The organism is Planomonospora sp. ID82291, from assembly GCF_015711645.1.
GTDB lineage: Bacteria > Actinomycetota > Actinomycetes > Streptosporangiales > Streptosporangiaceae > Planomonospora.
In genome coordinates this window covers 57,672-114,621 of record NZ_JABTEX010000005.1, presented here as the reverse complement: position 1 = coordinate 114,621, position 56,950 = coordinate 57,672, and the positions used below count along the sequence as shown (strand labels likewise).

Below are 56,950 nucleotides of genomic sequence, written 5' to 3'. Positions count from 1 at the left end.
GGCGTAGCCCTCGCCGTGGAACACGTGGCCGAGGTGGGAGTCGCAGCGGGCGCAGCGGACCTCGACGCGGACCATCCCGAGGGAGCGGTCCTCGATCAGGGTGACGGCCTCGGACGCGGAGGGCTCGTAGAAGCTGGGCCAGCCGCAGTGGCTTTCGAACTTGGTGTCCGACCGGAACAGCTCGGCGCCGCAGGCGCGGCAGCCGTAGACGCCCACGGTCGTGGTATCGACGTACTCACCGGTGAAGGGACGCTCCGTGCCCGCCTGGCGGAGCACCTGGAACTCCTCGGGAGAGAGCTGGGCGCGCCACTCGGCGTCGCTCTTGACCACCTTGTCCATGTCCTGACTCTACGCGAACGCCACCTCGGGAAGAAAAATCTTGGAGGGTGAAGCACCCTGGGACGCCCGATCCGGCGTCCTTGCTGATGTGGGGGGTTTTCACCTTCCAGATGAGGGATGAGATCATCTGTCCGGCCGTTCCGAGGATCAACGGGACGGTTCGAATGCCGCCGGCCGGGCGGCGCGCCAGCGCCCGGGACCGGAGAGCGGGACGGGTGATCGCGGTCCGTCCCGTCGAGAGCCCGGTCCCGCCACCGAGGCGGCTCCGGGACGGACCCGTCCCATTCACGGCGCGGTCGCGCGGATAACGGGCCGGACGGCAAAGTCTGCGTCTGATTCCGGTAAACGATGAACCGCCTCCCGATCGCACCGCTTGCCTCCCGCTCCGCCGGTTGGCGAAGCTCGGCCGTGTATCGAAGACACGCGGACACCTCGGCACCGGGAGCAGAACTGTGGCGGCAATCGCAGGAGCACGACGTCTCGCGGCAGTGGGCGCGGTGACGGCCTTCTCGCTCGGAGGCGCCGCCCTGGCGGCCGGGATCGGCGCCGCCGCCGCCCAGGCGTCGCCGGCGGACGGGCAGGCGGCGTCGGCCACGTGCGAGACGATCCTGCCGCCGTGTGCCTCCCGGCCGGGCGGTACGGCGGGACAGGCGGTGGGACAGGCCGGAGGGCCGGCCCGGGGACGCGGCGACCGGGAGACACCGGGGCCGGGCGCGGGAGCGTCGAGCGACCGGGAGACACCGGGGCCGGGCGCGGGAGCGTCGAGCGGCCGGGACGACGTGTGGGCGGGGGCGCTGGGTTCGGGCTCCACCTCGTCGGAGGCGCACGCCTCCGGCGGGGACGGCGGGCGGCCCGGAGGCGCGTCCGGCGGCGGGGGAGCCGGAGGCGGCACCGCGGGCGGGGGACGGGACGCCTCGGGCGTGTCCCGGCCGGAGAAGACCGCCGCGGGGACGCCTTCCCGGGACGAGGGCGCGGGCGGCGCGGGCGCGGATGAGGACTCCCGGAGCAAGGGCACGGGCAAGGACTCCTGGAACAAGGACACGGGCAAGGACTCCTGGGGCAAGGGCGCGGACAAGGGGACGAAGGGCTGGCCGGGCACGCCGGCGGCGCCCTCCAGCGGAACCTGGCCGACCGCTCCGGGCGGGGGCGGGTCGGGCACCTCCGGGCAGAGTTGGACCGCCGTGCCGGGGGAGACGGTCTCCCGGGCCCCGGCCTCCCTGCCCGCCGACTCGTGGGACCCGAACGCCGACGAGCGGCGCAGGATCCCGGACGGCGCCCCGCAGACGGGCGGGGGCGGCCTCGCTCCGCAGGTCCGGTCCGGTGACTGGCCCCTCGCCGCGGGCGGCGCGGCGCTGCTGCTGGGAGCCGGGCTGGCGGGTCTCTCCGTACGGTGCCGTCGGCCGGGCGAAGCGTAGCCGGTGCCGTCCACCGGGCGGCGGCCCGCATTCGGAGCGGCGGTCCTGGCCACCGGGGCCGGGCTGCTGCTGTGCGGGCTCGGCGTCGGCCGCATCCTGGTGGAGGAGGGCGTCCTCTCTGCGGCGGCCGGGCGCCCGGCGCCGCCGGCGGAGGTCTCGTCGGCCGCCTCCCCGGCGGACACGCCGCGCCGTCCGCTGGTGCCGGTGGCCTCCGGCGGATCGCTGGCCTACACGTTCGCCCGGCCGGTGAAGAGGTCGGTGCCGCTGACCGTGCACATCCCCAGGATCGGAGTGACGGCCCGGGTGATGCGGCTGGGACTCGGAGCCGGAGGCGCCATCGAGAACCCGCCGCTGGATCCTCCGGACCTCGCCGGCTGGTACACCGGCGGCCCGGCTCCCGGCGAGCGCGGTCCCGCCGTCATCACCGGCCACCTCGACACCCGCACCGGGCCCGCCGTCTTCGCCCGCCTCGACCGGCTCCGGCGCGGCGACCAGATCCAGGTACTGCGCCGGGACGGCGCCGTGGCCGTCTTCGCGGTCGACGGGAGCGAACTGGCCGCCAAGGACGCCTTCCCCACGGCCCGCGTCTACGGCGACGTGGACTACCCCGCGCTGCGCCTCGTCACCTGCGGCGGCGCCTTCGACCACGCGACCCGCAGCTACACCGGCAACACGATCGTCTACGCCCACCTCGCGCGGGTCTACCGCCGGGCCTGAACGGCCCTCCCGCGCCCTGCCGTACGGCGGGGCGCGGGGCGGTCACGGGTCCCGGGGGAGGCCGAGGGCGCGCTCGGCGACGATGTTCAGCTGGATCTCGGTGGTGCCGCCGCCGATGGTGAAGGCCCGGGTGGCGAGGACCATCCGGTTCCAGTACCGCGAGGCGGGGGCGATCGACCAGCAGAACTCGGAGACCGCCTGGGAGTGGCGCATGCCGAGGAGCTTGCGAACGCTGGAGGCCGTACCGGAGTCCGCGCCGGAGAGCCGGGAGAGGGTGACGCGCAGCCCGAGCGCGGAGATCGCCTGGCCCTCGGCCCACAGCCGTCCGGCCTGCTCCAGCGCGGCGGGGCGGAGCGCCTCCGGGCCGCCGAGCCTGCCGATCAGCTCGGCCATGTCGGTGTGCCGCGAGCCGGGGCCCCAGGAGTCGCCGAGGGCGACGCGCTCGTGGGACAGGGTGTCGCGGGCGATCTTCCAGCCCTGCCCGGCCTCCCCGACGACCAGGTCGTCGGGGACGAAGACGTCGTCGAGGAAGACCTCGTTGAAGATCTCGTCCCCGTTGATCTCCTTCAGCGGGCGGACGGTGACGCCGGGGGAGGACATGTCGACGAGGAAGTAGGTGATGCCCTCGTGCTTGGGGGCGTCCGGGTCGGTCCTGGCCAGGCAGATGCCCCAGTGCGCGTACTGGGCGAGGGAGCTCCAGATCTTCTGGCCGCTCAGGGACCAGCCGCCCTCGACCCGCACGGCCCTGGTGGACAGCGCGGCGAGGTCGGACCCGGCGCCGGGTTCGCTGAAGAGCTGGCACCACGTGATCTCGGTGGTGAAGGTCTTCGGCAGGAAGCGCTCCCGCTGCTCCGGCGTGCCGTACCGGACGATCGACGGCACGGCCCAGGCGGCGATGGCCAGGTTGGGGCGCCCGACCCCGGCGGCGCGGAACTCCTGATGGATGACGACCTGCTCCAGCGGCGAGGCCGCGCGGCCCCACGGCTCCGGCAGGTGCGGCATGAGCCAGCCCTCGGAGGCGAACCGGGCCAGCCGGGTCAGCGGCTCCTCCGCGGCCAGGGAGGCGACGGCGGCGCGGACCTCCCGGCGGAAGGACTCGGCCTCGGCGGGCAGGTCCGGCTCCGCCGCCCGGCGCGCCCCGGCGGCGGCCAGGACGGCCGTGCGCTCGGCCCATTCCCCCGGGTCGCCGCTCAGCGCCCGCAGGGACAGGGCGCGGCGGTAGTACAGGTGGGCGTCGTGCTCGTAGGTGTAGCCGATCCCGCCCAGCACCTGGATCGCGTCGGCGGTGCACCGCACGGCCGCGTCCGCGGCGAGCACCCCCGCCGCGGCCACCGCGAGGGCGGTCTCCCCGGCCGGAACCGCCGGGCTCTCCTCGCTCTCTCCGCCCGGCTCGGAGCCGGGCGAGGCGGCACGGGGACCGGCGGCGGCGGGGGCGGCGGCGTCGAGAGCCCGGGCGGCGTCCCACACCGCGGCCCGGGCCTGCTCCAGGGCGACGAGCATGGCGGCGCACCGGTGCTTGACGCCCTGGAACTGGCCGATGGGACGGCCGAACTGCTCGCGGACTTTCGCGTACTCCGCGGCGGTGGACACCGCCCAGGCGGCCACGCCGCAGGCCTCGGCGCCGAGCAGGACGACGGCCAGGCCGTTCACCAGCTCCGCCGTCACCCCGTCCAGCACCCGGCCGGCCGGTACGGCCACCGCCGCCACCGCCGTCAGCGGCCGGGTCGGGTCGACGCCCTCCAGCGGCGCGGTCAGGCAGTCGGCCCGGTCCAGGGCGGCCCACCGGCCGTCGGCGAGCGGCAGGACGACGAGATCGGCGTCGGGCGGGCCCAGCGCGGTCAGGAGGTTCCCGGGCAGGACCGCGTCCGGGGCGGGAGCATCAGGCTCCGCGGTGTCCGAAGCGGTGTCCGAAGCGGTGTCCGAAGCGGTGTCCGAAGCGGTGTCCGAAGCGGTGTCCGAAGCGGTGTCCGAAGCGGCGTGCGGGGCAGGGGTGTCCGGCCGGGCGGTATCCGGAGCGGTTCCAGGGGCCGGGCCGGAGGCGGCGGAGCTCCGTGCGGCGGAGCCGGGGGCGGCGGCGCGGGCGCCGCCGGGCAGGGCGACGGCGGCGGTCAGGGTTCCGTCGGCCAGGGCCGCCAGGAGCCCGTGCGCGGACCCGGCACGGGCGATGATCGCCGAGGCGAGGACGGTGGGCAGGTGGGACCCGGGAGCGCAGTGCTCGCCCAGGGCCTCCAGCGCGACGGAGAGCTCCGCCAGTCCGCCGCCCTGCCCGCCGTGCTCCTCGGGCAGGTGCAGCCCCAGCAGTCCCTGCGCGGCCAGGGCGGTGCGGAAGGGCTCGTGCCCCATGCCGCGGACCGTGATGTTCCGGTCGGCGAACCCGTGGACGGAGGCCGCGAGCGCCCGGTGCTCCTCGGTGATCCCGATGCTCATGCGCCGACTCTAGAACGTCATTCGGTTTCCCGTAAGGGGGTGGCCGGACCGTAGCTTCGCACCGGCGGGTGCGCCGTTCCGAGGTCTCGCACCGGGGTGCCGTTCTGGGGCGCCGGTCTGGGGTGCCGGTCCCGCGGGGGCGGGCGGATCCGGTTACCGCTGCGGCCTGCGGTGCGGGCCGGATGGTTGCCCGCCCTTGGTGAAGGCGAAGTTCACCCCGACGATGCCGAACCAGATGAACGCGATCAGATAGAGGGCGTGGTCTCCCGCGAAGGCGAGGCCCACGGTGGCGATCACGCCCAGGCTCAGGGAGACGATCGCGAGCGCGAGTCGCTGCCCGGCGGCCACGGAGGGGCGGACCGCCGGGGTGTGGGCCGCGAGCCGCTGGTCCACCCGCCGGTCGATCTCGGTGTCCATCTTCTCCAGGAAGCCCTCGACCAGGGAGTCCTCGAATTCGGGGCCCAGCTCGCGCCGGGCCTCGACCGCCGCGCGCAGCTCGTCGCCGGGTGATGATCTATCCATAGTCGAGATATATCGTTTCTGCTCGGCCATGTCCATGGAATTCAGGAAGAAGACCGGACATATCTGGTGAACAGGAAGCCGTCCTCCTCCAGGACGTGGGCGAGGCGGAGGCGGGCGAGGACGTCCGGACCGGCGAGGACCCGGGCGGCGGACCCGCCGACCAGCACCGGGCTGACCGTCAGGCAGAGCTCGTCGATCACGTCCGCGGCGGCGAGCTGGCCGTTGATCCGGGCCCCGCCCTCGCACAGTATCCGGCCCAGCCCCCGCTCGCCGAGCTCCCCGACCGCCGCGGCCAGGTCCACCCGGTCGTCCCCGGCCACGATCACGTCGGCGTGCCTGGCCGCCCGCGCGCGCCGGTCCGCCGGAGCCGCCGCGCAGGTGACGACGATCGTGCGGGCGTCCGGCTCCGCCTCGGTGAACAGCGGGGAGTCCAGGTCCAGCTCCAGGCCGCGGGTGACCACGGCGATCGTCGGGGCGGCGGGACGGCCCGCGCGCAGCGCCCGCCAGGACTCCCTCGGCCGGGCCGGGCCGTACCCCTCGCTGCGGACGGTCTCGGCCCCGGCCAGGATCACGTCCGCCAGCCCGCGCAGCACCCCGAAGACCCGCCGGTCGCCCGCGCCGGACAGCCCGCCGGACAGGCCCTTGAGCCAGATCCCGCCGTCGGCGCTGGCCACCATGTTGACCCGCACGCACCGCGGGCCGGGATAGGCGTAGGCGAGCGCGAGATCGACGTCGGCGTCGGCGGGGGGAGCGGGGTGCAGGAGACGCATCCCCCCACCCTGGCACAGCCACCGGTCGATAACGGATCCGGCGCCCCCGGTGACTTCGCGGGCCCGCCGTTACATGATTTCTTAGAAGACCGGGGAGGGCGTGTGGGGCTGATCGCGATCGTGACATGGTCGATCACCGCGATGGTCGGGATCCACCTGCTGTACCTGTGGCTGTCCGGCGGGGGCCTGCGGCAGCAGGCGACGAAGGTCACCCGGTTCCCCGCGGCGCTGGTCTTCGCCCACCCGGTCCTGGCGGTCTCCGCGCTGGGCTGCTGGATCGCCCACGTGCTCACCCACCAGCGGTTCTTCGCCTGGCTCTCCTTCGGCGTGCTCTCGGCCGCCGCGCTGCTGGGCTTCGTCATGTTCACCCGCTGGCTGGGCGGCGGCCGCCACGCGCGCGGCGCCGAGCAGCGCTTCCCGGTGCTCGCGGTGCTGCTGCACGGCCTGGCGGGGGTGACCACCTTCGTGCTGGTCCTGCTCACCGCCACGGTCGCGACGGGCCGGTAGGCCCGGCTCGCCGCCGGAGACCTGGGCCCGCGGCCCGGGCGGTCCTGGACGGCCCCGGGCGGTCACTCCCGGGCCGTCCTGGCGCAGCACAGGATCTGCATCGAGCGCGCGGTCACCGCGATCACGGACTCCGGCGGCCAGAACTCGTCGGGGAACGGCTCGTCCCGGGCGGTCTCGTCGGCGGTGTCCAGCACCGTCCGCCACGTGGAGCCGTAGCGCGCGTCGGGCAGGGTGAAGGCCATGTCCCCGTGGTGGGCGTTGATCAGCAGCAGGAACGAGTCGTCCACGATCCGCTCACCGCGCGGGCCCGGCTCGGTGATGGCGTCGCCGTTGAGGAAGACCGCCAGCGACTTGGCGTAGCCGGTGTGCCAGTCGGCCGCCGACATCTCCGTCCCCGCCGGGGTGAGCCAGACGATGTCGCGCACGCCGTCCGGGGCCGGGCGGCCGTGGAAGAACCGGCGGCGCTGCAGGACCGGGTGGTCGCGCCGGAGCTCCGACAGGGCCCGGACGAAGCCGAGCAGGTCGGCCTCGGTCCGGGCCAGCGACCAGTCGATCCAGGAGACCTCGTTGTCCTGGCAGTAGGCGTTGTTGTTGCCGTTCTGGGTCCGGCCGAGCTCGTCGCCGGCCACCAGCATCGGCACGCCCTGGGAGATGAACAGGGTGGCCAGGAAGTTGCGCCGCTGGCGGCGGCGGAGCCGTATGATCGCCGGGTCCTCGACCGGGCCCTCGGCGCCGCAGTTCCACGACCGGTTGTCGTCGGTGCCGTCGCGGTTGTTCTCCCCGTTGGCCTCGTTGTGCTTGCGGTCGTAGGAGACCAGGTCGTTCAGGGTGAACCCGTCGTGCGCGGTGACGAAGTTGATCGAGGCCACCGGGCGGCGGCCGGAGGTGGCGTACAGGTCCGCCGAGCCGGTCAGCCGGGAGGCGAACTCCGGCAGCGCCGAGCCGTTGCCCCGCCAGAAGTCGCGGACCGTGTCGCGGTACTTGCCGTTCCACTCGGTCCACAGCGGCGGGAAGTTGCCCACCTGGTAGCCGCCCGGCCCCACGTCCCAGGGTTCGGCGATCAGCTTCACCTGCGAGATCACCGGGTCCTGCTGGATCAGGTCGAAGAACGCGCTCAGCCGGTCGACGTCGTGCAGCTCGCGGGCGAGCGCGGAGGCCAGGTCGAAGCGGAAGCCGTCCACGTGCATCTCCAGCACCCAGTAGCGCAGGGAGTCCATGATGAGCTGGAGCGCGTGCGGGGAGCGGACGTTGAGGGAGTTGCCGCAGCCGGTGTAGTCGAGGTAGTAGCGCCGGTCGCCGTCGTGCAGCCGGTAGTAGGCGGTGTTGTCGATGCCCCGGAAGGAGAGCGTGGGCCCCATGTGGTCGCCCTCGGCGGTGTGGTTGTAGACCACGTCGAGGATGACCTCGATGTTCGCCTCGTGCAGCGCCTTGACCATGGCCTTGAACTCCAGCACCTGCTCGCCGCGCCGCCCGCTGGAGGCGTAGCCGTTGTGCGGCGCGAGGTAGGAGATCGTGTTGTAGCCCCAGTAGTTCGTCAGCCCCCGGGCCACCATCGCGTGCTCCGGCACGAACTGGTGCACCGGCATCAGCTCCACCGCCGTCACGCCCAGGCCCAGCAGGTGGTCGAGGACCGCCGGATGGGCCAGCCCCGCGTAGGTGCCGCGCTGCTCCTCGGGGACCGCCGGGTGGCGCATGGTGAGCCCGCGCACGTGCGCCTCGTAGATCACGGTCTGGTGGTACGGCGTGCGGGGCGGCCGGTCGGCCCCCCAGTCGAAGAACGGGTTGACCACCACGGTCTTCGGCACGAAGGGCGCGCTGTCGTAGTCGTTGCGTGCGGCCGGATCGGTGAACCGGTAGGAGAACAGCGCCTCGTCCCACGACAGCTCGCCCTCGATCGCCTTGGCGTAGGGGTCGAGGAGCAGCTTGGCGGGGTTGCACCGGTGCCCCCGGGAGGGATCGTAGGGCCCGTGGACGCGGTAGCCGTACCGCTGGCCGGGCATCACGCCCGGCAGGTAGCCGTGCCAGACGAACCCGTCGACCTCGGGCAGGTCGACGCGCTCCTCGCGGCCGTCCTCGTCGAACAGGCACAGCTCCACCCGTTCGGCCACCTCGGAGAACAGGGCGAAACCGGTGCCCACACCATCCCACGTGGCACCGAGCGGGTACGGCTCTCCCGGCCAGACGTCGCGCATGTATCCCCATTCTGCTCCAGTCGGGCCCCCCGCGCAGGGGGTGCCGGCCTTTTCCGTCCCGTCCGCGGGTACGGCGCGGTGCGGGCGGGGCGCGGAACGCGGCCGCGCGCGCCCGCGCGGGGCGTACGCGGCCGCGGGGACGCGGGGGCGCTGAGGTCAGCTCAGCAGCTCGGCGTCGAGGCTGATCGTGGTGCCGGCCAGGGCCTTGCTCACCGGGCAGTTGGCCTTGGCCGTCTCGGCCGCGGTCTGGAACTGCTCGGCGCTGATGCCCGGGACGTGGGCGCGGACCGAGATGACGATCCCGGTGATGCCCTCACCCGGCTGGAAGGTGACGTCGGCCTTCGTCTCCACCGACTGCGGCGGCGTGCCCGCCTGGGCCAGGCCGTGCGACAGGGCCATCGAGAAGCAGGACGAGTGGGCGGCCGCGATCAGCTCCTCCGGAGAGGTCTTGCCGTTGGCCTGCTCGGCGCGCGAGGGCCAGGACACGTCGAACGTGCCCACGCCGGAGGAGTTCAGCGCGACCGTGCCGGAGCCCTCCATCAGGGAGCCCTTCCACTGGGTCGTCGCGGTACGGGTCGTCGCCATGGCGATGTCCTTTCGATCGATCAATCTTCATGAGCGAACATACGCCGTTCAGGCGCCGGGGTGTGCGACCCGGCCGATGACGGCGTCAAGATCCAGCCCGGAGGGCAGCGTACCGAAGGCCCGGCCGCCCTCACCGGACAGCCGGGAGGCGCAGAAGGCGTCGGCGACGGCCGCGGGCGCGTGCCGCACCAGCAGGGAGCCCTGCAGGACCAGCGCCATGTCCTCGGTGATCCGGCGGGCGCGGGACTCGAGGTCGGCGGGGTCGGACAGCGACGTGCGCAGCCGGCCGGCGGCGTCGTCCAACCGGCGGTCGGCCCCGGCGGCGAGCGCGACCTCGCCGAGGAACGCCTCCAGCGCCTCCGGCTCGCGGCCCAGGGCGCGCAGCACGTCCAGCGCCGCCACGTTGCCCGACCCCTCCCAGATGCCGTTCAGCGGCGACTCGCGGAACAGCCGCGGCAGCTGCGAGTCCTCCACGTAGCCGTTGCCGCCCAGGCACTCCATCGCCTCGGCCGCGTGGGCGGGCGCCCGCTTGCACACCCAGTACTTGCCGACGGCCAGCGCGGTGCGGCGCAGCGCGGCCTCGGCGGCGTCCCCGGCGGCGGCCCGGTCGGTCGCCCCGGCCAGGCGCGTCATCAGCGCGGTCGCGGCCTCCGCCTCCACGGCCAGGTCGGCCAGGACGTTGCGCATCAGCGGCTGGTCGACCAGGCGGCGGCCGAACGCGCTGCGGTGCGCGGCGTGGTGGACCGCCTGGCGCAGGCCGTACCGCATCCCGGCGGCCGAGCCGATCACGCAGTCCAGCCGGGTCGTGTTGACCATCTCCAGGATGGTCCGCACGCCCCGGCCCTCCTCGCCGACCCGCCAGGCGAGGGCGCCGTGGTACTCCACCTCGGCGCTGGCGTTGGACCGGTTGCCCAGCTTGTCCTTCAGCCGCATCAGGCGCATGGCGTTGCGGTCCCCGCCGGGCAGCACACGGGGCAGCAGGAAGCAGGTCAGGCCGCCCGGTGCCCGGGCCAGGACGAGGAACACGTCGCACATCGGGGCGGAGTTGAACCACTTGTGGCCGGTGAGGGCGTAGGTTCCGTCGCTCAGCGGCTCGGCCCGGGTGGCGTTGGCGCGCACGTCGGAGCCGCCCTGCTTCTCGGTCATCGCCATCCCGGCCAGCACGCCGCGCTTGGCCGCCGCCGGCCGGAGCCCGAAGTCGTACTCGCGGGAGGCCAGCCGGGGCTCCCACTCGGCGGCCAGCTGCGGGGCGTGGCGCAGCGCCGGGACGGCCGCGTAGGTCATGGAGACCGGGCAGCCGTGCCCGGCCTCGACCTGGCTCCAGACGTAGAACCCGGCGGCCCGGGCCACGTGCGCACCCGGCCGCGGGTCGGCCCACGGGGCCGCGTGCAGGCCGCCGGCCACCGCCACGGCCATCAGCTCGTGCCAGGCGGGGTGGAACTCGACCTCGTCGATCCGGTGGCCGTAGCGGTCGTGGGTGCGCAGCACCGGCGGGTGCTCGTTGGCCAGCCGCCCCCACTCGGCGGCCCGCTCCGACCCGGCGAGCGCGCCGAGCCGGCGCAGCTCCTCCAGGGCCCACCCGGCGCCCTCGCGGGCCAGGCCCTCGGTGAGGGCGGCGTCGGCGGACACGTCGTGGCCGGTGAGCGGGGGGACCTGGTTGACGACGTCGTGGGTCACGTGCGGCCTCCGCGTGCGATCGCCCGGCGCGGTCCACGCCGGTCGCCGGGTCTTTTCCGTCTGCCTCTTCGTTCCGTGCGCATGCGTCCCGTGCGAACGGCCGCATGTCGTGATAGAGGTTATTCGTCCGGATACTGATGGGTAACCCCATGCGCCGCCGGACTTCGCACCCGGCGCCCGCCGCCCGGTGGTCCGGAAGCCGTGGCTCAGAGGCCGGTGACGATGTCCCGGGCGTAGTCGTCGTCGCTCTCGGCCAGGACCCGCTCGATCCCCGCCCGCGCCCGGGGGTCGCCCCGCCGGGCCAGTCCCCGCGCGGCCTCGGCCACCGTGCCCAGGTCCTCGTCGTCGAGCCGGACGGCCAGCGCGTCGCGGATCAGCGGGGTGTCCTCCTCCAGGCCGGCCAGGCCCATGGTCGCCCAGTCGCGGACGTCCGGGTCGGGATCGCGGGTCATCGAGACGAGCAGCGCCAGGCCCTCGGCGTGACCGGGCGGCAGGACCGCGGCCAGCGCGGCCGGATCGGCTTCGGTGCGGGTCCAGCCCTCGGCGGTGACGATCTCCAGCACCTCGGGCAGCGCGCGCGGGTCGGCGTGGTGGCCGAGCGCGCCGAGCACCGAGCGCAGCACCCGCTCGTCGCCCTCGGTGGCGGCCATCCGCCGCAGCACGGGCAGGCTCTCCTCCAGGAAGGGCTTCGCCTCCTCGGTGAAGCCGTACTGGGAGAGCACGTCGACGGCGAGCTCGCGCCGGCGCGGGTCCTCGCTGACGCACAGGCGCACGGCGTCCTCGAAGGTCTCGCGGTCGCCGCGCTTCTGCAGCGAGCCGGCCACCGTCCACCAGGTCTCGGCCTCCTCGTCGACGTCCCGGTACGGCAGCGCCCGCTCGACCAGCTCGTCGAAGGGGAGCCGCTCGCCGGTCGCGTCCTCCAGGAGGGTGGCGACGGCCGCGTGGCCCCGCTGGCACTCCAGCCGGACCGCGGGCCTGCCCTCGCCGTCCACCGCGGTGACGGTCACCAGGTCGGTGCCGTCCTCGGCGCGCGAGCGCCCCACGACGAACTCCGCGTCCTCGGGGGCCTGGTCGGCGACCTGGTCCAGCAGGGCGCTCTCCAGCTGCGTGCCGAGCCAGTCGTAGGCGATGGACAGCGGCGTGTCGCCCTCGCCGTCCGGCCGGGCCGGGTCCGCCCCGGCCTCCAGCAGCGCCCGCACCGCGCCCAGCGCCCCGCGCCGGGCCGCCAGGGTGAGGGGGGTGTCGCCGTCGTCGTTGGCGTCCTCGGCGCCCGCCCCGGCCTCCAGGAGCGCGTGCAGCGCCCCGGCGCGCCCGCCGGACGCCGCCCAGAGCACGGGCGTCCAGCCGCCGGACTCCCGCCCGGCGGGATCGGCCCCGGCCGCCAGCAGCGCCTCGACCGCCTCGACGTGCCCGCCGGCCGCCGCCGCGCACAGCGGCAGCCCGTCATCCTCGCCGTCCTCCGCGCCGCCGCTGATCCGGCCCGGGTCGGCCCCGGCCTCCAGCAGGACCCGCACGAGGCCGGTGCGGCCGGCCGCCGCGGCCCGGTAGAGGGCGGTGGATCCCGCGCCGTCCGCCGGGTCGGCGGGGGTGCCCTTCCGCAGCAGGGTCTCGGCCCGTTCGGCGTCGCCGTCGGCCGCGGCGTCCAGAAGCTCTCGGTACATGCCTCCGGATCATAGGCGGACCGGGGCCCGCGCCGGTGGAGCGGGACCGTGCGGCGCGCGGTCCGGCCGGTGCGCTCCGGACGGCGCCGTGCGGCGGCGCGGCTTCTCGCGCGTCGCGGTCCGCGCGGTCCGGCCGGTGCGCTCCGGACGGCGCCGTGCGGAGCGGTGTGGCACCCGCGGGGCCTGCACCGTCCGGGGGACGGCCGGACTCCTCCTCGGGGAGGAGACCGCTCCGGGATACTCGCGATATGTTGTGACTTGTGAGTGATCCGGGTGGAATTCGAGCGTCGGACGACGAGCGGGAAGCCGTCGTCGAGCAGCTGCGGGTCGCCTCGGTCGAGGGGCGACTGACCCTCGGCGAGCTGACCGAGCGGACGGAGGCGGCCTACAGCGCCGTCACCCTGGCTGAGCTCGCCGTCATCACCTCCGACCTGCCGCCGGCGGGGCAGCCGGCCTCCGCGCCGGCCTACGCGCCCGTGCGGGGGGAGAGGGGCGGCCGGGCGCGGCGCTGGTTCGTGGCGGTGATGGGCGACTCCAAACGGCGCGGCAAGTGGCGCATCGACGGCGAACTCGGCGCGGTGGCCGTGATGGGCGACGTCGTGCTCGACCTGCGGGAGGCCGAGGTCCGCACCGGCGTGGTGGACATCGCCGCCGCGGCGGTCATGGGCGACGTGAAGATCATCGTCCCGGACGGGGTGGACGTCGAGCTCGAGGGCATCGCGATCATGGGGGACAAGAAGGTCGAGGTGCTGGAGGCGCCCACCGGCGCGAACGTGCCGCTGATCCGGGTCAAGGCGTTCGCCCTGATGGGCGACGTCAAGGTGATCGGCGACGCCCGGGCCGGGCGGACCAAGAAGGTCTGGGCCGCCTGGCGGGAGCAGTGGCGCGAGCTGCGCGGGGAGCTGACGGGCGAGCCGTACCGGCAACTGCCGCCGCCCGCTCCGCACTGGGAGGGGCACCTGGGGCAGGCGCCGCACGGGCAGGCGCACCCGCAGCAGGACCCGTACGGGCAGCCGTACCCGCCGCGGTACCCGGAGCCGCCCCGTCCGCCGCAGGCCCCGGGGCCGCCGCGCTGAACGCGGATTCTCCGGGGCGTGCAACGTCCGGCGGGGGCCGGGCGGTAGTGATCGGGGACTGCCACCGATCAGTGAGGACCACCGCATGCGTGACCGGGCCGACTTCGAGCGCTACGTCGAGCAGCGCTCGGCCCGTCTGCTGCGCACCGCGTACCTCCTCTGCCGCGACTGGGGCACGGCGGAGGACCTGGTGCAGACGGCGCTGGCCAAGGCGTGGTTCGCCTGGCGCAGGGTGGGGGAGAACCCCGACCCGTACGTGTACCGGATCCTGGCCAACACCCACGCCACCTGGTGGCGGCGGAGGTGGAAGGGCGAGGTCCCGACCGAGACGCTCCCGGAGGAGGCGGGCCGGGATCCGGCGGCCGATCTGGGGACGCGCGACGAGGTGCGCTCGGTGCTGGCGGCGCTGCCCGCCCGGCAGCGGGCGGTGCTGGTCCTGCGCTACTTCGCCGACCTGCCCGACGCGGAGATCGCCGGGGTCCTCGGCTGTTCGGTGGCCACCGTGCGCAGTCAGGCCGCCAGGGCGCTGGCCAAGCTGCGCGTCGATCCCGCGGCCCGGGCCGCGCTCACCTCGGAGCTGAAATGACGATCACTGAGAACGATCTGCGCGATCTCCTCGACACCGACAGCGGCGGCGGTCCCTGCAGGGGCGTGACCGTGGCCGACGTCGACCGGCGGGCCCGCCGCATCAGGCGCCGCCGCCTCGGCGCGGCGGGCGGGGCGGCGGCGGCGGGCCTCGCCGCCGTGATGGCCGTCGCCCTGCCCGCCGGGACCGCGGACGTGGTCCCCCAGGACGTCTGGACCGGCGTCATGTCCCAGCCGGAGAAGCGGTACGGCGCCCGCCTGGTCACCACGACCGTCCTGTCGGAGCGCTTCTCCGAGATGGGGAGGCGGATCGTGTTCGACATCCCCGATCAGGCGCGGCGTCAGCAGACGTGGATCACGGTGTACTGCCCGTCCGGGGCGGAGGTGCTGCTCTGGGAGGGCGGGAGGTACCACAACGTCTACACGTGCGATCAGAGAGTGGGCGACGAGTTCACCGCGGCCCTGGCGACGGTCTCGGACCGGGAGCGGGTGGAGATCGCGGTGGTGCCCGCCGGCTCCGTCGCGAAGCTGGGGTCCCCGCTGGTCGACGGGGACGACGCGCAGCGGGTCGTGCAGCTCGCGGGCCGGAGCCGCGCCGACCTGCGGATCACCGCGGACCTCTACACGAGCGAGCCGTGCGAGAGCGGGCCGGGCTGCCGGTTCGCCGACGAGTCCGTGCCGGTGCCCTCCGGCGCCTACCCGCTAGGCGGTGATTGACCGCTCGGCCGCCCGCAGGGCCTGGCCGTACCGCTCCAGCAGCACGGACGCCACCTCCGGGGCCGCGCCCAGCACGTCCGCCACGGCCGCCGCGCCCGCGGCGAGGGTGTCCGCCCGGATCCGGTCGGCGAAGTGGCCGGGGGCCAGCAGGTAGGGGGCCACGACCACGCGGGGCGCCCCGGCGGCCAGCAGCCGCCGGACCTCCGCCTGCGGAGCGGGCGCGGCGGCCGAGGCGTAGGCGGCGGCCACCGCCCACCAGCCGCGCCGGGACCACGCGCGGGCGATCCGGGCGACGGTCGCGTTGGCCCGGTGGTCGCCGGAGCCCGCCGAGACCAGCACCACCGCGGTCTCCGGGTCGCCGGCGGCCACGTCCGCCTCGGCCAGCCGCCGCTCCAGGGCGGCGGTCAGCAGCGGGTGCGGGCCCAGCGTCGCGCCCCGGTGCACCCGCAGCCGGGGCTGCCGGGCCGCGGCCTCGGCCAGCGCGCCGGGGATGTCCACCCGGCTGTGGTAGGCCTCGGTGAGCAGCAGCGGCAGCACGGCCGCCTCCGTCCGCCCGGCCAGCGCCCCGGCGAGCGTCGCGGGGGCGTGGTCGAGGTAGGCGGCCCGCACCGGCAGCTCCGGCCGCGCCCGCCGCACGAGGTCCAGCAGCTCCTCCACCGTCGCGGCGGCGCGCGGGTCGCGGGACCCGTGCGCCACGGCGATCAGCGGGACCGGCCGGACCCCGGGAAGCGGGGGACGGCTCACGTGTGGATGCCGCACTCGGTCTTGCCCATCCCGGCCCACCGGCCGCTGCGCGGGTCCTCGCCGGGGGCCACCTGGCGGGTGCAGGGGGCGCAGCCGATCGAGGGGTAGTCGTCGTAGTGCAGCGGGTTGACCAGCACCCCGTTGTCGGTCATGTAGTTGTCGACGTCGTCCTGCGTCCAGCGGGCGATCGGGTTGATCTTGACCATCTGGCGCTTGGCGTCCCACTCCACGACCTTGATCCCGGCGCGGGTGCTGGCCTCGTCGCGGCGGATGCCGGACACCCAGGCGAGGTACGGCTCCAGCGCCCGGTTGAGCGGCTCGACCTTGCGCAGGAAGCAGCACAGGTCGGGGTTGCGGCCGAACAGCCGCGGACCGAGGTCGCGCTCCTGCTCGGCCACCGTCCGGGACGGCCGCACGTCGATCACGTTGACGTCGTAGACCTGCCGGACCGCGTCCCGGGTGCCGATCGTCTCGGCGAAGTGGTAGCCGGTGTCGATGAACAGCACGTCCACCCCCGGCTTGACCCTGCTGACCAGGTCGATCATCAGGGCGTCGCTCATCGACGCGGTCAGGCAGAGCCGGTCGCCGAAGGTCGCCGCCGCCCAGCGGATGATCTCGATGGCGGAGGCGTCCTCCAGGAAGCGCGCGGCGGACTCGACGATGTCCTGCAGGTCGAGCGTCTCGCGCTGCTGACGTAATCCGATCTCCACGTCCACCAGGGTCATCTCACCACTCCGATTCCGAGAAACTTCAGCTTGAAGGCGCGGGCGCACGAGCGGCAGTACCAGCCGCCGTCGCCCTCGTAGGGCTCCAGGTCCTCGTCACCGCAGTACGGGCAGTGGAACGGGACCGCTCTCCCGCTCACTTGAGGTCCGCGTCGTCGGCCCGCCGCGCCCAGGCGGCGAAGGTCTCGCCCTCGTTGCGCTGCTTCTCGAAGGTGCGCAGGACCCGCTCGACGTAGTCGGGCAGCTCCGCGGCGGTGGCCTTCAGGCCGCGGACCTTGCGGCCGAAGCCGGAGTCGGCCCCCAGCGAACCGCCCAGCTGGATCTGGAAGCCCTCCACCTGCTCGCCGGCGTCGTTCACCACGAGCTGGCCCTTCAGGCCGATGTCGGCGGTCTGGACGCGCGCGCAGGAGTTCGGGCAGCCGTTGACGTTGATGGTCAGCGGCTCGGCGAAGTCCGGCAGCCGGGCCTCCAGCTCGTCGATCAGGTGGGAGGCGGTGTCCTTGGTGTCGACGATCGCCAGTTTGCAGAACTGGATGCCGGTGCAGGCCATGGTCTGGCGGCGGAAGGTGGAGGGGGTGACCTGCAGATCGTTGGCCTCCAGCTCCGCGACGAGGCCGTCCACCTGGTCGGGGGCGACGTCGAGGACGACCATCTTCTGCTCGATCGTGGTGTGGACCCGGCCGGAGCCGTGCCGCTCGGCGATGTCGGCGATCAGGTGCAGCTTGTCCCCGCTGAGGCGGCCGACCCGGGGGGTGAAGCCGACGTAGAAGTTGCCGTCCTTCTGCGGGAAGACGCCCACGTGGTCGCGGCGGTCGCTGCGCGGCGCCGCGGGCGCGGGACCGTCGGGCAGCGCGTACCCGAGGTACTCGGATTCGAGGATCTCGCGGAACTTCTCGGTGCCCCAGTCGTTGACCAGGAACTTCAGCCGCGCCCGGTGGCGCAGGCGGCGGTAGCCGTAGTCGCGGAAGATGCCGATCACCCCGCCGTAGACCTCGGAGGCCCGCTCGGGGGTGACGAAGACGCCCAGGCGCTTGGCGAGCATCGGGTTGGTGGACAGGCCGCCGCCGACCCACAGGTCGTAGCCCGCCTCGCCCCGCTCGTTGACGACGCCGACGAAGGCGATGTCGTTGATCTCGTGCACGGTGCAGTGCGCCGGGCAGCCGCTCAGCGCGGTCTTGAACTTGCGCGGCAGGTTGGAGAAGTCCGGGTTGCCGACGTAGTCGTCGTAGATCTGGCGGACCTGGTCGGTGGCGTCGAGGACCTCGTCGGTGTCGATCCCGGCGAGCGGGCAGCCGATGATGACGCGGGGGACGTCGCCGCAGGCCTCGGTGGTCGACAGGCCCACCGCCTCCAGCCGGGCCCAGATGTCGGGGACCGACTCGATCTCGATCCAGTGGATCTGGATGTTCTGCCGGTCGGTGACGTCGGCGGTGCCGCGGCCGTAGAGGTTGGAGATGTCGGCGATGGTGCGCAGCTGCTCCAGGTCGAGCCGGCCGCCGTCGATGCGGACGCGGAGCATGAAGTAGCGGTCGTCGAGCTCCTCGGGCTCCAGGACCGCGGTCTTGCCGCCGTCGATCCCGGGCCTGCGCTGGGTGTAGAGGCCGTACCAGCGCATCCGGCCCCGCAGGTCGGCCGGGTCGATGGAGTCGAACCCGCCCTTGGAGTAGATGTCGATGATCCGCTGACGGACGTTGAGCCCGTCGTCGTTCTTCTTCAGTTCCTCGTTCTTGTTCAGCGGCTCTCGGTAGCCGAGAGCCCACTGGCCTTCGCCCTTCGGGCGCTTGTGGTGGCGGTTGGCCGGGCGGGCCGGGGTCGTCATGTGCGCGTCCTTACGGATGGAAGGGAAGACGTGACGGACACGCACAGGCTCCTCCCGCCTCATCGTCGAGTGCGGGGGCCGGTTCTACTCCGTGGGGAGCGGTCGCTCCGGGGAAGAACGCCTGTCGCGCGCCGAGCCGGATGGAATCAGCGGAGGGCGACGGTCAACGGGCGTTGCGACAGATCGCGCTGCGGACACGCAGGAGGTCGACGTGGCGTCGCACGACGAGCATGGGGTCCGCTGGCATGTCGATGACGATACCTTGGCGGCCCGAGATGTCCAATATCGGGTCCACACTCTGGACGTGGTCTTGGTCTCGCATTTGTCCCCGGGGCCGGGTCCGGCCCTCCCGGCGGCCCCGGCGGCGGCCGGCGGCGCCCACCGGGGGCCGGTGGCGGCGGTTCTCGACGGTGGCTCTCGGCGGCGGTTCTCGACGGCGGTTCTCGACGGCGGCCGGCGGCGGGGCCTCAGCCCTGGCGGGGCCAGTCCAGCGGGGACTCGCGGGGCTCGGCGGAGGGCTGGTGCTGGCAGTCGCACCACGTCCCGCCCCGGCAGTCCTCGTGGCGGCGGTCCTTGCAGGAGTCGCAGATCATGCCTTCATTGTGCCGCCGGGCCCGCGCCCGGCCCGGGACGCCCGGCGCCGCGGGCGCGGCCGTGCCCGCCGGGCGGTCCGCGGATCCGGCCGCCGCCGCTCCTCCCGGGCCCGCCGGATTCGCCGCCCCCTCCCCGGTTCGCCGGTTTCGCCGCAGGTCGTACGGGTGGCGGATGCGTGCGGATCGTCACCGGCCGGATTCGTGGGACGGCGGCGCGGGGGAATACCGTGGGGTGCCATGACGTCCACTGATGCCTCGGCGCGGAGGTCGGGACCGAAGCGGCGACGGCCGCGGGGCCACTCCCGGCTGCGCCGCCACAGCGCCCGGCTGCGGGCCGGGCTCTCCTGGGTGCGCGGCACCGGCACGTGGGCGCTGGCGGTGGCCACCACGAACGCGGGCGTCGCCTACCGGGTCACCGGCCTGGCGGGGGAGGCGGCCTTCTTCGCGCTGCTGTCGCTCCCGCCGTTCGTGCTGGGCCTGATCGGCGTGGTCGGCCAGCTCACCAAGGTGTTCGGGCCGGAGACCGTGCAGGACGTCAACCTCTGGATCGACCGGCAGGCCCACCTGCTGTTCACCGACAACGCCGTGGACACCGTCGTCACCCCGCTCATCGCCGACGTGCTGAGACCGGAGAACCAGGTCTCGCTCATCTCGCTGGGCTTCGTGCTCGCGCTCTGGTCGGGCTCGCGGGCGCTGTACGTCTACGTGGACCTGATCACGGTGGCCTACGGGCTCGGCGAGGAGCGCGGCATCATCCGCACCCGCCTGATGTCCTTCGGGCTCTACCTCGCGGGCCTGCTGAGCGGCCTGCTCGTCATGCCGGTCCTGGTGCTCGGGCCCGAGGCGCTGCGCGGCACGCTGCCGCGCGACTACGGAGGGCTGGTGGACGTGCTCTACTGGCCGGTGGTGGTCGTCGGATCCGTCTTCTTCCTCACGCTGCTCTACCACGTCAGTGTGCCGGTGCGCACGCGCTGGTGGCGGGAGATGCCCGGCGCCGTGCTGGCGCTGATCATCTGGATCGCCTGCGCCGCGGTGCTGCGCGCGGTGCTGGCCGACTGGTTCACGCCGGTGTCCATCTACGGCTCGCTGGCCTCCCCGATCGCGGTGCTCCTGTGGCTGTACATCACGGCGCTGGCGGTGCTCATCGGCGCCACGCTCAACGCCGAGGTGGACCGGCTCTGGCCCGCCGACGGCACGGGACGGGTCAGCCGGGCGGGACAGTCCGATATCGTCTAAACGCGACTGGCGCATTGGGTGGAACAACCACCGGGGAGCGGAAATGGCGGAGGCCGCGCGCCTGGGTCTCCGCGCGTCGTCAACGTAGGCAGGGAGTGAAGGCGCCATGAGTGGTTCCCTTTCCAGCGTCGATCCGCAGATCGCCGACCTGATCAGGGCGGAGGAGCGCCGCCAGACCGACACGGTCAAGCTGATCGCCTCGGAGAACTACGTCTCCAAGGCCGTGCTCGAGGCCACGGGCACCGTGCTCACCAACAAGTACTCCGAGGGCTACCCGGGCAAGCGCTACTACGAGGGCCAGCAGGTCATCGACCAGATCGAGACGGTGGCCGTCGAGCGGGCCAAGGCGCTGTTCGGCGTGAACCACGCCAACGTCCAGCCCTACTCCGGTTCGCCCGCCAACCTCGCGATCTACATGGCCTTCCTGCAGCCCGGCGAGACCGTGATGGGCATGGGCCTGCCCTTCGGCGGCCACCTCACCCACGGCTGGTCGGTCTCGGCCACCGGCAAGTGGTTCAACCCGGTCCGGTACGGCGTGCGCCAGGACACCGGCCGGGTGGACATGGACGAGGTCCGCGAGATCGCCCTGCGCGAGCGCCCCAAGCTGATCTTCTGCGGCGGCACCGCGATCCCGCGCACGATCGACTTCCCGGCCTTCGCCGAGATCGCCCGCGAGGTCGGCGCCGTCCTGGCCGCCGACATCGCGCACATCGCCGGCCTGGTCGCCGGCGGCGCCCACCCGTCACCGGTCGGGCACGCCGACGTCATCTCCACCACCACCCACAAGACGCTGCGCGGCCCCCGCGGCGCCATGCTGATGGCCACCTCCGACGAGCACGCCGCCGCGCTGAACAAGGCCGTCTTCCCCGGCCTGCAGGGCGGTCCGCACAACCACACCACCGCGGCCATCGCGGTGGCGCTCAAGGAGGCCGCCACCGACGGCTTCAAGGACTACGCCCGCCAGGTCGTGATGAACGCCCGCGCGCTGGCCGAGGAGCTGCTGGCCCGCGGGTTCGACCTGGTCTCCGGCGGCACCGACAACCACCTCATCCTGATGGACCTGACCCCCAAGGGCGTCGGCGGCAAGCCCGCCGCGCAGGCGCTGGACAAGGCGGGCCTGGAGACCAACTACAACACCGTGCCGTTCGACCCGCGCAAGCCGTTCGACCCCTCGGGCATCCGCCTGGGCACCGCCGGCGTGACCAGCCGGGGCATGGGCGTGGCCGAGATGCGGCAGATCGGCGCCTGGATCGACCAGGTCGTCACCGCCCTGGCCAAGGACGAGGACGAGGCCAAGCGGGTCATCGTCCGCGTGCACGCCGAGGTCCGCGAGCTGACCTCGCACTTCCCGGCCCCCGGCCTGTAGGACGGAGGCGTCCCGCTCGGGCCCGGGCGGGACGCCCCGCAGGCCTGCGCGGGCCTATGCGGGGGAGGGGCTGCGCGGCCGGCGGCACCGCTCCGTGCACGGTTAACGGATTGCGGCGGTGGAGCGGGCCTGCGTTATAGTGGATCCGGTTCCGCCGCCCTGTCCGCGGGCGGCCACGACATTCGGGAGGTGAGGACTATGCGGGTCTTTCTGACGACCATGCCGTCCGTCGACCTCCGGGTGCCCGCCTAACCGACTCCGCAACGCGGGGCACCCGGTCTTTTCCGCAAAGGGTGTACCCACGTTGTCCTCGTCAGTCCTTCCTGACTTCTACGATCTCTCCTCGCTCGGCTGGAACGACTCTCTCGCCGCCGAGCTCCCCGCCGGGACGCTGCCCGCCCGGGTGGCCCGCGTCGACCGCGGCGCCGCCGAGGTGCTCTGCGCCGACGGCCACCTGACCGCCCACTACAGCGCCCGCGTACGGCGGGCCGCCGCCGCCGACCCGGTCGACCTGCCCTGCGTGGGGGACTGGGCCGCGCTCCACCGGCTCCCCGAGGGGCGCTTCGAACTGGAGGCGCTGCTGCCGCGCCGTACCGCCTTCGTCCGGGGAGGGGTGGGCCGGACCTCGCAGGGCGGCCTGTCCGGCGACTCCCGGGGGCAGGTGCTGGCCGCCAACGTCGATGTCGTGTTCGTCGCCGAACCCGCCCTGCACGCCACCGACACCGCCGACCTGGGCCGGATCGAGCGGCTGCTCGCCCTGGCCTGGGAGAGCGGGGGACACCCGGTCGTCCTGGTCACCAAGGCCGACCTGATCGGCGACGGCCTCTCCTTCCTGATGGACGAGGTCGCCTCGGCCGCGCCCGGCGTGGACGTGCACGCCGTCTGCTCGGTCACCGGCGAGGGGGTGGAGCTCGTCCGCGGCTACCTGGAGGGCTCCCGCACCGCGGTGGTGCTGGGCGCTTCGGGCGCGGGCAAGTCCACGCTGGTCAACGCCCTGGCCGGGGCGGCGGTGATGGAGACCCAGCAGGTCCGCGCGGGCGACGGCCGGGGCCGGCACACCACCGTGCACCGCGAGCTCATCCCGCTGCCCGGCGGCGGACTGGTCATCGACACGCCCGGCATCCGCCGCATCGGCCTGTACGAGATGGGCGAGGGCGTGGAGGCGGTCTTCTCCGACGTCGAGGAGTTGGCCGAGCGGTGCAGGTTCGCCGACTGCGGTCACGACAGCGAGCCGGGCTGCGCGGTCGTCGCCGCGATCGAGGACGGCACGCTTCCCGAGCGGCGGCTGGCCAGCTGGCGGAAGCTCCAGCGGGAGGCCGTCTGGATGGCGTCCCGGACCGACGCGCGGCTCCGCAAGGAACTGCAGAACAAGTGGAAGGTCATCCACAAGGAGATGCGGAAGCCGGGCCGCAACCGGCCCTGACCGCCTGAGGTACGCGGGGTTCTCTCCGGCCGCCGGGCCGGAGGGAACGGCTTCGGCGCGGCGCCTGCGTCCGGCGGGGTGGCGCCGGATCCCGCTCGGCGGCGGGCGGGTCCTCGCGGCGGTGCCCTGCGAGGAAGAGCGCCGGTGCGTCCTGCGGGGAAGAGGGTCGGCGCGACGGCCCCGGACACGGCGACGTGTGATCTCGCTGCGGTGTCAGGGGACCAGCGAGATCACACGTACGGGGGAAGCCGGGTGGAGGTGTTCAGGCGACGGCGCTGATGCCGGCGCTGGCGGCGCGGCGCATGCGACGACGGCGCTCGGAGGCGCGCTCGTCCTCGTTCAGCCCGCCCCAGGTGCCGTACTTCTCCGGACGGGACAGGGCGTAGTCCAGGCATTCGGCGCGGACGGGGCACTGGGCGCAGATGGCCTTGGCCTTGCGCTCGCGGATGTCACGCTCGGGCTGACGCTCACCATCGGGACCGAAGAAGAGCACGAGGTCCTCGCCCCGGCACGCGGCGTCATCCTGCCAGCCCCAGCTGGGCCGAGGACGGGCGGTCTGCCGACGTACCTGAGACATGAGAAAACCACCTTCTAGTGAGAAGAATTTCGGGTTACTGCCGCATTGGACGCTTTTGACATCCTTGGAGCCAACGCGTGGATCAGCCGCGATGTTCCCCGATCAGGCCAGCACGGGCGTGGCGTACCGCACAGGTGAGAGCCTGTCCAGCGCGACCAGCCGATAGGTGGTGATCGTGTCGGCGCAAGCCGTACCACATGGCGCCGTGAGCGTCATGGGTTCAACCACTACCCGAAAACGAGCGTCGCTACCGCGCACGATGGCCTCGGTTGCTTCGCCGTCCGACCTGGAGGACTCCACGGCCACTCCGCCGACCGAGAGCTCTCCCGTGTGGGCACGGACGAAATGCTCGGCAGCTTGCAGTGGCTCAGGAATGCCCGCGCGTCCCCGGAAACGGTCGAGGACGACCTCGCCGGACCGGTACGCGTCCGCTGCTGCGAGCGCAGCAGCCTGAGACATGCTGCCGTAGTAGAGGCCGTGTGGCAAGCACACGAGATTGGCGGCGTAGCGATCTCCGCCAACATGTGATGTTTCCCATGTTCTGTCCGGCCAAACCTCGGCCAGCGAACGAGCGAGGGGAAGTCCAATGCGGGCGCAGCACGCGTTGCGCTTCGCGTGCGTGCAGACCAGAAAAACCGGCTCACTCACCAGTATGCAGGACGCGGGGAGCGCTCCGGCCACCAGCGCGTCCAGGTCAAGATCGTCGGGGCCTGCGACGACGCCCTCGGCGAGCCACGGCTCGGGGCCGCGCGCGTCGGCCACCATGACGTGGATGCCGGGCCCCGAGGGCGTCCGGCGGCCGGGCCGGCGGATGAGCTGGGGGCGGACGCCCAGGACGGTGGCGCGTTTGATGAGGGTGTGCACGTCCTCGGGCAGGCGGCAGTCCTCCAGGTGGGAGGCCCAGGGTCCCGGGTGCTCGATGAGCAGCCAGAAGCGGGCGCCGACCGTCGCGCTGGCATGGACCGGCATCTCCGCGGTATGGCTGAACGCGGAGTGCGGGCATCCCTTCGCCGTCATTCCTCCCCCTTCCCCCGAGCCCTCTCGGTCCCCCTATCCCGACTTAGGTAAGACTAACCTAACGGTTTCGAGGGTATGCCCGCAGGTTTGAAAAAGTTCACCCTCGGCGCGGTTCCTCCGCCGGATAGGCGAGCGCCGCCCGCGCGGCGGGCAGGGCCGCCTCCCGATCCCGCGCCACCAGGCCGATCCGGGTCCGCCGGTCCAGCAGGTCGGCCGCGTCCAGCGCCCCCTCGTGCCGGACCGCCCAGACGAGCTCGGCCCCGGTGACCCCGGTGGGCAGCGGCTCGGCCAGCGCGGGGTCGCGCGCCATCAGGGCCCGTACGGCCCCCGCCTCGCTCCCGTACCGCGCGGCCAGCCGGTCGGCGGGGGCGGGCCCGGCCGGGACGGCCCCGACCAGCGGCAGCCGCGCCGTACGGCTCGGCCCCGCGACCAGGCCGCGTGAGCGCACCGCCAGGTCGACCGCGTCCTCGGCCATCCGCCGGTAGGTGGTGAGCTTGCCGCCCACGACCGTGACCACCCCGCCGGCGGCGGTGCGCAGCGCGTGGCGCCGGGACAGGTCGGCGGTGCGCCCCCCGCCGGCCAGCAGCGGGCGCAGCCCGGCGAAGGCACCGGCCACGTCCCCGCGCCGGACCGGGGTCTCCAGCACCGAGTCGAGCACGTCCAGCAGGAACGCCACGTCCTGCTCGGGGGCCTCGGGCACGTCCGGGACCGGCCCCTCCACCGGCTCGTCGGTCAGGCCGACGTAGATGCGCCCGTCGGCCTGGGGCAGGACCAGCGCGAAGCGGTCGCCCGTCCCCGGGATCGGCACGTGCAGGCCGGCCCGCAACCCCGGCAGGGTCTCGGGGCGGAGCACCAGGTGGGTGCCGCGCGAGGGGCGCAGCCGGATCCGCGGGTCGAGCCCGGCGGCCCAGACCCCGGTGGCGTTGATCACCGCCCGCGCCCGGATCGTGAAGGTCTCCCCGGTGAGCTCGTCGCGGACCCGCGCCCCGCCGCCGTCCAGCTCCAGCGCCCGGCACCGGGTCAGGACCGCCGCGCCGTGCGCGGCGGCCGTCCTGGCCAGCGCCACCACCAGCCGGGCGTCGTCGACCAGCCGTCCGTCCCAGGACAGCAGCGCCCCGCGCAGGCCGCCGGCCCGCAGCGGGGCGGCCAGCTCGCGCGCCCGCCCGGCGGAGATCCGGGCCGGGCCGGGCAGCAGGCCCCGCGGCGTGCGCGCGGCGGCGCGCAGCCCGTCGCCGAGCCGGTAGCCGGCCATCACCGTCGCCGCCCGGAGCCGGGAGACCTCCGGGGTCAGCGGGAGCAGGTACGGCTGGGCCCGCACCAGGTGTGGCGCGGTGCGGGCGAGCAGGACGCCGCGCTCCACCGCGCTCTCGCGGGCCACCCCGACCTGCCCCCTGGCGAGGTAGCGCAGCCCGCCGTGGATCATCTTGGAGCTCCACCGGGAGGTGCCGAAGGCCAGGTCGAAGGCGTCGACGGCGGCCACCGACAGGCCGCGCGAGGCGGCGTCGAGGGCCGCGCCGGCGCCGGTGGCGCCCAGCCCGACCACCAGCACGTCGACGGTCCGGCCGCCGGCCAGCCCGGCGAGCTCGCGGGCGCGGCGGGCGGCGTTGAGGGAGGAAGTCAAGGCGACAGGTACCTCTCCAGGAGGGCGGTGAGTTCGGCGTCCAGCGCGTCCTCGGTGACCGGGCCGGACCCCGCCGCTCCGTCCGGGTCCGCTCCGTCCGGGTCCGCTCCGTCCGGGTCCGCTCCGTCCGGGTCCGCTCCGTCCGGGTCCGGGGCGGCGGGGTCCAGCATGGTGGCGCCGGACAGCAGGAACGACTGCGCGGTCAGCAGCACGGCCCTGGCCTGGGCGCGCGCGTCGCCGGGCCGTACGGTGCCGGCCGTCCGGCCCCGGGTGATCGCCGACTCGATCAGGGCGAGCATGGCGTCGTGGCTGGAGCCCCGGCGGTCCAGCAGGTACGGCAGGAGCAGCTCGGGGTCCACTTCGACGATCTTGCGCCAGAGCGGGTGGCCGCGCAGCGCCCGGACCGCCCCGACGGCGGCGGTGACCGGGTCGTCGCCGGCGAAGCGGCCCGCGACCTCGACCCACTCGCGGGTCATCAGGTCGGCGACCAGGCTCCGCACGTCGGGCCAGTGGCGGTAGACGGTCATCCGCGACAGCCCCGCCCGGCGCGCCACGTCGGTGAGCGTGGTGCGCCGCACCCCGACGGCGAGCACGACCTCGCGGGCCGCGTCGAGGAGCGCGTCGGTGGAGCCCTTCGCCGGGCCGATGTCGTTGTGACGGTTGGACGTCATGTGTCACAGTGTAGGGGTGGAGACTCCGAAGACCACCGCCGAACCGATGCTCTGGTCCGGTTGGGGCGACCCCGCGCGGGCCGCCGAGCTGCCCGGACCGGTCCGCGGACTGCTGGCCGACCTGCTGGGCGTGCGCCCGCCCGCGGCCCCCGCGGTGCGGCTGGAGGAGGTGCGGCTGCCCGCCCCGGCCCTGCCCGAGCGGGTCCTCGACGAGCTGCGCGGCGCGGTCGGCCCCGACCACGTGCGCTGCGACGACGAGGCGCGGATCCGGCGCACCCGGGGAAAGTCCACGCCCGACCTGCTGCGCCTGCGCGCCGGGGACGGCTCCGACGCGCCCGACGCGGTGGTGCTGCCCGGCTCGCACGCCGAGGTGCTGGAGCTGCTGCGGATCTGCGCCGCGCACCGGGTCGCGGTGGTCCCGTTCGGCGGGGGCACCTCCGTCGTCGGCGGCCTGACCCCCGCCCGCGCGGGCTTCGCCGGAGTGGTCGCCCTCGATCTGGCCCGGCTGAACCGGCTGGTCGCCGTGGACGCCGAGTCCATGGTCGCGGAGCTGGAGCCCGGCCTGCGCGCGCCGCAGGCCGAGGAGCTGCTCGCCGCCCGGGGCCTGACGCTGGGCCACTTCCCCCAGTCGTTCGAGTACGCGACGCTGGGCGGCTTCGCCGCGGCCCGCTCCAGCGGCCAGGCCTCCGCCGGGTACGGCCGCTTCGACGACATGGTCGTCGGCCTGACCGCGGCCACCCCGCGCGGCACCCTGGAGCTGGGCCGCGCGCCCAAGTCCGCGGCCGGGCCGGACCTGCGCCAGGTGGTGCTCGGCTCGGAGGGCGCCTTCGGAGTGATCACCTCGCTCCGGCTGCGGGTACGGCCGGCCCCCGCCGCCCGGATCTACGAGGGCTGGCGGTTCGCCTCGTTCGCCGAGGGCACGGCCGCGCTGCGGCGCCTGGCCCAGGACGGCCCGGTGCCCACCGTCCTGCGCCTGTCCGACGAGACCGAGACGATGATCGGCCTGGCCCGACCGGGCGAGATCGGCGGCGCGCCGGCCGAGGGGGGCTGCCTGGTGATCGCCGGCTACGAGGGGGAGGCGTCCGAGGCGGCCGGGCGCCGTGACCGGGCCGCCGCGGTGCTGACCGGCCTCGGCGGGACCTGCCTGGGACCCGGGCCCGGCGAGTCCTGGGCGCACGGCCGCTATGCGGCCCCCTACCTGCGTGACGCGCTGCTGGCCGCCGGGGCCACCGTGGAGACGCTGGAGACGGCCGCCTTCTGGTCCGGCCTGCCCCGCCTCTACGACGCCGTACGGCTGGCGCTGCACGGCGCGCTCGGCTCACCGCTGGTGATGTGCCACGTCTCCCACGTGTACGGCACCGGCGCCTCGCTGTACTTCACCGTCGTCACGGCGCAGAGCGGTGACCCGGTCGCCCAGTGGGAGGCGGCCAAACGGGCGGCGAACGAGGCGATCGTCGCGGCGGGCGGCACGATCTCGCACCACCACGGCGTCGGCCGCGACCACCGCGAGGCCTACGCCGCGGAGATCGGCGAGCTGGGTGTGGAGGTCCTGCGCGGGATCAAGGAGCGTCTCGACCCGGAGGGCGTGCTCAATCCGGGCGTGCTGGTCCCCGGGCAGAGTGATTCCCGGGCAGAGTGATTCCCGGGCAGAGTGATTCCCTGGGGGGACGGGGCCGGCCGCTGAGCGGTGACCGGCCGGGGGAGCGGTGGCCGGACGGGGCGGGGCGCCGGACGGCGGCCGGGCGGGGCCGCCGTCCGGCAGGGAAGGCCGCTCGTCCTACAGGCCGATCCCGGCCTGCGGTCCCGCGTGGGTGCGCAGCAGCGCGGGGACGTCGGCGGCCGGGTCGAGCGTGTAGGAGTAGAACGAGCGCGGGTCGAACGCCGAGCCGCCGGTCTCCCGCTGCCCGGTGGAGTTCACCACGACGCTGCCGGACTGGCGCAGCTGGGCGGTGTCGTCCCGGTAGTAGGGGTCCTTGACCTTGTCGAAGTAGCTGTTCTCGAGCACCATCCTGGTGCCGCCGCGGGCGTAGTTGCCGTACGAGGCGACGTTCTGCAGGTGGTTGTTGTAGAGGTGCGCGTAGGCGACGTTGTCGGTGCTGGGGTTGCGCTGGTTGGTGTCGCGGATCCAGTTGTGGTGGATCGTCAGGCGGGACGTCACGTTGTCGGTCCAGCCGATGCCGAAGGCCTTGTTGTTGTCCGACAGGATGTTCCAGGACACGGTGACGTGGCTGGTGTCCTTGCGGCTGTCGATCAGGCCGTCGTTCATCCGGGTGATGTGGTTGTGGTCGATCCAGACGTGGTGCGCGCCGTCCATCTGGATGCCGTCGTAGTCGTAGACCTTGTCGTCGGGGTCGTCGTCGGCCATCCGGGTGTCGCGGATGGTCAGGTTCCGGATGATCACGTTGTTGACGCCGGACCCGAGGAAGAAGCCGCCGCCCACGATGTGGCCCTTGGTGCCGACGCCGACGATGGTCTTGCCGGAGGCGACCTTGATCTCGGTGCCCTTGGGGGTGACGGTGATGGCGCCGTTGACGCGGATGACGTAGGGGGCCTTGGCGGTGGCGTACTTGACCAGGTCGGCGTAGGTGGTGACGGTGACCGTGGAGCCGGCGGCGCCGCCGGTGGTGGTGCCGACGCCCATGCCGCCGGTGGCGGCGAACCCGTCGGCGGTGTCCGGCCAGGTGCGCCCGGTGGGCGCGGTCGGCGCGGGGGACGGCGTGCCGCCGGTGGCGGGGGTGAAGCGCCACTGCTTGTTGGTGTTGTGGGTGCAGGTCTCCTGGATGATCGCCGCGCCGGAGGCGGTGGAGGCGCCCTGGTCGCTCATGCACAGTCCGCTGGCGACGTTGACGATCTGGTAGGTGCCGCTGCCGGAGGCGGTCAGGCGCCACTGCTGGTTGGGCTTGGTGCCGTCGCCGCAGCCCCACTGCTGCAGGCGGGTGCCGGAGGCGGTGGAGCCGCCGGGGACGTCGACGCAGCGCCCGCTGCCCTCGTTGACCAGGTTGTAGACGCCGGATCCGGCGGGCTTGAGGGTGAACCGCTGCCAGGCGGCGTCGGTGCAGCCCCACTGCTGCAGCAGGGCGCCGTTGTCCTTGGATCCGGCCACCACGTCGAGGCATTTGCCGCTCTTGGTGACGCTGAGCTGGTAGGTTCCGCCGTCGGCGGGGGCCGCGGCCTGGGCGGGCGCGGAGGTGAGCGCGACCGCGGCGGCGGTCAGGGGGAGGACCGCCGCGGCGGCGGCCAGGGGGGACCGCGGCCTGGTGAAACGCATGATGTGCTGCTCCCGGTGGTGTGGGGGAAGGGGGTCTCGGCCGAGGAGGGCTCAGCCGAGGGGGTCTCGGCCGAGGAGGGCTCAGCCGAGGGGGTTTAGCCGAGGAGGGCTCAGCCGAGGGGGTTTAGCCGAGGAGGCTCAGCCGAGGGGGTTCCAGCCGTCGGAGCCGGCCAGGTACTTCTGCGGGGTGTGGTTCGCGGCCTGCGCGTCGCTGAGCTGCGGCCGGTTGGCGTTCGTCCCGGCTCCCGCCCCGGTGTTCCGGTATTCGAAGAAGCGGGCGTTCTTCCAGGAGTTGCCCGACATGTCGGTCCACGGCTGCGCGGTCTTGATGGTCGAGCTGAGCGTGGACTCCCGGTAGAGCACCTGCGCGTCCGGTCGCCAGGGCCGGCCCAGGGTGGTGGTGCTCGCCTTGGCCCCGGTGATCCGGGACCGGTAGAACAGGAAGCCGTAGGGCTTGCCCGCCGCCGTGCTGGCCGCGGTGATCGGGCCGCCGGTGCTGCGCTTCTCGTAGATGTCGCAGTCGTGGAAGACGGCGGTGCCGCCGCCGAAGACGAAGTCGACGGTGCCCTCGATGTAGGAGCCCTTGACGTAGGCGCGGGCGGAGTCGTTGACCAGCAGGGTGTCCTGGTCGCCCAGGACGCGCACGCCGGTCAGGGTGGTGCGGTCGCCGTCCAGGCGCAGCGCCACGGCCTGGTGGCCGCTGGAGGTGGAGGTCTCGTCGAAGTCGTTGGAGATCGTGAGGTTGGTCGCGGTGAAGTCGCGGCCCGACACGACCGCGGTGTAGCTGCCGGAGGTGCCGTGGCTGCCGGCCGACCGGTTGTTGACGATCACCGTCTGGGACGGCGAGGAGCCCAGGCCCTGCAGGGTGACGAAGGGCTTGTCGACGGTGACGACCTCGCGGTAGGTGCCGGGCTTGACGGTGATCACCACGCGCTTGGTGTTGTTCGCCGGCACCGCGTCGATCGCGGCCTGCACCGTACGGTACTTCCCGGTGCCGTCGGCCGCCACGGTGGGGGCGGTCCCCGTGCCCGGAGACGGCGTGCCGCCGGTGGCGGGGGTGAAGCGCCACTGCTTGTTGGTGTTGTGGGTGCAGGTCTCCTGGATGATCGCCGCGCCGGAGGCGGTGGAGGCGCCCTGGTCGCTCATGCACAGTCCGCTGGCGACGTTGACGATCTGGTAGGTGCCGCTGCCGGAGGCGGTCAGGCGCCACTGCTGGTTGGGCTTGGTGCCGTCGCCGCAGCCCCACTGCTGCAGGCGGGTGCCGGAGGCGGTGGAGCCGCCGGGGACGTCGACGCAGCGCCCGCTGTTAGCGTTAACAAGGTTGTAGACGCCGGACCCGGCGGCCTTGAGGGTGAACCGCTGCCAGGCGGCGTCGGTGCAGCCCCACTGCTGCAGCAGGGCGCCGTTGTCCTTGGAGCCGGCCACCACGTCGAGGCATTTGCCGCTCTTGGTGACGCTGAGCCGGTAGGTTCCGCCGTCGGCGGGGGCCGCGGCCCGGGCGGGGGACTGGAGCACGACGAGCGCGGACACCGCCGCGACGGCGGTCGCTCCCGCGCGCAGTCGGGTCCTGGGGGGAAGGGGCATGCGCTCTCCTGGGGGGTGGAACGGGCGGGGTTCTGTGCCAGATGGGCGATATGTTGACTTTTGGGTGCCCGAAACCTAGAAGCCGATCCGCGAGCGTGTCAACCCGCCGGACGGTGACCGCGCCGCGGCCTGCTGAAACGCGTGAAAGCGGATGAACGTACATGAAGACGAACGTCGTATCGCTCCGGTGACCCGTCAGCCGGGCGGCGGGCACGAGGGAGGGCGGTCGGAGGCGGGCCAGACGTACGGCAGGTCGTCCGGCTCGCCGCCGAAGGCCGGGCGGTACAGCTCGGGGGCCTTGCGCAGCAGCGACGAGCGGTGGCTGCGGTGGAAGGCCGGGTCCCCCAGCCAGGGCGGCAGCTCCCCGGCCGCTCCGAGCTCCGGCTGGGAGCGGGGGGCGCCGATGCCGCAGCGCTCGGCCAGCTCTCCGGCCATCGTGGCCGAGCAGGTGTCGGCCCGGCCGGTGGAGCACCAGTGGCCGCAGATCTGCAGGCCGTAGCGGACCAGGGCCTCCTCGTAGCCGGCCCACATCTTCACCGCGGGGTGGTGGCGCCAGCCGTACCCGTGGACGGTCAGCGCGCGCAGGATCTGCAGCGTCTCGACCCGCTGCTTGCCGAGGCGCAGCGGGTCCAGGACGCGCGCGGTGGCGTCGAAGTCCGGGTAGGGGAGGAAGGTCTGCATCGCCCTCCTGTCACATGACGATCACCTGGCGGACCGCCTCGCCGGTGTGCAGGCGGTCGAAGCCCTCGTTCACCTCATCCAGCGTAAGCCGGTGCGAGAGCAGGGCGTCCACCGGGAGGACCCCGGCGCGGTACATGCCGACGAAGCGCGGCACGTCCCGGCGCGGCACGCACGAGCCGAGGTAGCTGCCGCGCAGCGTGCGCTCCTCGGCCACCAGGCTGAGCGCGGGCAGGGTGAGCGCGCGGGAGGGGTCGGGCAGGCCGACGGTGACCGTCGTGCCGCCCCGCGCGGTGGCCCGGTAGGCCTGCTCCAGCACCGGCACGACCCCGGTGGTCTCGACGACCTTCTCCGCCCCGCCGCCGGTGATCTCCCGGATCGCCTCCACGGCGTCCGGGCCGCCCGCGACGGTGTGCGTCGCGCCGAGCCCGCGCGCCAGCTCCAGCTTGGAGGCGACCACGTCCACCGCGACCAGGGTGGCCGCCCCGGCGGCCTTGGCGGCCAGCAGCGCGGCCAGCCCCACGCCGCCCAGGCCGAAGACGGCGACGCGGTCGCCGGGGGAGACCCGGGCGCCGTGGAACGCGGCCCCCGCTCCCGTCAGCACCGCGCAGCCGAACAGGGCGGCGATCTCGAAGGGCAGCCCGGGGTCGACCTTCACCGCGGAGCGGGCCGAGACCACGGTGTACTCCGAGAAGGCCGAGACGCCGAGGTGGTGCCGGGGCCGGGTGCCGTCGGCGGCGGTGAAGCGCAGGCCGCCGCCGAGCAGGGTGCCGCTCCCGTTGGCCGCGGCGCCCGGCTCGCACAGCGCGGGACGGCCCGCCGCGCAGTGCGGGCAGTGCCCGCAGGCGGGCACGAACGCCAGCACCACGTGGTCGCCGGGGGCGAACCCGCTGCCCTGCCCGGCCTCCACGACCTCGCCGGCGGCCTCGTGGCCGAGGGCCATCGGCAGCGGCCGGAGCCGGGAGCCGTCGATCACCGACAGGTCGGAGTGGCACAGGCCCGCCGCGCGGACCCGGACGAGCAGTTCCCCGGGGCCGGGCGCGTCCAGCGTCAGCGGCATGATCTCCAGGGGGCGCGACGAGGCGTACGGGGCCGGGCGGCCCGACTCGACGAGGACGGCGGCGCGGGTGGACGTGCCCATTTAAACGATCACCAGTTTCTCCATCGCGGCGCGCAGCGGCGCCGGGATCTCGCTGGGCCGCCGGGTCCCCCGGTCGACGAAGACGTGGACGAAGTGGCCCTCGGCCACGACCGTCTCGCCGTCCTCGCGGAACAGGCCGAGTTCGTAGCGGACGCTGGAGCGGCCGAGCCTGCCGACCCTGAGGCCGACCCGGACGGGTTCGGGGAAGGAGACCGGCGCCTTGTAGACGCAGTGCGACTCCACGCACAGGCCGATGGCGTCGCCTCCGTGGATGTCCAGCCCCGCGGTCGTGATCAGCCAGGCGTTGATCACCGTGTCCATCAGCGAGTAGTGGACGGCGTTGTTCATGTGGCCGTAGACGTCGTTGTCCTTCCACCGTGTGGGGACCGTCTCCCAGTGCGCGTACACGGGCAGAACTATATTCCAGAATCGGCGGGCGGAGGGGCCCGGGACGGGCCGGTGGCCCTCGGGGGCGTTACCGAAGAGTGCCGATCATGTCGCGCTTTATCCCCCATCGGACGATCCATCCGATCTAGGATCGTCCGCTGTGACGGCCTACGGACTTCCCCCCGTGCTCACTCTGGAGCCCGCCGACCCGGTCGGGCTCGGCCCCTACCGCGTCGCCGGGCGGCTCGGCCGGGGCGGCATGGGAACGGTCTACCTCGGCGAGGGCCCGTCGGGACCGGTGGCGATCAAAGTGATCAACCGGCACCTGGCCGCCGACCCGGAGTTCGCCGCGCGGTTCCGGAGCGAGGTGGCCGCGGCGCGCCGGGTCAGCCGGTTCTGCACCGCCCCGGTGCTGGACGCCCGGCTGGAGGGCGAGCCGCTGTGGGTGGTCACCGAGTACGTCGCGGGACCCGACCTGGCCCGGCTGCTGCGCGAGCAGGGCCCGCTGGCCGGATCCAACCTGGAGGCGCTGGCCGTCGGGGTGGCGACCGCCCTCACCGCGATCCACGACGCGGGCGTGGTCCACCGCGACCTCAAGCCCGCCAACGTGCTGCTCTCCCCGCTCGGTCCGCGGGTGATCGACTTCGGCATCGCCCGCGCCCTGGACGCGGGCAGGGGGCAGACCGTCACCGGCGCGATCCTCGGCACCCCGGAGTACATGGCTCCGGAACTGGTCTCCGGCGGCCGGGCGGGCCCGCCCGCCGACGTCTTCGCCTGGGGGTGCGTGGTGGCCGCCGCCGCGACCGGCTCCTCCCCGTTCGCCTCCCGGACCGTGCCGGAGGCGCTCTACCGGGTGGTCCACGACACCCCGGACCTCGGCGCGCTCGACGCGGAGCTGCGCACCCTGACCGCGGCGGCCCTGGACAAGGACCCCGCGGCCCGGCCGACGGCCAGGGAACTGCTGTCCGGGCTGGTCGGGCGGGAGGAGGCCCGGGACACCGCCCGGGTGGCGGGCACGGTCCGGCTCGACCTGTCGGGTCCGGCCGGGCCGACCGCCCGGGTGACCGCGGAGGAGGGGCCCGGGAGGCGGTCCCGGCTCCCGCGCCGGCCGTACCTGGCGGGCGCGGCGGTGGCCGGGGCGCTGCTGCTGGCGGCGGCCGGGGTGCTCGGCGCCCGGCTGCTCGGGCAGGGGCCGCCGGAGATCACCGACGTGCTGTACCGGGAGGACTTCGGCGACCAGGGATCCGGCTGGTACAACGGCAGCGGCACCGGCGTCGACGTCCCACACGGCTACACCGGCGACGGGCGCTTCACCCTGGCCACCGACGTCGTGGAGAACTCCCGCAGGAACGGGGCGCCGGTCAACGCCGAGGCGCCCGACCACGCGGTGGTCGAGGTGCGGATCGACCTCGCCGCCGGGAGGCCGTCCACCGCGTGGGGCGGGGTCTACTGCGACTACTCGCCCGACGAGGAGAACCGCTTCTCCTACGTCGCCGAGGTCCGCCCCGACGGGCACGCGCGCATCCACAAGACCGCCGGGGAGTTCCAGGCGGACCTGACCGCCGACGTCCCCGTGCCCGGGTTCAGGAGGGCCGGGGCGGTGCTGCGGGCCGAGTGCGAGCGGGACGGGGCCGGCGTGCGGGTGGCGATGTGGATGGACGACCGCCTGGTGGCCGAGGTGACGGACGGCGACGCGACCGGCGCCACGGGGAAGCCGGGGTTCGGCATCGCCGTCAGCAAGCGGACCGGGGACGAGCAGAACACCCGCGTGTACTTCGACGACTTCCGGATCGGCCGCCTGCCCTGACCCCTGCCCGACCCCTGCCCTGACCGCCGCGCTTCGCCGAACGGGCGCGCCCACGCATGATCGCGGCCAGAATATGACCATGGTCGACGTGAAGCGGGCGGCGGAGCGCGGGCGCGAGGTCTCCTCGCGGATCTCGGAGGAGGGCGCGGGCTGGGACTGCGTGCGGATCGGCGCGTTCGAGGGGCTGAGGCCGCCGGGCGCGGAGTCGTTCTCCTGGCTGAACCCGCGCACGCTCTGGCGCTCGCGCAACGAGATCCTCGCCGCGCTGTTCGGCGACCCGTCGGGGCAGGTCAGGACGCGCTGGACGGCGGCGCAGCGGGCGCGGGGCGCCGACCCGTCGATGCGGATCCCGCTGCCGGTGGGGGAGGAGTTCTCCTTCCTGCTCCTGGGCGACACCGGCGAGGGCGACGCCTCGCAGTACGCCGTGGTGCCCGGCATGCTCCGGATCGGCGAGGGCACCGACTTCGCGGTCATCGCCAGCGACGTGGTCTACCCCACCGGCTCCGGCAACGAGTACGACGACAAGTTCTTCCGCCCCTACCAGGACTACCCGGCGCCGATCTACGCGATCCCCGGCAACCACGACTGGTACGACGGGCTCGGCGGCTTCATGCGCGTCTTCTGCGACGCCCCGGCGCTGGAGGCGCGGCGGGAGGGGCTGCGGCTCTCGCCCTCCGGGCTGCGCGGGCTGCTGTGGCGCAGGCCCGAGCCGATCGACGAGGAGCGGCTGGCCCGCGCCCGCGAGCGCCGGTCGTCCCCCGGGCAGCGGGCCGTGCAGCCGGGGCCGTACTGGGTGATGGAGGCCCCGGGCCTGCTCATCGTGGGGGTGGACACCGGGATCACCGGCACGATCGACCGGGAGCAGGCCGACTGGCTCCGGCAGGTCTCGCTGGACCCGCGCCCCAAGGTGCTGGTCACCGGCAAGCCCATCTACGTCCGCAACGAGTACAAGCCGTCGGCGCTGGAGGGCGGCGGCACGATCGACGACATCGTGACCGACCCCCGGCACCACTACGTCGCCGCCATCGGCGGGGACGTGCACAACTACCAGCGGTTCCCGGTCCGGGTCGGCGGCCGGACGATCCAGTACATCGTGGCGGGCGGCTCGGGGGCGTTCACGCACGCCACCCACACCATCCCCCGGGTCACGGTCGGCGGCGTGCACGAGGACGACTACAAGTGCTACCCGCTGCGCGGCGACTCGCTCTCGTTCTACAGCAAGCTCTACAGCGAGCGGCTGCGCATGCGCTGGCTCTACCTGACGCCGGACGAGGCCGTGTGCCTGATGTCCCGGCGGATCGGCAACACCCCGCCGCGGCCGATCGGCGGCGTGAAGATCACCCGGCGGATGCGCTGGGCGGCGCGGCTGCTCGGCTCCTGGCCGCTCCCGCTCCGGCTGCCCGTGGGCAAGGTCTTCCACCGCTACCTGTCGGAGCTGTCCGACTGGGACACCCCGCCGTTCTTCAAGAGCTTCCTGCACGTCGCGGTGACGTCCGAGACCCTGCGGATCCGCTGCTTCGCCGCCACCGGCTGCCTGCCCCAGGAGCTCGAACCCCCGCTCGAAGACGAGGTGTGCATCCCGCTCACCTGATCGAAGCGTCGGTGGCGCGTGGCACGCTGGAGCCATGAACGTCGTGGTCGTGCCCGGGGCCGACGGGTCCGGCCTGCTCCGTCCCGAGGGGGAGGCGACCCGGTCCGTCGCCGACCTGGCGGCGGCCGTGCGGGACCTGCGCGGGGGACGCGCAGGGCCGCCGCGCTGGGTCTGGGCCGACACGCGGGAGGTCTACCCGGCGCTGCTGGAGCGCGGAGTGCGGCTCGCGCGCTGCCACGACCTCGCGCTGACCGAGGGGCTGCTCCTGGCCCACGAGGGCCGGTACGGCGAGCCCCGGTCGGCCCGGGCGGCGTACGCCCGGCTGCACGGCCTGCCGGTGCCCGGCGACCACGACGCGCACGGCCCCGCGGGCCACCACGGGCCCGTGGCGCGGCAGGCCGCCCTGTTCGAGGAGGAGCCGCCCCCGCCGGACGCGGGGCCGGTCGCCGAGGTCCACGCCGACCAGCTCCGGCGGATCGGGGCGACGGCCGACCCGCGCCGGTTCCGGCTGCTGGTCGCGGCCGAGTCGGCCGGAGCGCTGATCGCGGCGGAGATGGGCCACGACGGCATGCCCTGGCGGCGGGACCTGCACGACGCGCTGCTGGCCGAGATGCTCGGCCCGCGCCCGGTGCACGGCATGCGCCCGGCCCGGCTGCAGGCCCTGGCCGACGAGGTGGCGGCCGTGTTCGGCACGTCGTTCAACCCCGACTCCGTCCAGCAGATCGTCAAGGCGTTCAAGGCCGCCGGCACGCCGGTCTCCTCGGCCAGGGCGCACGACCTCAAGAAGGTCGACCACCCCGGCGTCGCCCCCCTGCTGGCCTACCGGGAGCTGGCCAGGTTCCACAGCTTCCACGGCTGGGCCTGGGCCGACCAGTGGGTCCGCGACGACCGCTTCCGCCCCGAGTACGTCGTGGGCGGCGTGGTGACCGGCCGGTGGGCGACCAGCGGCGGCGGCGCGCTGCAGATCCACAAGGCCATGCGCAGGGCCGTGGTGGCCGACGAGGGCTGGACGCTGGTCGTCGCCGACGCCGCCCAGCTGGAGCCGAGGGTGCTGGCCGCGATGGCCGGGGACCGGGGCCTGGCCCGGGCGGCGGGGGAGGCCGACCTCTACCGGGCGCTGGCCCGGGCGTTCGGCGGCGAGCGCGACCACGCCAAGATCGCCATGCTCTCGGCGATGTACGGCGGGACCAGCGGGGACGCCTCCAAGCTGCTGGCGGTGATGCGGCAGCGCTTCCCCGCGGCCTACCGGTTCGTGGAGGACGCCGCCCGCGCGGGGGAGGAGGGCAGACTGGTCCGCTCCTGGCTGGGCCGTACCTGCCCGCCGCCCTCGGCCCGCTGGCGCGAGCTGGTCTCCGGGCCGGAGGGAGGCCGAGCGGCCCGCGACCGGGGCCGGTTCACCCGCAACTTCGTGGTCCAGGCGACCGCCGCCGAGTGGGCGCTCGTCCTGATGGCCGTGCTGCGCGGGCTGCTGCCCGACCCGGCCCGGCTGGTGTTCTTCCAGCACGACGAGGTGATGGTGCACTGCCCGCAGGAGCTGGCCGGTGAGGCGGTCGCGGCGGTCGGCCGGGCCGCGGAGGAGGCGACCCGCCTGCTGTTCGGCCCGACCCCCGTGCGCTTCCCGATGGAGGCCGTCGCCGTGCGCTGCTACGCCGAGGCCAAGTGACGGCGGGCCGCGGGACCGGCCCGCGGGGGCGCGGCGGACCGGCGCGGGCGGTCGTGCCGCGGCCGGTCCGGCGTGACCGGGGCGGGCGGTCGTGCCGCGGCCGGCGCCGGTCAGCGGCGGGCGAGCGCCAGCCGGGCGCCGGTGACGGCGACCAGGACCGCCACGGCCGTGCCGAGCACGCCGTAGGACAGCGTCTGCACGATCACTCCGGCGACGAGGGTGCCGCCCGCGCCGCAGACGTTCATCACCAGGTCGGACAGCCCCTGCACGGCGGGGCGCCGTTCCAGCGGGACGGCCTCGGTGAGCATCGCCGATCCGGAGACCAGGCCGCAGGACCAGCCGACGCCGAGCAGGACCAGCCCGGCGGTCACCCGGGGGACGTCGTGCTCGCCCGCCGTACCCGCCAGGACGGCCGCGGCGAGCAGCAGGGCCATGCCGAGCACGAGCACCCGGACCCGGCCGATCCGGTCGGCGAGCCAGCCGACCACGGGGGAGAGCACGTACATGCCCGCGATGTGGAGGCTGATCACCAGGCCGATGACCGAGACGGAGGCCCCGTGGTGGTCGAGGTGCACCGGGGTCATGGACATGATCGAGACCATGGCGGTGTGGCTGACCGCGATCGCGATCAGCGCCCGCAGCGCCGCCGGGGAGGCGCGCAGCGTCCGCCAGGCGGTGCGCAGGGTGCCCGCGGGCCTCGCGGACGTCGCCGTCTCCGCGGCGGGCGCGGCGAGCGAGCGCGCCAGGACCAGCGGGTCCGGGCGGAGTCCGGCGGTGAGGATGCCCAGGGCGAGCAGGAAGCCCAGCAGGGCGAGCACGAACGGGCCGGCGCCCGGCTCCAGGCCGACCTGCCGGCCGATCCGGTCGGCCGGTTCGGCCAGGTTGGGGCCGGCGACCGAGCCCACGGTGGCCGCCCAGACCACCCAGGACAGGTGCCGGGCGGAGTGCCCGGCGGGGGACAGGTCCGTGGCCGAGTAGCGCGAGGCCAGGTTGCCCGCGCTGCCTCCGCCGAACAGCACCAGCCCGGCCAGGAGCAGGGGCCACGATCCGGCGGTGACGGCGGCCACGGAGACCAGGCAGCCGAGCGCCGCGCAGCCGTAGGCCAGGGTCAGCCCGGTCCGCCGCCCGCCCCGGCCCGAGGCCTTGGCGGTGGGCAGGGCGAGCAGCGCGGCGCCGAGCACGCCCGCGGTACCCGCCAGCCCGCCGAGCGCCTCCGAGCCGGAGAGCCTGGCGACCAGCACCGAGCTGAGGGTGAAGCTCACGGCGACGCCCATGCCGCTGGTGATCTGCGCCGCGGTCAGGACGCCCAGCGTCCGCCGCTGGACGGCTGCGACCTGCTCCGGCCCCGGGGGGGAGATGTCAGGACTCAAGGGGATTGTCGTCACGAGCGAAGTCTGTCATCACTCGTGACGATGCCCGCGGTGGGCGTCCCGTACCCGGGGCGCTCCGGAGGTCCTCCTCGGGGACCCGGGCCCGCGGACGGCCCTCAGGCCCTCAGGCCCTCAGGCCCTCAGGCCCCGGGGTCGAAGGTGGCGAAGAAGGCGTCGATCATCCGGGCGCTCTTCTCCCAGTCGATGTCCTTGACCACGATCGCGATCTGGTAGGCGCTGTCGGCGCTCACCACGACGTACCGGGTCCGCCCGTGCATCGGCACGATGCCGTCCGGCCGGACGAAGGTGTACTCCCAGTCGGCGGCCTTCCAGCCGTCGTAGGAGACCGGCGTCACGCCGACCTCGATGTACTCGTCCAGCCCGGACCTGTCGACCGTGCCGAGCGCGGCCACCGGGTCGGCCACGGGGACCTGGGTGACGACGATGCTCTGCGCGCCGCTCTTCGGTCCGGAGAAGACGACGGCGCCGTCGGCGCCCTCCTTCACCGTCCAGTTCTCCGGCACGGCGCCGGCGATCCCGCCCGCGCTCAGCCGCGTGAACCCCTCGGGGACCTCGCCGGTCCTGCGGGTCCGGCCGCTGTCGGCGGCGGCGGGGGCCGAGGCGGAGGAGGCGCGCCCGGCCGCGGAACCGGAGTCGTCGCCGGGCACCAGGACGATCAGTCCGGCCACCACCGCGGCCAGCACGCCCGCCCCGCCCACGGCCAGCAGCCGCGGGGTGGGGCGTCCGCCGCGCATCCAGCCGCCGCCGGAGGAGGCCCTGCGGCGCGAGCTCCTGCGCCCGGTCCCCTCGCCCGTCGCGGAGCGCGCCGACGGACCGGACCCGCCCGGGAGCGGGACCCCGCCGGAGGAGCCGGCCGGCGCGTCGAAGGAGGCGTCGTCGAAGAAGGACCCGCCGGCGGAGCCGGCCGGGGCCCGGCCCAGGTCGGCGGAGGTGCTGCGCAGCGCGTCGTAGCCGCGCCGGGTCCCGCCGGACATGCTGTCCAGCGAGGTGAACGGCGCGATGGTGACGTTCACCGGGGCGGGATGGCCGGGGGCGCCCGCGGGGTACCCCCCGGAGGGGCCGGACAGCGGGTCGTGGCCGGCCGCGCCGCCCGTGGACTGCGGGTCGTACGGCACGCGCACCGGCCCCGAGGGGGTCTCGATGATCCGCGAGGGCATCGGCCCCGAGGGCGGGTCCAGCGGCGGCATGAGGTGCATCGGCATGGAGTTGCCCGGCACCGGCATCGCGGCGGGGACCTGGCCGTTGGGACCCCGGTCGGGGGTGTGGGAGCCGTGGCTGCGCAGGACCTGCTCCAGCAGGTCCGAGACCTGGGCGGCGGACATGCGCTCGGCGGGGTCCTTGCGGAGCAGGCCCGCGATGACGCCGGCCAGCGCCCCGGCGCGCTGCGGCCGTACGGGGTCCTGGGTGAGGATCGCGCCGAGCACGGCCACCGCGTCGGGCCCCTCGTACGGCGGGCGGCCCTCGACCGCGGCGTACAGCGTGGCGCCGAAGGCCCACAGGTCGCCGGCCTGCGTGATCGGCTGGCCGGAGAGGCGCTCCGGCGGGATGTAGGCCGGCGAGCCCATCAGCAGGCCGGTCTGGGTGATCGTGACGTCGCCCTCCAGGGCGGCGATGCCGAAGTCGGTGAGGATCACCCGGTCGGAGGTGAGCAGCACGTTGCCGGGTTTGACGTCGCGGTGCAGGATCCCCGAGGCGTGGGCGTGGCGCAGCGCGTCGAGCACCCGGATGCCGATCTCGGCGGCCTGGGCCACCGGCAGCGGCCCGCTCTCCCGCACGGCCTGCTCCAGGGACCAGGCGCGGACGAGCTCCATCACGATCCAGGGGCGCCCGTCCTCCTCGACGACGTCGTGGACGGTGACGATCCCCGGGTGGCTGAGCCGGGCCGCCGAGCGGGCCTCGCGCATCATGCGCCGGTGCGCCACCTGCGCGCCCGCGTGGTCCAGTCCGTAGGGGAGGATCAGCTCCTTCACCGCGACGTCCCGGTCGAGCAGCACGTCGTGGGCGTGCCAGACCATGCCCATGCCGCCGCGGCCGACCGGCGACAGCAGCCGGTAGCGTCCGCCGATCAGTCTGTGCTGCCCCGCCTGGCCGGCCGGTGCGGTCCCCGTGATGTCCACACCCTCCGGTCCAGGGGGTACCTTGCCGATCAGACGGTCCGTCGACATACCCCGCCCCCAGGTCCACGCCCATTTGTGAGGTTGGACACGATATCCGGATTATATTCGGTAATGGAAGTTGGGAGGAAAGAACAGTCTTCCTCGTATTTGTCCAGTGAGGTGCGGTTCGCCGTGCGCCCGGCCCGCCGACCAGCCGTGAACCGGCCGTGAATCCGCCGTGAACCGGCCCCGGATCGATCATGGACCGAACCCGGAATGGCGGGATGCGCCGGTGGACGGGCCCGGCGGCGCCTCCGCCGGAGGAGCCTCCGGAGGCAAGGGGAACGGCGGCTTACCCGATCGGCGCCTCCCGCGCCAGGGCCGCCAGCGCCGCGGTGAAGGCCGCGGCGGGAGGGCTGACCAGACCCGCGCCGACCTGGCCGGTGCCCGCCACCCGGCCCGCGATGCCGGTGTTCACCGTCGGCAGCAGGCCGGTCCTCGCCACCAGCGTCACGTCCACGCCGACCGGCGTGCCCCGGAACCCCAGGCCGGGGATCCGGTAGGCGGGGTGCTCGGCGAGGGTGATCTCGTACATCGACCGGGTGGCCGCCGTCGCGTCCGCCACGTCGCCGCCGACGAACCTGACGATCGCCGGGGCCGCCGCCATGGCGAAGCCGCCCAGCCCGGCCGTCTCGGTGATCGTGGAATCGCCGATGTCGGGGTTGGCGTCCGCCGGGCCGTACGCGCCGAGGTAGAGCCCGTCCGGCACGCCCGCCGGGCCGGTGAACCAGCGGTCGCCGAGGCCGGAGACCTGCACGCCGAAGTCGGTGCCGTTGCGGGCCATCGCGACGACCAGCGTCGAACCGGGCACGTCCCGCGCGGCGTCGGCGCTCACCTTGCAGGCGGCCATGCCCGCGTTGAGGAAGAAGTGGTCGTTGCCGCCCGCGAAGCGCAGCACCTCGGCCGCGTGCCGACCGGCGGCCTCCACCAGCGCGGGCGCCAGCTCGCGGATCAGCAGCGAGGTCGCGGCCCGGTTGCGGTTGTGCAGCTCGTCGCCCATCTGCAGGGCCTGCGCGATCAGCGACCGCAGGTCCAGCGGCCCGGTCAGCTCCAGGGCCGCGGCCAGCGCCGGGCCGAGCACCTCGCCCATCCAGCGCAGCCGCCCGATCACCTCGGGGCCGTAGGCGCCGTAGCGCAGCACCTTGCCGAGCCCCTCGTTGAGCGAGCAGTGGGCGATGCCGCCGTGCTCTGCGTCGCGCACCTCGAACATCCACATCGACGGGCTCACCACCCCGGCCATCGGGCCCACCGCGCGGTGGCGGTGGCAGGGCTCCAGCCGCACCCGCCCGGCGGCCAGCAGCTCCTGCGCCCCGGCGGCGTCGCCGGCCAGCCCCTCCAGCAGCACCGCGCCGACCAGCGCGCCGCGCATCGGGCCCGAGGCGCGCTCCCACCCGATCGGCGGACCGGCGTGCAGGAACGTGCCCGGCGGCAGGTCCAGCACCTCGCGGGCCGGCCGCACCCCGGTCAGCAGGGGCCGCGCGGAGGTCAGCCGGTCCACCGCGCGGGCGTTGGCGGCGGCCCGGCGCGGGTCGGCCAGCACCCGCGCCAGGTCGTCCTCGGTGCCCGGCAGCGGGGGCCGCCAGTCCACCGCCGTGCGCGGTACGGCCTGCGCGTCCAGCGCCTCGCCGAGCACCGCGGCCCCGGCCGTGATCACGTGCGGCTCTCCGGAGAGCAGCGGCAGGCTCATCGGGGACCTCCGGTCAGGCCGGCCGCGTGGCGGGCGGCGAGGGCGTTGGAGACGAACACGTCCGCTCCCGCCGCGCACAGCGCCCCGGCCTGGGCGGCCAGCCCCTGCGGGTCGCCCGAGGAGCCGACCAGCGCGACGGTCACGGGCACGCCGCGCGCGACGGCGGCGGCGACGGCGGGCGCGAGCCGCCCGGCGGGGTCGGGGTCGGCGCCGTGGCCGAGCACCACGTCGAGCAGGACCGCGTCGCCGGGGGGCACCGCGGCCAGGGCCTCCAGGCGGAACGCCGGATCGATCATCGGATGGGCGCGGCCCCGGGTGTAGGCGTCGTCGCCGTAGTCGGTGAAGTCGCCGGTCCCGGCGACCAGCGCCGCCTCCGCGCAGAGCGTGCCACCCGCGTAGATCCCGTGCAGCCTCCGCGCCCGGCCGGCCGCCGCGCGGTCCCCGCCGTCTCCCGCCGCGTGGTCCGGGGCCGGGCCGGAGTCCGCGGCGCGGCCCGGCCCGGGAACGCGCGGTCCGGCGGCGGACCAGGACGGCCAGCCGGGGACCTCCGCCCCCAGCGCCCGCAGCACGTCCTCGGCGGCCGAGGTCAGGTCGCCCGGCCCGCGACCGGACGCCCGGCCGAGGAACGCGGTCACCACCGGGGTGGCGAGCCGGTCGGCGGCCTTGCGGACGGCGTCCGCCACCCGCGGGTCCGGCGGCTTGGAGACCAGGACGATCAACTCGGTCGCGGGGTCGGCGTCGAGCGCGTCCAGGGCGCGGAGCGTGGACAGGCCGCCCACCTCCGCCGACAGGTCGCGCCCGCCGACGCCGAGGATGTGGCCGACCCCCGCGCCCGCCAGGTCCAGCAGGCACGCCACCTGCTGCGCGCCGGTCCCCGAGGCGGCCACGATCCCGACCGGGCCGGGCCGCAGCACGTTGGCGAACCCGAGGCCGGTCCCGCCGACCACGGCGGTGCCGCAGTCCGGTCCCATGACCAGCACCCCGTGCTCGGCGGCCCGCCGCTTGAGCAGCACCTCCCGCTCCACGGGGACGTCGTCGCTGAAGACCATCACCGACAGCCCGGCCTCGACCGCGTCCATCGCCTCGGCGAACGCGTACCGTCCCGGAACGGAGACCAGCGCCAGCGTCGCCGCCCCGCCCGCCGCCCGGACGGCGGCGCGCACGGTGCGCGGCGGCTCCGCGGCCCCGGCCGGGCCCGCGACCCGGGCGGCGGCGAGGCCCGCCAGGAGCCCGTCGACCTCGGCGGCGGCCCGCTCGGCCGCGTCCGCGTCGGCGGCCCGCAGCGCCACCAGCAGGTCGGCGGGCCCGGCGGCCGGAAGCGCGAAGCCCAGCCCGGCGGCGATGCCGAGGTTGAGCCCGGTGGCCATGGCCACCACCGCGACCTCCACCCCGGGCAGGCCGGCCGCGGCCCGGCTGACCCGCATCAGGCTGACCGAGTCGTGGTACATCCCGGTACGCACCCGGACCAGATCGGTGCCCGGTCGTTCAGCGTCCACCCGCTCCCACCTCCGCGACCATCGGGCCTGTGCGGCCTGTGCGGCCTGTGCGGCCTGTGCGGCCTGTGCGGCCTGTGCGGCCTGTGCGGTCCGCGCGCTCCGCCAGGCCGAGGACGGCGGCCAGTCCGATGCGCAGCCCCCACGCCAGGTCGGCGCCGGAGGTGTGGCCGATCCCGAGCAGCCGGCCCAGGGCGGGCCGCAGCGGCTGTCGCCCGGCCAGCGCGCGCAGGACGGCCAGCACCTCGCCGCCGGCCTCGCCCCGGGCCGCGCAGAGCAGCAGCGCCGCCGAGATGGGCGTGGTCCTGCCGCGGGCGTCGAACGTGACCGCGGCGGCCAGCCAGTCGGCCAGCCAGACCGCCCGCCCCACTCCGGCGGCCGCGCCCAGGTGGCGCAGCGCCACCAGCAGCCCGGCGAGCATGTCGTCGCCGCTCGGGGTGAGGCCGGGCCCCAGCCCGACGAGCTGCTCGGCGGCCGTGAGACTGCGCAGCAGCGAGGCCTCCGCGCAGCCCTCGGCCAGCAGCTCCGCGGCGTCGCGGCCCTCCAGCCCGGGACGCCGCGGGGAGGCGTCGCACAGCTCGGCCAGCAGGGGCAGCGAGCGCGCCAGCCGTACGGGGTCGGCCGGGCCGAGCGGCGGAGCCGGGTCCCACCAGCGGCGGACCCGCAGGCTGAGCGGTCCGAGCTCGATCGAGCCGTCTCCCACGGAGGCCTCGCCGCCCACCGCGACGCGCGGCACGGGCTCGGCGAGGACCATCGCGTTGGGCAGCCGGACGGCCTGCCCGGTGACCACCGCGATCACCTGCGGTTCGAGCGCGGTGCGCACCTCGAGGTAGACCCCGGCGGGGAACGCCGCCAGCACCCGCGCCGGACGGCGGGGCGACTCCAGCAGCGGCCGCAGGACCGTGCTGGCCGCGCCGGTCGCGTACGTCCGCGCCGGGATCCGCCGCGCCCCCGGGCGCGTTCCCACGGTCAACGGACCTCCTCATCCATGGGCCCGACGCTAGAGCGGAGCCCGATCACCCCGTACGGAGAAAGCTGCCAACAGTCCGCGCAAAGGTTGGCTCTTCCTGACAGACGCTCCATCGGACACAATCGCCCCATGGAGCCCCCCGTACGCCTGGCCAGCACCGGAACGATCATCCACGGCGTCTCGGTCGGGGAGGTCCTGGGCGTCTCGACGCTGGCGGGCGCCCGCCTGATCGCGGGCGGGGGAGGGCTGGACCGGATCGTGCAGCGGCTCAACGTGATGGAGGTCCCGGACATCCTCGCCTGGGTCAAGCCCCACGAACTGCTGCTCACCACCGGCTACCCGCTGCGCAACACCCCGCAGTCGCTCGGCCGGCTCGTGGCGGACCTGGACGAGCGCGGACTGGCCGCGCTCGCCATCAAGCCCGGCCGCTACCTGGACGAGCTGCCCGGCGAGATGGCCGAGCAGGCCGACCGCCTGGACTTCCCGCTGATCCTGCTCCCCGACGACGTCGGCTTCGACGACATCCTCAACCAGGTCCTCACCGACATCCTCAACCGGCAGGCCGCCGTGCTGGTCCGCGCCGAGGAGGCGCACCGGGCGCTGGTCGCGGTCGTGCTGGCCGGGGGCGGGCTGCGCGAGGTGACCGCCGAGGTGGCCGGGCTGCTCGACGTGGCGGTGGCCGTGCTCGACGGCGCCGGCCGGACGCTGGCGTCGGCGGGGCCGGCCGACTTCCTGGCCGCGCTGCGCACCGCGCCCGACGACCGCCGCACGGTCGTCCCCGTCGTGGCGGGCGGGCACCACCACGGCCGGATCGTCGCGTGCGGCCCCGCCGGGCGGGTGGATGAGAGCGACGTCGGCATCCTGGAGCGCGCCGCCACCGTCGCCGCCCTCGTCATCACCCGGCAGGAGGCGGTCGACGCCGTCGAGAGCAAGTACCGGGCCGACTTCCTGCGCGACGTGCTGACCGGCCGGGCCGGCGGCTCCGACCGGGTCGCCGCCCGGGCCAGGGCCTTCGGCTGGGACCTGCGGCGCCCGGTCACCGTGCTGGTGGCCGAGCTCGACCCCGAGGGCGACGAGCGGCTCGCCCCGGACCGCCTGGCCGCCTGCTGGGTCGCCGCGCTGCGCCGCCACGACCCGCGCGGGGCGGTGGCCGGGTTCTCCCACGAGGTCGTCGCGGTCGTCGACGCCGCCGCGGACACCGCCCGCCTGGCCCGGGACGCCGCCGCCGCCTTCGCGGACGGGCCGCCCGCCACCTTCTCCACCGGCGCCAGCCGTACGGCCTCCGGTGCCGAGGCGCTCCCCGAGGCGTACGCCCAGGCGCTGAAGGCGGCCCGGGTGGGCCGCCAGCTGCACGGGTCCGGCGCGGTCGCCCACTTCGACCGGCTCGGGGTCTACCGGCTGCTCTCGCTGGTCAGCGACACCGCCGAGCTGCACGCCTTCGTCCGCGAGACCCTCGGCCCGCTGGCCGCCGACGACGACCTGGAGAACGCCGACCTGCGCCGGACGCTCCAGGTGCTGCTGGAGACCAACCTCAACGTCGCCGAGACGGCGCGGCGGCTGCACTTCCACTACAACACGCTGCGCTACCGGATCGGCAAGCTGGAGCGGCTGCTCGGCAACTTCACCGAGGACGCCCACCTGCGGCTCAACCTGACCCTGGCGCTGCACGTGCTGCGCATGCGCGGCATCTGATCCGGACCCGCCGGGCCCTAAGCTGTGGCCGTGGACGAGACCTTTGAGCTGGAAACCGATTACATCCCCCTGTGCGACCTGCTGAAGTACTGCGCCGTGACCGACACCGGCGGGCAGGCCAAGCACTTCATCGCCGAGGGGAACGTCATGGTGGACGGCGAGGTCGAACTCCGCAAGACCTGCAAGATCCGCGCCGGCCAGGTCGTCACCGGCGACGGCTTCGAGATCCACGTCGTCGCCCCCGGCGCCGCCTGAGGACGCTCCGCCGTACGGCCGCCGCCCGCGTCCGCCCGCGTCCGCCCGCGTCCGCCCGCGGCCCGTCGGCGGCCCGTCGGCGGCCCGTCGTCGGCGGCTCCTCGCCGGCGGTGCGCGAGGGCTCCCCTGGCCGGCGGGTCAGATTTGGCAGATCATGCTGATGTACGGCCGTGTCGACGGGCCTAATGTGCCCGCAACGGCAGCGAGGATCCGCCGGAGGGAGCGCCTGCGGGGCGGCCACCGACCGACGGCCCGGGAAAGGTGGGCGTGATGGCTGCAGGTTGGACGAAGCACGGAGACGGCAGGACGCTCGCGCCCGGTGAGGTGGTCAGGCCGGACGAGCGGCTGTCCTGGCCGCGCATGGTCGGGTTCGGGGCCCAGCACGTCATCGCGATGTTCGGCGCGACGTTCGTCTTCCCCCTGGTCATGGGGCTGGACCCGAACGTCGCCATCATGTTCTCCGGGATCGCGACGATCCTGTTCCTGCTCATCGTGCAGGGCAAGGTGCCCAGCTATCTGGGCACCAGCGCCTCGTTCGTGGGCGGCGTGCTGGCGATCAGGGCGCTCTTCGGCGGCGACACCCCGGCGGTGGACGCGATCGTCACCGGGGCGATCCTCGTCGCGGGCCTGGTGCTCGCGCTGATCGGCGTGGCGATGCACGTGCTCGGCGTGCAGGTCATCAACCGGGTCTTCCCGCCGGTCGTCACCGGCGCCGTCGTCATGCTGATCGGCTTCGGCCTGGCCTATGTGGTCGCGGACGTCTACTGGCCGCAGGACCAGTGGATCGCGCTCATCACCATGACGGTCACCTTCGTGATCATCGTGCTCTTCAAGGGGTTCGTCGGCCGGATCGGCATCCTGCTCGGCCTGGTCATCGGCTTCGCCCTGTCCTGGGGCGCCGACCGGGTCTTCGGCGACATCACCGCCTACAACGCGGGCACCGGGAAGGTCGACACGCACCCGCGGGTGAGCTTCGACGCGGTCGCGAGCGCCGACTGGATCGGCCTGCCCGGCATGCACTGGCCCGCCTTCGAGGTCTCCGCCGTCCTGCTGGTGCTGCCCGCGGTGATCGCCCTGGTCGCCGAGAACGTCGGCCACGTCAAGGCCGTCGGCGAGATGACCGGCACCGACGTCAACCCCTCCATGGGCCGGGCCATCATCGGCGACGGCGTCGGCACCGTGGTGACCAGCGCCTTCGGCGGCTCCCCGACGACCACCTACGCCGAGAACATCGGCGTCATGGCCGCCACCCGCGTCTACTCCACGGCCGCCTACTACATCGCGGCGGTGATCGCGATCCTGTTCGGCCTCTGCCCGAAGTTCGGCGCGCTGGTCGCCGCCACCCCCGGCGGCGTGCTCGGCGGCATCACCGTCATCCTCTACGGGATGATCGGCCTGCTCGGCGCGAAGATCTGGATCGAGAACCGGGTGGACTTCGCCGACCCGGTCAACATGGTCCCCGTCGGGGCGGGCATCATCCTCGCCATCGGCCCGGTCACGCAGACGATCACCTCCGACTTCCACCTGGGAGGGATCGCGCTCGGCACCATCGTGGTGCTCGGCGGCCACCACCTGCTGCGGGCACTCGCCCGCCGGGGCACGGGAACCCCCGCGGACGCGGCGGCCGGGGCGGATCCGCGGCCCGGTCCGGCGGCGGGGGTTCCCGCGCCCGGTCCGGCGGCGGCCGGGACGGACCCCGTGCCCGGAGCGTCCGGACCGCCGGAGGCGGCCGGGACGGAACGCGGGGCCGCCGGGTGAAGCCACCCCCCTTCGACCACCACGCCCCCCGCACCCTCGCCGAGGCGCTCGACGTCCTCGCCGCGACGGGGGAGCACGGCAAGGTGCTCGCCGGCGGGCAGAGCCTCATCCCGCTGATGAACATGCGGCTGGCCGCCCCCGCGCACCTGGTCGACATCAACCGGCTCGGCGGGCTGGCGGCGGTCGAGACCGGCCCGGACGGGGTCCGGGTCGGGGCGCTGGCCCGGCACGCGCAGGTGGAGCGCTCCGCCGGGGCCGCCGCGGTCCAGCCGCTGCTGCGCCAGGCGCTCCGGCTGGTCGCCCACCCGGTGATCCGCAACCGCGGCACCGCGGTCGGCAGCCTCGTGCACGCCGACCCGGCCGCCGAGCTGCCGGCCGTACTGGCGCTGCTCGGCGGCTCGGTACGGCTCGCGCGGCGCGGGGGCACCCGCGACGTGCCGGCGGGAGAGTTCTTCACCGGCCCGCTGGAGTCGGCGCTCGGCCCCGGCGAGCTGGCCGTCTCCGCGTTCTTCCCCGCGCTGCCCCCGCGCGCGGGGACCGCCTTCGAGGAGGTGTCGCGCCGGCACGGCGACTACGCCCTGGCCGGGGTCGCGGCCCTGGTCCGGCTGGACGGCGGCCTGCGGGTCGCCGCCGCGACGGCGGCCTGCGTGAGCGCGGGGCCCGTCCCGGTGGTCGTCGACGTCACCGCCGCGTGCGGGGCCGCACCGGCCGGCGCGGCCGACTGGGAGGCGGCGGCGCGGGCGGTGCGGGAGCGGATCGAACCGGAGGACGACATCCACGCGAGCGCGGACTACCGGCGGCACCTGACCGGGGTCCTGGCCGCGCGGGCGCTCCGGGAGGCCGCCCGGGCGGCCGTGGAGCACGCCGACGGGAGCGCCGGGGGGTACGCGGCGGGGAGCAGGGCGGGTGACGGCGGGTGACAGGGCGGGGAGCAGGGCGGGTGACGGCGGGTGACAGGGCGGGGAGCAGGGCGGGTGACGGCGGGTGACAGGGCGGGGCGCGCCGGGGCCGCGGGGCGGGAGGGGGCGCATGGGTGAGGCGGCGCACGAGATCGCGCTGACCGTCAACGGGGTGCTCCGGCGGACCCGGGTGCCGGGGCGGCGGCTGCTGTCGGACTGCCTCCGGCACGACCTGGGGCTGACCGGCACGCACGTCGGCTGCGAGCACGGGGTGTGCGGGTGCTGCACGGTCCTCTTGGACGGCGAGCCGGTCCGCTCCTGCCTGATGTTCGCGGTCACCGCCGACGGGCACGAGATCACCACCGTCGAGGGGCTCGCCGACGGGGCGCGGATGTCGCCGGTGCAGCGGGCGTTCGCCGAGTGCCACGGCCTGCAGTGCGGGTTCTGCACCCCCGGGTTCCTGTGCACGGTGACCGCGCTGCTGCGCGAGAACCCCGCGCCGAGCGGCGAGGAGGTGCTGGAAGGCCTGTCCGGCAACCTGTGCCGGTGCACGGGCTACCAGAACATCGTCAGGGCCGTGCACCGCGCGGCCGAGATCATGGCGGAGGAACGGGCGGAGGAGGCGTGACGCCCCGCAGACCCGCGCGGCCCGCCGAGCGCCCCCTCGACGACCCCCGGTGAGGAGCGCGGCCCGATGACCACGAGACCGTTCGGCGAGGCCGTCCAGCGGCGCGAGGACCCGCGGCTGCTCACCGGCCGGGGCCGCTACCTGGACGACCTGGGCTCCGGCGCGCTGGCCGCGGCGTTCGTCCGCTCCCCGCACGCGCACGCCGTCGTCCGCGACATCGACGTGGCGGACGCGCTCGACGTGGACGGGCTGGTGGCGGTCTACACCTGGGAGGACCTGCCGGAGCGGCTGGCCCGGCCGCTCCCGCTGCTCATCCCGCACCCGGCGCTCACCCACGGCCGCACCGCCCTCCCGCTGGCCCGCGACCGGGTCCGGCACGTCGGCGAACCCGTCGTCATGGTCGTGGCCCGCGACCGCTACCTCGCCGAGGACGCCTGCGCGCTGATCCGCGTCGACTACGACCCGCTGCCCGCGGTGGTCGGGCTGGAGGAGGCCGCGCGGGGGGAGCGGCTGGTCCACGACGACGTGCCCGGCAACGTCGGCGCGCACCTGGTGCAGTCGGTGCCCTCCGCCGACGGGCGCGAGGCGGGGGAGGCGATCGCGGCCGCGCCGCACCGGCTGGAGTTCCGCCTCGACATCGAGCGCAGCGCGTCCATGCCGCTGGAGGGCCGGGGGGTGTACGCCCGCTGGGACGCCGACGACGCCTCGCTGCGCGTCTACTCCAGCACCCAGACCTCCACCAGCGTGCGGATGGCCCTGGCCGCCACGCTCGGCCTGCCGCTGCCCAAGGTCGAGGTGATCGCGCCCGACGTGGGCGGCGGGTTCGGCGTCAAGATCATGCATCCGTGGCCGGAGGAGGTCCTCGTCCCCTGGGCGGCGATGCTGCTCGGGCGGGAGGTCAAGTGGACCGAGGACCGCCGCGAGCACTTCACCTCCTCCGCGCACGAGCGCGCCCAGGCGCACTCCGTGCGGGTCGGCTTCGACGACGACGGCCGCGTCCTCGGCCTGGACGTGACGATCCTGCACGACCACGGCGCCTACACGCCGTACGGGATCATCGTGCCGATCATCACCTCGACCCAGCTGCCGGGGCCGTACCGGCTGGGGGCCTACCGGGTCGCGTTCTCCTCGGTCTACACCACCACCGTGCAGGTCACGCCGTACCGGGGGGCGGGCCGCCCGCAGGCGGTCTTCTGCATGGAGCGGACGATGGACCGCATCGCCGCCCACCTCGGCCTCGACCGTACGGCGGTGCGCGCGGCCAACCTCATCCAGCCCGAGGAGTTCCCCTACGACCAGGGGCTGACCTTCCAGGACGGCCGGCCGCTGGTCTACGACAGCGGCGACTACCCCGAGTCGCTGCGCCTGCTCAAGGAGCTGATCGGCTGGGACTCCTTCGCCGCGGAGAAGGAGCGGGCCGCGGCCGGGGGGCGGCGGCTGGGCATCGGCATCGGCTGCTACGTCGAGGGCACCGGCGTCGGGCCGTACGAGGGCGGCCACGTGCAGATCACCTCCGACGGCCGGGTGCACGTCTCCACCGGGCTGACCTCGCAGGGCCAGGGCCACGAGACCGTCTTCGCGCAGATCGCCGCGACCGAGCTGGGCGTGCCGCTGGAACGGGTCTCGGTGGTCACCGGCGACACCCGCAGGTTCGGCTACGCGGTCGGCACCTTCGCCTCCCGGGCCGCGGTGATGAGCGGCAACGCCATCGCCCTGGCCTGCCGGAAGGTCCGCGAGAAGGCGCTGCGGATCGCCGCCGAGGCGCTGGAGGCCGACCCGCGCGACCTGGAGATCACCGACGGGCTGGTGCACGTCGCCGGGGTGCCGGGCGCCTCGGTCCCGCTGGCCACCGTGGCGGTTCTGGCCAACCCGCTGCGCTACGCCTTCGACGACGAGGCGGCCCGTGCCACGCAGTTCGCGGGCGCGTCGCCGCCGGACCGGCCGCCGGTCGCCGAGGGCGAGGAACCCGGCCTGGAGGGGCGCGGCTACTACTCGCCGATCCGCTCGACCTTCGCCTCCGGCATGCACGCGGCGATCGTGGAGACCGACCCGCTGACCGCCGAGATCCGCATCCTGCGCTACGCCGTGGTCCACGACTGCGGCAACCTCGTCAACCCGATGATCGTCGAGGGGCAGATCCACGGCGGCGTCGCCCAGGGCGTCGGCGGCGCGCTGTACGAGCGGATGGTCTACGACGGGCACGGCCAGCTGCTCAACGCCTCGTTCATGGACTTCCTGATGCCGTACGCCACCGAGGTCCCGCACGTGGAGACCGCGCACCTGCAGACCCCGTCGCCGCTCAACCCGCTCGGCATCAAGGGGGCGGGCGAGGCCGGGGTCATCCCGGTCTCGGCGGTGATCGCCTCGGCGGTCGAGGACGCCGAGGGCATCCCGGTCATGAAGATGCCGATCTCCCCCTCGGAGCTGTTCGACCTGCGCCGGGCGGCCGGAGGCCCCCAGGCGTCCTGACGTGCGGGACCTGCGGGACCTGCGGGACGGGTACGGCTACGCCGCCCGGTCCGCCGGATCGCCGGCCGGTTCGGCGGCCGGCAGGTCGCGCATCCGGCGCAGCGGGGAGAGCAGCAGCGGCACCGCGGACAGCAGCCCGAGCAGCACGCTGATCCAGAGCGTGGCCCGGACGTCGAAGACCTCGCCCAGCACGCCTCCGACGAGGCCGCCCAGCGGGAGCACGCCCCACACGACGAACCGGATGGTCGCGTTCATCCTGCCGAGCAGGTGCTCGGGGGTGACGGCCTGACGGAAGCTGACCTGGCCCACGTTGTAGACGATGACGCCGATCGAGTTCATGAACATGCCGACCGCGTAGAGCGCGAGCCTCCAGTCGAGTTCGGCGAACGGCACCAGCAGCATGAACGGGTAGAACACCACGGCCGAGAGCCAGATGACCCGGGCCGAGCCGACCCGGCGGCTCAGCGGCCCCACGAGCGCCACGCCCACCAGGCCGCCGACGGCCGTCACCGAGAACAGCAGGCCGATGCCGGCCTCGGAGAGGCCGATCACCCGGACCAGGAAGATCATCGAAACGGCGTTGAGGATGCCGTTGGCGAAGTTCGCGGTGGCGGTGGCCGCGGTGATCATCCGCAGGATCGGGTGCCCGGCCACGTACCGGAGGCCCTCGCCGATCTCCTTGGTCAGCCCCCGCCGTTCGGAGCGCTCCGGGACCCGCTCGGCGGCGTCGATCCGGCCCAGCAGCAGCGCCGAGCCGAGGAAACTGACCGCGTCGGCCAGCACCGCGACCGGCGCGGTGAGCACCTGGATCAGCCAGCCGCCCGCGCCCGGACCGGCCACGCCCGCCGCCGAGCGGACGATCTCCAGCTTGGCGTTGCCGTCCACCAGCCGGTCGCGCTCGATCAGACTCGGCAGGTAGCTCTGGTAGGCGATGTCGAAGAAGACGGTGGCCAGGCCGGTGCCGAGCGCCACGCCGTACAGCTGGGGGAGGGTCAGCGCGTCCAGCCACCAGGCGAGCGGGACCGACCCGAGCAGGACGGCCCGCGCCGCGTCGGCGGCGACCAGGATGCGGCGGCGCGGCATCCGGTCCACCCAGACTCCGGCGGGCAGGCCGACCAGCAGGAACGCCGCCGTCTCCGCCGCCACCAGCAGGCCGGTCTCGAACGGGCCCGCCTTCAGCGCGATCACCGCGACGAGCGGGAGCGCGAGCAGGCTGATCTGGGTGCCGACCTGGCTGATCACGTCGGCGCCGAACAGGAGCATGAAGTTGCGGTGCCGGAACAGGCTGGGGGAGCTCACCGGGGCATGGTGGCCCCCGCGTGGTGAGGAGTCAACCCCTGGTCGCGGTTGGCTGCCGGGCCGGGCCGGACCGGGTCTTCAGGACGTCTCGGCGGTCAGGCGGCGGCGGAAGACCCAGTAGGTCCAGCCCTGGTAGCCCAGCACGAACGGGAGCGCGATCAGGCCGATCCAGGTGAGCACGCCGAGCGTGTACGGTCCCGAGGCGGCCTCGGCGACGGTGAGGCCGGGCAGCGGGGCGGGCCACAGGGCGGTGAACAGGGCGGCGCCGGTCAGCGCGACCGACGAGGCGGTGGCGGTGAACGCCCAGCCGTCCCGGCCGCGCCAGGTCAGCGCGGCCCCGGCGGCCAGGGCCGCCATCGCGGCCAGCGCGCACGCCCACGGCCACGGGTCGGCGCTCCACTCGGCGGCGGTCGTGGAGGGGATGCCGGACAGCGCCGCGATCCCGACGGGCAGCACCAGCGCGGAGGCGGCCAGGGCGGCGCGGCGGGCGCGGGCGCGCACCGGGCCGGAGGTCTTCAGGGCGAGGAAGACCGCGCCGTGCAGCAGGCAGAGCGCGAGCGAGAACACCCCGCCGACCAGCGCGGCGAGCGCGTCGTCGTGCAGCAGGTCGGCGAAGAGCGCGCCCCACAGGAAGGCGGGCAGCGCGCTGCCGATCCCGACGCCCAGGTCGCACCAGGCGCGCTCGGAGGCGCGGGCGACCTTGCCCCGCCACTCCAGCCCGACCCCGCGCACGATCAGACCGGCCAGGACCAGCACGATCGGCAGGTAGAACGCGCTGAGCAGCCCCGCGTACCAGGCGGGGAACGCGGCGAACATGGCGCCCACCGCGCTGATCAGCCAGACCTCGTTGCCGTCCCAGACCGGGCCGATCGTGGCGAGGGCCTGCCTGCGCTCGCCCTCGCCCCGGGAGACCAGGGGGGCCAGCATGCCGACGCCGAAGTCGAAGCCCTCCAGGACGAAGAAGCCCGTCCAGAGGAAGGCGATGACCGCGAACCAGAGGGTCGTGAGTTCCACGGGGACTCCTCAGTACATCAGGGTCGGCTGGAGGGCCCCGGCCGCGTCCCGGCCGTCCGCGCCGCCGGGGGGAGGCACGGCGGGCGGCGCGGGCTCGGGGCCCGCCGTGACGTGGCGGACGAGCAGGACGGCCTCGGC

50 protein-coding genes and 1 riboswitch (2 of these 51 only partly in view) are annotated in these 56,950 nt (G+C 74.7%); of the genes, 19 read left to right on the top strand and 31 right to left on the bottom strand.

Annotated elements, in window-relative coordinates; translation table 11 throughout:
• A protein-coding gene (msrB, locus tag HS045_RS28445; RefSeq protein WP_196454598.1) for a peptide-methionine (R)-S-oxide reductase MsrB crosses the window boundary here: on the bottom strand, positions 1 to 339 show its 5' portion. The gene continues 63 nt to the left of window position 1, outside the view; only the first 339 of its 402 coding nucleotides appear in the window; it begins with the start codon at positions 337 to 339; its stop codon lies off the left edge, out of view.
• Positions 340 to 791: 452 nt separating this feature from the next.
• Here msrB and HS045_RS28440 point away from each other — a divergent pair, with 452 nt between their 5' ends.
• On the top strand, positions 792 to 1,754 hold the full coding sequence (locus tag HS045_RS28440) for a hypothetical protein (protein ID WP_196454597.1): 963 nt from the start codon (positions 792 to 794) through the stop codon (positions 1,752 to 1,754).
• Between the two features lie 3 nt (positions 1,755 to 1,757).
• On the top strand, positions 1,758 to 2,471 hold the full coding sequence (locus HS045_RS28435) for a class F sortase (RefSeq protein WP_196454596.1): 714 nt from the start codon (positions 1,758 to 1,760) through the stop codon (positions 2,469 to 2,471).
• Between the two features lie 42 nt (positions 2,472 to 2,513).
• Here HS045_RS28435 and HS045_RS28430 read toward each other — a convergent pair whose 3' ends face one another.
• The 3 genes from HS045_RS28430 to HS045_RS28420 form a co-directional block, all read right to left on the bottom strand.
• Positions 2,514 to 4,898, bottom strand: coding sequence for an acyl-CoA dehydrogenase (locus tag HS045_RS28430; protein WP_196454595.1), 2,385 nt, complete (start codon positions 4,896 to 4,898; stop codon positions 2,514 to 2,516).
• Positions 4,899 to 5,051: 153 nt separating this feature from the next.
• Positions 5,052 to 5,420, bottom strand: coding sequence for a hypothetical protein (locus HS045_RS28425; protein WP_196454594.1), 369 nt, complete (start codon positions 5,418 to 5,420; stop codon positions 5,052 to 5,054).
• Between the two features lie 41 nt (positions 5,421 to 5,461).
• Positions 5,462 to 6,190: a pyrimidine reductase family protein gene (locus tag HS045_RS28420; RefSeq protein ID WP_196454593.1), complete on the bottom strand. Its 729-nt coding sequence runs from the start codon at positions 6,188 to 6,190 to the stop codon at positions 5,462 to 5,464.
• A 102-nt stretch (positions 6,191 to 6,292) separates the two neighbouring features.
• Here HS045_RS28420 and HS045_RS28415 point away from each other — a divergent pair, with 102 nt between their 5' ends.
• A complete protein-coding gene (locus tag HS045_RS28415) occupies positions 6,293 to 6,697 on the top strand; it encodes a hypothetical protein (RefSeq protein ID WP_196454592.1) in 405 nt (134 codons plus the stop codon).
• A gap of 62 nt (positions 6,698 to 6,759) precedes the next feature.
• Here HS045_RS28415 and glgX read toward each other — a convergent pair whose 3' ends face one another.
• The 4 genes from glgX to HS045_RS28395 form a co-directional block, all read right to left on the bottom strand.
• Positions 6,760 to 8,889, bottom strand: a complete 2,130-nt coding sequence (gene glgX / locus HS045_RS28410; protein ID WP_196454591.1) for a glycogen debranching protein GlgX — start codon at positions 8,887 to 8,889, stop codon at positions 6,760 to 6,762.
• A gap of 156 nt (positions 8,890 to 9,045) precedes the next feature.
• The gene (locus HS045_RS28405) at positions 9,046 to 9,474 is read right to left on the bottom strand and encodes an OsmC family protein (protein WP_196454590.1); all 429 of its coding nucleotides are present in this window, start codon (positions 9,472 to 9,474) and stop codon (positions 9,046 to 9,048) included.
• 48 nt (positions 9,475 to 9,522) lie between these two features.
• Entirely contained in the window at positions 9,523 to 11,151 is a 1,629-nt protein-coding gene (locus HS045_RS28400; protein ID WP_196454589.1) for an isovaleryl-CoA dehydrogenase, read from the bottom strand.
• A gap of 206 nt (positions 11,152 to 11,357) precedes the next feature.
• Entirely contained in the window at positions 11,358 to 12,812 is a 1,455-nt protein-coding gene (locus HS045_RS28395) for an ankyrin repeat domain-containing protein (RefSeq protein WP_196454588.1), read from the bottom strand.
• A gap of 260 nt (positions 12,813 to 13,072) precedes the next feature.
• On the opposite strand from HS045_RS28395, the gene HS045_RS28390 reads away from it, so the two are divergent.
• From HS045_RS28390 to HS045_RS28380, 3 genes are all read left to right on the top strand, one after another.
• Positions 13,073 to 13,888 carry a DUF1707 domain-containing protein gene (locus HS045_RS28390; RefSeq protein WP_196454587.1) on the top strand — a complete coding sequence of 272 codons (816 nt, stop codon included), beginning with the start codon at positions 13,073 to 13,075 and terminating at the stop codon, positions 13,886 to 13,888.
• A gap of 85 nt (positions 13,889 to 13,973) precedes the next feature.
• Complete coding sequence (locus HS045_RS28385) at positions 13,974 to 14,474, top strand: SigE family RNA polymerase sigma factor (RefSeq protein WP_196454586.1); 501 nt, start codon at positions 13,974 to 13,976, stop codon at positions 14,472 to 14,474.
• A complete protein-coding gene (locus HS045_RS28380) occupies positions 14,471 to 15,190 on the top strand; it encodes a hypothetical protein (RefSeq protein WP_196454585.1) in 720 nt (239 codons plus the stop codon). Before HS045_RS28385 ends, HS045_RS28380 begins: the two co-directional genes overlap by 4 nt.
• On the opposite strand, the gene HS045_RS28375 is transcribed toward HS045_RS28380, so the two are convergent.
• The 6 genes from HS045_RS28375 to HS045_RS35635 form a co-directional block, all read right to left on the bottom strand.
• On the bottom strand, positions 15,176 to 15,934 hold the full coding sequence (locus tag HS045_RS28375; RefSeq protein ID WP_307827770.1) for a sirohydrochlorin chelatase: 759 nt from the start codon (positions 15,932 to 15,934) through the stop codon (positions 15,176 to 15,178). The genes HS045_RS28380 and HS045_RS28375 overlap by 15 nt on opposite strands.
• Positions 15,931 to 16,659: a phosphoadenylyl-sulfate reductase gene (locus HS045_RS28370; RefSeq protein ID WP_196454584.1), complete on the bottom strand. Its 729-nt coding sequence runs from the start codon at positions 16,657 to 16,659 to the stop codon at positions 15,931 to 15,933. The genes HS045_RS28375 and HS045_RS28370 overlap by 4 nt, the downstream gene beginning before the upstream one ends.
• Positions 16,656 to 16,799, bottom strand: coding sequence for an Insertion element protein (locus HS045_RS28365; protein WP_196454583.1), 144 nt, complete (start codon positions 16,797 to 16,799; stop codon positions 16,656 to 16,658). Before HS045_RS28365 ends, HS045_RS28370 begins: the two co-directional genes overlap by 4 nt.
• Positions 16,796 to 18,478, bottom strand: coding sequence for a nitrite/sulfite reductase (locus tag HS045_RS28360; protein ID WP_196454582.1), 1,683 nt, complete (start codon positions 18,476 to 18,478; stop codon positions 16,796 to 16,798). The genes HS045_RS28365 and HS045_RS28360 overlap by 4 nt, the downstream gene beginning before the upstream one ends.
• Positions 18,479 to 18,641: 163 nt before the next feature.
• The gene (locus tag HS045_RS36455) at positions 18,642 to 18,725 is read right to left on the bottom strand and encodes a putative leader peptide (RefSeq protein WP_373293860.1); all 84 of its coding nucleotides are present in this window, start codon (positions 18,723 to 18,725) and stop codon (positions 18,642 to 18,644) included.
• A gap of 220 nt (positions 18,726 to 18,945) precedes the next feature.
• Positions 18,946 to 19,071, bottom strand: coding sequence for a hypothetical protein (locus HS045_RS35635; RefSeq protein ID WP_255531957.1), 126 nt, complete (start codon positions 19,069 to 19,071; stop codon positions 18,946 to 18,948).
• Positions 19,072 to 19,308: 237 nt separating this feature from the next.
• On the opposite strand from HS045_RS35635, the gene HS045_RS28355 reads away from it, so the two are divergent.
• From HS045_RS28355 to rsgA, 3 genes are all read left to right on the top strand, one after another.
• Positions 19,309 to 20,307 carry a YihY/virulence factor BrkB family protein gene (locus HS045_RS28355; RefSeq protein WP_196454581.1) on the top strand — a complete coding sequence of 333 codons (999 nt, stop codon included), beginning with the start codon at positions 19,309 to 19,311 and terminating at the stop codon, positions 20,305 to 20,307.
• Positions 20,300 to 20,381, top strand: a riboswitch (ZMP/ZTP riboswitch). Its footprint overlaps the gene before it by 8 nt.
• Before the next feature lie 32 nt (positions 20,382 to 20,413).
• Positions 20,414 to 21,673, top strand: a complete 1,260-nt coding sequence (gene glyA / locus HS045_RS28350) for a serine hydroxymethyltransferase (protein WP_196454580.1) — start codon at positions 20,414 to 20,416, stop codon at positions 21,671 to 21,673.
• 304 nt (positions 21,674 to 21,977) lie between these two features.
• Complete coding sequence (rsgA, locus tag HS045_RS28345) at positions 21,978 to 23,096, top strand: ribosome small subunit-dependent GTPase A (protein ID WP_196454579.1); 1,119 nt, start codon at positions 21,978 to 21,980, stop codon at positions 23,094 to 23,096.
• Between the two features lie 262 nt (positions 23,097 to 23,358).
• Here the strand turns inward: rsgA and HS045_RS28340 are convergent, their stop codons facing one another.
• The 4 genes from HS045_RS28340 to HS045_RS28325 all read right to left on the bottom strand — a co-directional run bounded on the left by HS045_RS28340 (position 23,359) and on the right by HS045_RS28325 (position 26,982).
• Positions 23,359 to 23,673, bottom strand: coding sequence for a WhiB family transcriptional regulator (locus HS045_RS28340; RefSeq protein ID WP_012893126.1), 315 nt, complete (start codon positions 23,671 to 23,673; stop codon positions 23,359 to 23,361).
• A 102-nt stretch (positions 23,674 to 23,775) separates the two neighbouring features.
• Entirely contained in the window at positions 23,776 to 24,690 is a 915-nt protein-coding gene (locus tag HS045_RS28335; RefSeq protein WP_196454578.1) for a sucrase ferredoxin, read from the bottom strand.
• A gap of 97 nt (positions 24,691 to 24,787) precedes the next feature.
• Positions 24,788 to 26,311, bottom strand: a complete 1,524-nt coding sequence (locus HS045_RS28330; protein WP_196454577.1) for a glycerol-3-phosphate dehydrogenase/oxidase — start codon at positions 26,309 to 26,311, stop codon at positions 24,788 to 24,790.
• Positions 26,308 to 26,982: a TetR/AcrR family transcriptional regulator gene (locus HS045_RS28325; RefSeq protein ID WP_230885013.1), complete on the bottom strand. Its 675-nt coding sequence runs from the start codon at positions 26,980 to 26,982 to the stop codon at positions 26,308 to 26,310. The genes HS045_RS28330 and HS045_RS28325 overlap by 4 nt, the downstream gene beginning before the upstream one ends.
• A 46-nt stretch (positions 26,983 to 27,028) precedes the next feature.
• Between HS045_RS28325 and HS045_RS28320 the strand changes: the two genes are divergently transcribed.
• Positions 27,029 to 28,621, top strand: a complete 1,593-nt coding sequence (locus HS045_RS28320; protein WP_196454824.1) for an FAD-binding oxidoreductase — start codon at positions 27,029 to 27,031, stop codon at positions 28,619 to 28,621.
• Positions 28,622 to 28,759: 138 nt separating this feature from the next.
• Here HS045_RS28320 and HS045_RS28315 read toward each other — a convergent pair whose 3' ends face one another.
• From HS045_RS28315 to HS045_RS28295, 5 genes are all read right to left on the bottom strand, one after another.
• Complete coding sequence (locus tag HS045_RS28315) at positions 28,760 to 30,250, bottom strand: RICIN domain-containing protein (RefSeq protein WP_196454576.1); 1,491 nt, start codon at positions 30,248 to 30,250, stop codon at positions 28,760 to 28,762.
• Positions 30,251 to 30,388: 138 nt separating this feature from the next.
• Positions 30,389 to 31,834 (bottom strand): pectinesterase family protein, encoded by a 1,446-nt coding sequence (locus HS045_RS28310; RefSeq protein WP_196454575.1) that lies wholly within the window; start codon positions 31,832 to 31,834, stop codon positions 30,389 to 30,391.
• 195 nt (positions 31,835 to 32,029) lie between these two features.
• Positions 32,030 to 32,515 carry an MSMEG_6728 family protein gene (locus tag HS045_RS28305; protein ID WP_196454574.1) on the bottom strand — a complete coding sequence of 162 codons (486 nt, stop codon included), beginning with the start codon at positions 32,513 to 32,515 and terminating at the stop codon, positions 32,030 to 32,032.
• 10 nt (positions 32,516 to 32,525) lie between these two features.
• A complete protein-coding gene (locus HS045_RS28300; protein WP_196454573.1) occupies positions 32,526 to 33,653 on the bottom strand; it encodes a zinc-binding dehydrogenase in 1,128 nt (375 codons plus the stop codon).
• Positions 33,654 to 34,061, bottom strand: a complete 408-nt coding sequence (locus tag HS045_RS28295) for a thioesterase family protein (RefSeq protein WP_196454572.1) — start codon at positions 34,059 to 34,061, stop codon at positions 33,654 to 33,656.
• Positions 34,062 to 34,200: 139 nt separating this feature from the next.
• Between HS045_RS28295 and HS045_RS28290 the strand changes: the two genes are divergently transcribed.
• The 3 genes from HS045_RS28290 to HS045_RS28280 all read left to right on the top strand — a co-directional run bounded on the left by HS045_RS28290 (position 34,201) and on the right by HS045_RS28280 (position 39,101).
• Complete coding sequence (locus HS045_RS28290; protein WP_307827769.1) at positions 34,201 to 35,847, top strand: serine/threonine-protein kinase; 1,647 nt, start codon at positions 34,201 to 34,203, stop codon at positions 35,845 to 35,847.
• Positions 35,848 to 35,926: 79 nt separating this feature from the next.
• Positions 35,927 to 37,438, top strand: coding sequence for a metallophosphoesterase (locus tag HS045_RS28285; RefSeq protein WP_196454571.1), 1,512 nt, complete (start codon positions 35,927 to 35,929; stop codon positions 37,436 to 37,438).
• 34 nt (positions 37,439 to 37,472) lie between these two features.
• Entirely contained in the window at positions 37,473 to 39,101 is a 1,629-nt protein-coding gene (locus HS045_RS28280; protein ID WP_196454570.1) for a bifunctional 3'-5' exonuclease/DNA polymerase, read from the top strand.
• Between the two features lie 110 nt (positions 39,102 to 39,211).
• Here the strand turns inward: HS045_RS28280 and HS045_RS28275 are convergent, their stop codons facing one another.
• From HS045_RS28275 to HS045_RS28255, 5 genes are all read right to left on the bottom strand, one after another.
• On the bottom strand, positions 39,212 to 40,486 hold the full coding sequence (locus tag HS045_RS28275; protein WP_307827768.1) for an MFS transporter: 1,275 nt from the start codon (positions 40,484 to 40,486) through the stop codon (positions 39,212 to 39,214).
• Between the two features lie 125 nt (positions 40,487 to 40,611).
• Positions 40,612 to 42,609 (bottom strand): protein kinase, encoded by a 1,998-nt coding sequence (locus HS045_RS35025; RefSeq protein ID WP_307827767.1) that lies wholly within the window; start codon positions 42,607 to 42,609, stop codon positions 40,612 to 40,614.
• A gap of 331 nt (positions 42,610 to 42,940) precedes the next feature.
• Positions 42,941 to 44,335, bottom strand: a complete 1,395-nt coding sequence (locus HS045_RS28265) for a DUF1116 domain-containing protein (protein WP_196454569.1) — start codon at positions 44,333 to 44,335, stop codon at positions 42,941 to 42,943.
• Positions 44,332 to 45,831 carry an FdrA family protein gene (locus tag HS045_RS28260; protein ID WP_307827766.1) on the bottom strand — a complete coding sequence of 500 codons (1,500 nt, stop codon included), beginning with the start codon at positions 45,829 to 45,831 and terminating at the stop codon, positions 44,332 to 44,334. The genes HS045_RS28265 and HS045_RS28260 overlap by 4 nt, the downstream gene beginning before the upstream one ends.
• Positions 45,821 to 46,795, bottom strand: coding sequence for a DUF2877 domain-containing protein (locus HS045_RS28255; RefSeq protein WP_307827791.1), 975 nt, complete (start codon positions 46,793 to 46,795; stop codon positions 45,821 to 45,823). Before HS045_RS28255 ends, HS045_RS28260 begins: the two co-directional genes overlap by 11 nt.
• Positions 46,796 to 46,927: 132 nt before the next feature.
• On the opposite strand from HS045_RS28255, the gene HS045_RS28250 reads away from it, so the two are divergent.
• The 6 genes from HS045_RS28250 to cutA all read left to right on the top strand — a co-directional run bounded on the left by HS045_RS28250 (position 46,928) and on the right by cutA (position 54,499).
• A complete protein-coding gene (locus HS045_RS28250; RefSeq protein WP_196454567.1) occupies positions 46,928 to 48,490 on the top strand; it encodes a PucR family transcriptional regulator in 1,563 nt (520 codons plus the stop codon).
• A gap of 30 nt (positions 48,491 to 48,520) precedes the next feature.
• Positions 48,521 to 48,745 (top strand): RNA-binding S4 domain-containing protein, encoded by a 225-nt coding sequence (locus HS045_RS28245; RefSeq protein ID WP_196454566.1) that lies wholly within the window; start codon positions 48,521 to 48,523, stop codon positions 48,743 to 48,745.
• A 270-nt stretch (positions 48,746 to 49,015) separates the two neighbouring features.
• Positions 49,016 to 50,503 carry a uracil-xanthine permease family protein gene (locus tag HS045_RS28240; RefSeq protein ID WP_196454565.1) on the top strand — a complete coding sequence of 496 codons (1,488 nt, stop codon included), beginning with the start codon at positions 49,016 to 49,018 and terminating at the stop codon, positions 50,501 to 50,503.
• Positions 50,500 to 51,423 (top strand): xanthine dehydrogenase family protein subunit M, encoded by a 924-nt coding sequence (locus HS045_RS36290; protein WP_196454564.1) that lies wholly within the window; start codon positions 50,500 to 50,502, stop codon positions 51,421 to 51,423. Before HS045_RS28240 ends, HS045_RS36290 begins: the two co-directional genes overlap by 4 nt.
• 109 nt (positions 51,424 to 51,532) lie before the next feature.
• Positions 51,533 to 52,030 (top strand): (2Fe-2S)-binding protein, encoded by a 498-nt coding sequence (locus tag HS045_RS28230; RefSeq protein ID WP_196454563.1) that lies wholly within the window; start codon positions 51,533 to 51,535, stop codon positions 52,028 to 52,030.
• A gap of 66 nt (positions 52,031 to 52,096) precedes the next feature.
• Positions 52,097 to 54,499: an aerobic carbon-monoxide dehydrogenase large subunit gene (gene cutA, locus HS045_RS28225; protein ID WP_196454562.1), complete on the top strand. Its 2,403-nt coding sequence runs from the start codon at positions 52,097 to 52,099 to the stop codon at positions 54,497 to 54,499.
• A 36-nt stretch (positions 54,500 to 54,535) separates the two neighbouring features.
• Here the strand turns inward: cutA and HS045_RS28220 are convergent, their stop codons facing one another.
• From HS045_RS28220 to HS045_RS28210, 3 genes are all read right to left on the bottom strand, one after another.
• Positions 54,536 to 55,798: an MFS transporter gene (locus HS045_RS28220; RefSeq protein WP_196454561.1), complete on the bottom strand. Its 1,263-nt coding sequence runs from the start codon at positions 55,796 to 55,798 to the stop codon at positions 54,536 to 54,538.
• Positions 55,799 to 55,876: 78 nt separating this feature from the next.
• Complete coding sequence (gene cydB, locus HS045_RS28215) at positions 55,877 to 56,812, bottom strand: cytochrome d ubiquinol oxidase subunit II (protein WP_196454560.1); 936 nt, start codon at positions 56,810 to 56,812, stop codon at positions 55,877 to 55,879.
• Between the two features lie 9 nt (positions 56,813 to 56,821).
• A protein-coding gene (locus HS045_RS28210; RefSeq protein WP_196454559.1) for a cytochrome ubiquinol oxidase subunit I crosses the window boundary here: on the bottom strand, positions 56,822 to 56,950 show its 3' portion. It continues 1,317 nt past the right edge of the window; only the last 129 of its 1,446 coding nucleotides appear in the window; its start codon lies beyond the right edge, outside the window; the stop codon is at positions 56,822 to 56,824.

Bases quoted from the DNA above. Each gene is read 5' to 3' on its own strand.
- HS045_RS28325 (WP_230885013.1), bottom strand. From the start codon at position 26,982: ATGACGTCCAACCGTCACAACGACATCGGCCCGGCGAAGGGCTCCACC.
- HS045_RS28310 (WP_196454575.1), bottom strand. From the start codon at position 31,834: ATGCCCCTTCCCCCCAGGACCCGACTGCGCGCGGGAGCGACCGCCGTC.
- HS045_RS28430 (WP_196454595.1), bottom strand. From the start codon at position 4,898: ATGAGCATCGGGATCACCGAGGAGCACCGGGCGCTCGCGGCCTCCGTC.
- HS045_RS28265 (WP_196454569.1), bottom strand. From the start codon at position 44,335: ATGAGCCTGCCGCTGCTCTCCGGAGAGCCGCACGTGATCACGGCCGGG.
- cutA (WP_196454562.1), top strand. From the start codon at position 52,097: ATGACCACGAGACCGTTCGGCGAGGCCGTCCAGCGGCGCGAGGACCCG.
- HS045_RS28360 (WP_196454582.1), bottom strand. From the start codon at position 18,478: ATGACGACCCCGGCCCGCCCGGCCAACCGCCACCACAAGCGCCCGAAG.
- glgX (WP_196454591.1), bottom strand. From the start codon at position 8,889: ATGCGCGACGTCTGGCCGGGAGAGCCGTACCCGCTCGGTGCCACGTGG.
- glyA (WP_196454580.1), top strand. From the start codon at position 20,414: ATGAGTGGTTCCCTTTCCAGCGTCGATCCGCAGATCGCCGACCTGATC.
- HS045_RS28380 (WP_196454585.1), top strand. From the start codon at position 14,471: ATGACGATCACTGAGAACGATCTGCGCGATCTCCTCGACACCGACAGC.
- HS045_RS28250 (WP_196454567.1), top strand. From the start codon at position 46,928: ATGGAGCCCCCCGTACGCCTGGCCAGCACCGGAACGATCATCCACGGC.
- HS045_RS28315 (WP_196454576.1), bottom strand. From the start codon at position 30,250: ATGCGTTTCACCAGGCCGCGGTCCCCCCTGGCCGCCGCCGCGGCGGTC.
- HS045_RS28285 (WP_196454571.1), top strand. From the start codon at position 35,927: ATGGTCGACGTGAAGCGGGCGGCGGAGCGCGGGCGCGAGGTCTCCTCG.
- HS045_RS28320 (WP_196454824.1), top strand. From the start codon at position 27,029: ATGCTCTGGTCCGGTTGGGGCGACCCCGCGCGGGCCGCCGAGCTGCCC.
- HS045_RS28335 (WP_196454578.1), bottom strand. From the start codon at position 24,690: ATGACGGCGAAGGGATGCCCGCACTCCGCGTTCAGCCATACCGCGGAG.
- HS045_RS28425 (WP_196454594.1), bottom strand. From the start codon at position 5,420: ATGGATAGATCATCACCCGGCGACGAGCTGCGCGCGGCGGTCGAGGCC.
- HS045_RS28230 (WP_196454563.1), top strand. From the start codon at position 51,533: ATGGGTGAGGCGGCGCACGAGATCGCGCTGACCGTCAACGGGGTGCTC.
- HS045_RS28395 (WP_196454588.1), bottom strand. From the start codon at position 12,812: ATGTACCGAGAGCTTCTGGACGCCGCGGCCGACGGCGACGCCGAACGG.
- HS045_RS28305 (WP_196454574.1), bottom strand. From the start codon at position 32,515: ATGCAGACCTTCCTCCCCTACCCGGACTTCGACGCCACCGCGCGCGTC.
- HS045_RS28405 (WP_196454590.1), bottom strand. From the start codon at position 9,474: ATGGCGACGACCCGTACCGCGACGACCCAGTGGAAGGGCTCCCTGATG.
- HS045_RS28300 (WP_196454573.1), bottom strand. From the start codon at position 33,653: ATGGGCACGTCCACCCGCGCCGCCGTCCTCGTCGAGTCGGGCCGCCCG.
- HS045_RS28280 (WP_196454570.1), top strand. From the start codon at position 37,473: ATGAACGTCGTGGTCGTGCCCGGGGCCGACGGGTCCGGCCTGCTCCGT.
- HS045_RS28370 (WP_196454584.1), bottom strand. From the start codon at position 16,659: ATGACCCTGGTGGACGTGGAGATCGGATTACGTCAGCAGCGCGAGACG.
- HS045_RS36455 (WP_373293860.1), bottom strand. From the start codon at position 18,725: ATGCCAGCGGACCCCATGCTCGTCGTGCGACGCCACGTCGACCTCCTG.
- HS045_RS28355 (WP_196454581.1), top strand. From the start codon at position 19,309: ATGACGTCCACTGATGCCTCGGCGCGGAGGTCGGGACCGAAGCGGCGA.
- HS045_RS28340 (WP_012893126.1), bottom strand. From the start codon at position 23,673: ATGTCTCAGGTACGTCGGCAGACCGCCCGTCCTCGGCCCAGCTGGGGC.
- HS045_RS28240 (WP_196454565.1), top strand. From the start codon at position 49,016: ATGGCTGCAGGTTGGACGAAGCACGGAGACGGCAGGACGCTCGCGCCC.
- HS045_RS28385 (WP_196454586.1), top strand. From the start codon at position 13,974: ATGCGTGACCGGGCCGACTTCGAGCGCTACGTCGAGCAGCGCTCGGCC.
- HS045_RS28420 (WP_196454593.1), bottom strand. From the start codon at position 6,190: ATGCGTCTCCTGCACCCCGCTCCCCCCGCCGACGCCGACGTCGATCTC.
- HS045_RS35635 (WP_255531957.1), bottom strand. From the start codon at position 19,071: ATGATCTGCGACTCCTGCAAGGACCGCCGCCACGAGGACTGCCGGGGC.